Source organism: Streptomyces sp. AF1A, from assembly GCF_047340315.1.
Taxonomy (GTDB): Bacteria; Actinomycetota; Actinomycetes; order Streptomycetales; family Streptomycetaceae; genus Streptomyces.
In genome coordinates, this window is sequence record NZ_JBLEBI010000022.1 from 1 (window position 1) to 55,829 (window position 55,829).

General features: G+C 72.1%; 50 protein-coding genes and 2 pseudogenes (1 of these 52 running past the window's edge). 30 read left to right on the forward strand and 22 right to left on the reverse strand.

The window, feature by feature from the left end:
* Positions 1-21: 21 nt before the first annotated feature.
* Positions 22-1,035, reverse strand: coding sequence for a Gfo/Idh/MocA family protein (locus tag ACLU3S_RS10115; protein ID WP_413951413.1), 1,014 nt, complete (start codon positions 1,033-1,035; stop codon positions 22-24).
* Positions 1,036-1,119: 84 nt separating this feature from the next.
* Between ACLU3S_RS10115 and ACLU3S_RS10120 the strand changes: the two genes are divergently transcribed.
* The 4 genes from ACLU3S_RS10120 (at position 1,120) to ACLU3S_RS10135 (ending at position 5,475) form a co-directional block, all read left to right on the forward strand.
* Positions 1,120-2,463 (forward strand): multidrug effflux MFS transporter, encoded by a 1,344-nt coding sequence (locus tag ACLU3S_RS10120; RefSeq protein ID WP_413951414.1) that lies wholly within the window; start codon positions 1,120-1,122, stop codon positions 2,461-2,463.
* Positions 2,403-3,584: a serine hydrolase domain-containing protein gene (locus ACLU3S_RS10125; RefSeq protein ID WP_413951415.1), complete on the forward strand. Its 1,182-nt coding sequence runs from the start codon at positions 2,403-2,405 to the stop codon at positions 3,582-3,584. Before ACLU3S_RS10120 ends, ACLU3S_RS10125 begins: the two co-directional genes overlap by 61 nt.
* 21 nt (positions 3,585-3,605) lie before the next feature.
* A complete protein-coding gene (locus ACLU3S_RS10130; protein ID WP_413951416.1) occupies positions 3,606-4,601 on the forward strand; it encodes a small ribosomal subunit Rsm22 family protein in 996 nt (331 codons plus the stop codon).
* A 139-nt stretch (positions 4,602-4,740) separates the two neighbouring features.
* The gene (locus ACLU3S_RS10135) at positions 4,741-5,475 is read left to right on the forward strand and encodes a bifunctional DNA primase/polymerase (RefSeq protein WP_413951417.1); all 735 of its coding nucleotides are present in this window, start codon (positions 4,741-4,743) and stop codon (positions 5,473-5,475) included.
* Positions 5,476-5,502: 27 nt separating this feature from the next.
* Here the strand turns inward: ACLU3S_RS10135 and ACLU3S_RS10140 are convergent, their stop codons facing one another.
* Both ACLU3S_RS10140 and ACLU3S_RS10145 read right to left on the reverse strand, forming a co-directional pair.
* A complete protein-coding gene (locus ACLU3S_RS10140) occupies positions 5,503-6,495 on the reverse strand; it encodes a hypothetical protein (RefSeq protein WP_413951418.1) in 993 nt (330 codons plus the stop codon).
* Positions 6,455-6,592 (reverse strand): annotated as a pseudogene (locus ACLU3S_RS10145) (iron transporter); the annotation flags it as partial. The gene ACLU3S_RS10140 and the pseudogene ACLU3S_RS10145, both read right to left, overlap by 41 nt.
* 46 nt (positions 6,593-6,638) lie before the next feature.
* On the opposite strand from ACLU3S_RS10145, the gene ACLU3S_RS10150 reads away from it, so the two are divergent.
* From ACLU3S_RS10150 to ACLU3S_RS10170, 5 genes are all read left to right on the forward strand, one after another.
* Positions 6,639-7,439, forward strand: a complete 801-nt coding sequence (locus ACLU3S_RS10150) for a hypothetical protein (RefSeq protein ID WP_413951419.1) — start codon at positions 6,639-6,641, stop codon at positions 7,437-7,439.
* Positions 7,432-8,115 carry a PhzF family phenazine biosynthesis protein gene (locus tag ACLU3S_RS10155; protein ID WP_413951420.1) on the forward strand — a complete coding sequence of 228 codons (684 nt, stop codon included), beginning with the start codon at positions 7,432-7,434 and terminating at the stop codon, positions 8,113-8,115. Before ACLU3S_RS10150 ends, ACLU3S_RS10155 begins: the two co-directional genes overlap by 8 nt.
* A gap of 397 nt (positions 8,116-8,512) precedes the next feature.
* Complete coding sequence (locus ACLU3S_RS10160; RefSeq protein ID WP_413951421.1) at positions 8,513-9,037, forward strand: (2Fe-2S)-binding protein; 525 nt, start codon at positions 8,513-8,515, stop codon at positions 9,035-9,037.
* A 10-nt stretch (positions 9,038-9,047) separates the two neighbouring features.
* Positions 9,048-10,049, forward strand: coding sequence for an FAD binding domain-containing protein (locus tag ACLU3S_RS10165; protein ID WP_413951422.1), 1,002 nt, complete (start codon positions 9,048-9,050; stop codon positions 10,047-10,049).
* Complete coding sequence (locus tag ACLU3S_RS10170; protein ID WP_413951423.1) at positions 10,046-12,277, forward strand: xanthine dehydrogenase family protein molybdopterin-binding subunit; 2,232 nt, start codon at positions 10,046-10,048, stop codon at positions 12,275-12,277. The genes ACLU3S_RS10165 and ACLU3S_RS10170 overlap by 4 nt, the downstream gene beginning before the upstream one ends.
* A 31-nt stretch (positions 12,278-12,308) precedes the next feature.
* On the opposite strand, the gene ACLU3S_RS10175 is transcribed toward ACLU3S_RS10170, so the two are convergent.
* The 3 genes from ACLU3S_RS10175 to map all read right to left on the reverse strand — a co-directional run bounded on the left by ACLU3S_RS10175 (position 12,309) and on the right by map (position 15,218).
* Positions 12,309-13,412, reverse strand: coding sequence for a PP2C family protein-serine/threonine phosphatase (locus tag ACLU3S_RS10175; protein ID WP_413951424.1), 1,104 nt, complete (start codon positions 13,410-13,412; stop codon positions 12,309-12,311).
* A gap of 125 nt (positions 13,413-13,537) precedes the next feature.
* Positions 13,538-14,185, reverse strand: a complete 648-nt coding sequence (locus ACLU3S_RS10180; RefSeq protein ID WP_413951425.1) for a heme oxygenase (biliverdin-producing) — start codon at positions 14,183-14,185, stop codon at positions 13,538-13,540.
* 175 nt (positions 14,186-14,360) lie between these two features.
* Positions 14,361-15,218 (reverse strand): type I methionyl aminopeptidase, encoded by an 858-nt coding sequence (gene map / locus ACLU3S_RS10185; protein ID WP_413951426.1) that lies wholly within the window; start codon positions 15,216-15,218, stop codon positions 14,361-14,363.
* A 58-nt stretch (positions 15,219-15,276) separates the two neighbouring features.
* Between map and ACLU3S_RS10190 the strand changes: the two genes are divergently transcribed.
* Positions 15,277-15,510: a hypothetical protein gene (locus ACLU3S_RS10190; protein ID WP_413951427.1), complete on the forward strand. Its 234-nt coding sequence runs from the start codon at positions 15,277-15,279 to the stop codon at positions 15,508-15,510.
* Here ACLU3S_RS10190 and ACLU3S_RS10195 read toward each other — a convergent pair whose 3' ends face one another.
* Together ACLU3S_RS10195 and ACLU3S_RS10200 are read right to left on the reverse strand one after the other, a co-directional pair.
* Positions 15,511-16,788, reverse strand: coding sequence for an MFS transporter (locus tag ACLU3S_RS10195; RefSeq protein ID WP_413951428.1), 1,278 nt, complete (start codon positions 16,786-16,788; stop codon positions 15,511-15,513). It abuts the gene before it with no gap.
* Positions 16,789-16,852: 64 nt separating this feature from the next.
* On the reverse strand, positions 16,853-17,449 hold the full coding sequence (locus tag ACLU3S_RS10200; protein ID WP_413951429.1) for a hypothetical protein: 597 nt from the start codon (positions 17,447-17,449) through the stop codon (positions 16,853-16,855).
* 324 nt (positions 17,450-17,773) lie between these two features.
* Here ACLU3S_RS10200 and npdG point away from each other — a divergent pair, with 324 nt between their 5' ends.
* On the forward strand, positions 17,774-18,478 hold the full coding sequence (gene npdG, locus ACLU3S_RS10205; RefSeq protein WP_413951430.1) for an NADPH-dependent F420 reductase: 705 nt from the start codon (positions 17,774-17,776) through the stop codon (positions 18,476-18,478).
* Positions 18,479-18,482: 4 nt separating this feature from the next.
* Positions 18,483-18,731: a hypothetical protein gene (locus tag ACLU3S_RS10210; protein ID WP_413951431.1), complete on the forward strand. Its 249-nt coding sequence runs from the start codon at positions 18,483-18,485 to the stop codon at positions 18,729-18,731.
* Here the strand turns inward: ACLU3S_RS10210 and ACLU3S_RS10215 are convergent.
* Entirely contained in the window at positions 18,721-19,521 is an 801-nt protein-coding gene (locus tag ACLU3S_RS10215; RefSeq protein WP_413951432.1) for a site-2 protease family protein, read from the reverse strand. The genes ACLU3S_RS10210 and ACLU3S_RS10215 overlap by 11 nt on opposite strands.
* Before the next feature lie 96 nt (positions 19,522-19,617).
* Here ACLU3S_RS10215 and ACLU3S_RS10220 point away from each other — a divergent pair, with 96 nt between their 5' ends.
* Together ACLU3S_RS10220 and ACLU3S_RS10225 are read left to right on the forward strand one after the other, a co-directional pair.
* Positions 19,618-20,124: a DUF6578 domain-containing protein gene (locus tag ACLU3S_RS10220; RefSeq protein WP_413951433.1), complete on the forward strand. Its 507-nt coding sequence runs from the start codon at positions 19,618-19,620 to the stop codon at positions 20,122-20,124.
* A gap of 14 nt (positions 20,125-20,138) precedes the next feature.
* A complete protein-coding gene (locus ACLU3S_RS10225) occupies positions 20,139-23,393 on the forward strand; it encodes a BTAD domain-containing putative transcriptional regulator (protein WP_413951434.1) in 3,255 nt (1,084 codons plus the stop codon).
* A gap of 10 nt (positions 23,394-23,403) precedes the next feature.
* Here the strand turns inward: ACLU3S_RS10225 and ACLU3S_RS10230 are convergent, their stop codons facing one another.
* From ACLU3S_RS10230 to panB, 3 genes are all read right to left on the reverse strand, one after another.
* Positions 23,404-24,213, reverse strand: coding sequence for an ABC transporter permease (locus ACLU3S_RS10230; RefSeq protein WP_413951435.1), 810 nt, complete (start codon positions 24,211-24,213; stop codon positions 23,404-23,406).
* A complete protein-coding gene (locus ACLU3S_RS10235) occupies positions 24,210-25,235 on the reverse strand; it encodes an ATP-binding cassette domain-containing protein (protein WP_413951436.1) in 1,026 nt (341 codons plus the stop codon). The genes ACLU3S_RS10230 and ACLU3S_RS10235 overlap by 4 nt, the downstream gene beginning before the upstream one ends.
* Before the next feature lie 185 nt (positions 25,236-25,420).
* Entirely contained in the window at positions 25,421-26,287 is an 867-nt protein-coding gene (gene panB, locus ACLU3S_RS10240) for a 3-methyl-2-oxobutanoate hydroxymethyltransferase (protein WP_413951437.1), read from the reverse strand.
* A gap of 200 nt (positions 26,288-26,487) precedes the next feature.
* Here panB and ACLU3S_RS10245 point away from each other — a divergent pair, with 200 nt between their 5' ends.
* From ACLU3S_RS10245 to ACLU3S_RS10260, 4 genes are all read left to right on the forward strand, one after another.
* Positions 26,488-28,074, forward strand: a complete 1,587-nt coding sequence (locus ACLU3S_RS10245; RefSeq protein WP_413951438.1) for an MFS transporter — start codon at positions 26,488-26,490, stop codon at positions 28,072-28,074.
* A 94-nt stretch (positions 28,075-28,168) separates the two neighbouring features.
* A complete protein-coding gene (locus ACLU3S_RS10250) occupies positions 28,169-28,804 on the forward strand; it encodes a TetR/AcrR family transcriptional regulator (RefSeq protein ID WP_413951439.1) in 636 nt (211 codons plus the stop codon).
* Between the two features lie 183 nt (positions 28,805-28,987).
* Positions 28,988-30,037 carry an endonuclease/exonuclease/phosphatase family protein gene (locus ACLU3S_RS10255; RefSeq protein WP_413951440.1) on the forward strand — a complete coding sequence of 350 codons (1,050 nt, stop codon included), beginning with the start codon at positions 28,988-28,990 and terminating at the stop codon, positions 30,035-30,037.
* Positions 30,038-30,130: 93 nt separating this feature from the next.
* A complete protein-coding gene (locus ACLU3S_RS10260) occupies positions 30,131-31,348 on the forward strand; it encodes an MFS transporter (RefSeq protein ID WP_413951441.1) in 1,218 nt (405 codons plus the stop codon).
* Positions 31,349-31,412: 64 nt separating this feature from the next.
* Here ACLU3S_RS10260 and ACLU3S_RS10265 read toward each other — a convergent pair whose 3' ends face one another.
* Complete coding sequence (locus ACLU3S_RS10265; RefSeq protein ID WP_413951442.1) at positions 31,413-31,760, reverse strand: ATP-binding protein; 348 nt, start codon at positions 31,758-31,760, stop codon at positions 31,413-31,415.
* 5 nt (positions 31,761-31,765) lie between these two features.
* On the reverse strand, positions 31,766-31,990 hold the full coding sequence (locus tag ACLU3S_RS10270; protein WP_413951443.1) for a hypothetical protein: 225 nt from the start codon (positions 31,988-31,990) through the stop codon (positions 31,766-31,768).
* 130 nt (positions 31,991-32,120) lie between these two features.
* Between ACLU3S_RS10270 and ACLU3S_RS10275 the strand changes: the two genes are divergently transcribed.
* Positions 32,121-32,984, forward strand: coding sequence for a helix-turn-helix domain-containing protein (locus tag ACLU3S_RS10275; RefSeq protein ID WP_413951444.1), 864 nt, complete (start codon positions 32,121-32,123; stop codon positions 32,982-32,984).
* Positions 32,956-33,237, forward strand: a complete 282-nt coding sequence (locus ACLU3S_RS10280; protein ID WP_413951445.1) for a DUF397 domain-containing protein — start codon at positions 32,956-32,958, stop codon at positions 33,235-33,237. Before ACLU3S_RS10275 ends, ACLU3S_RS10280 begins: the two co-directional genes overlap by 29 nt.
* A gap of 55 nt (positions 33,238-33,292) precedes the next feature.
* On the opposite strand, the gene ACLU3S_RS10285 is transcribed toward ACLU3S_RS10280, so the two are convergent.
* Positions 33,293-33,796, reverse strand: a complete 504-nt coding sequence (locus ACLU3S_RS10285) for a class I SAM-dependent methyltransferase (RefSeq protein WP_413951446.1) — start codon at positions 33,794-33,796, stop codon at positions 33,293-33,295.
* Between ACLU3S_RS10285 and ACLU3S_RS10290 the strand changes: the two genes are divergently transcribed.
* Entirely contained in the window at positions 33,767-34,612 is an 846-nt protein-coding gene (locus ACLU3S_RS10290) for a JmjC domain-containing protein (RefSeq protein WP_413951447.1), read from the forward strand. The genes ACLU3S_RS10285 and ACLU3S_RS10290 overlap by 30 nt on opposite strands.
* Before the next feature lie 373 nt (positions 34,613-34,985).
* Here ACLU3S_RS10290 and ACLU3S_RS10295 read toward each other — a convergent pair whose 3' ends face one another.
* The 3 genes from ACLU3S_RS10295 to ACLU3S_RS10305 form a co-directional block, all read right to left on the reverse strand.
* Positions 34,986-36,890, reverse strand: a complete 1,905-nt coding sequence (locus tag ACLU3S_RS10295; protein ID WP_413951468.1) for a protease pro-enzyme activation domain-containing protein — start codon at positions 36,888-36,890, stop codon at positions 34,986-34,988.
* A gap of 272 nt (positions 36,891-37,162) precedes the next feature.
* Positions 37,163-37,795, reverse strand: a complete 633-nt coding sequence (locus ACLU3S_RS10300) for a DUF305 domain-containing protein (protein WP_413951448.1) — start codon at positions 37,793-37,795, stop codon at positions 37,163-37,165.
* Complete coding sequence (locus ACLU3S_RS10305; RefSeq protein WP_413951449.1) at positions 37,792-38,469, reverse strand: DUF3105 domain-containing protein; 678 nt, start codon at positions 38,467-38,469, stop codon at positions 37,792-37,794. Before ACLU3S_RS10305 ends, ACLU3S_RS10300 begins: the two co-directional genes overlap by 4 nt.
* 146 nt (positions 38,470-38,615) lie before the next feature.
* Here ACLU3S_RS10305 and ACLU3S_RS10310 point away from each other — a divergent pair, with 146 nt between their 5' ends.
* Together ACLU3S_RS10310 and ACLU3S_RS10315 are read left to right on the forward strand one after the other, a co-directional pair.
* Positions 38,616-39,059, forward strand: a complete 444-nt coding sequence (locus tag ACLU3S_RS10310; protein WP_413951450.1) for an RrF2 family transcriptional regulator — start codon at positions 38,616-38,618, stop codon at positions 39,057-39,059.
* Between the two features lie 48 nt (positions 39,060-39,107).
* The gene (locus ACLU3S_RS10315) at positions 39,108-39,905 is read left to right on the forward strand and encodes a hypothetical protein (RefSeq protein WP_413951451.1); all 798 of its coding nucleotides are present in this window, start codon (positions 39,108-39,110) and stop codon (positions 39,903-39,905) included.
* Between the two features lie 85 nt (positions 39,906-39,990).
* Here ACLU3S_RS10315 and ACLU3S_RS10320 read toward each other — a convergent pair whose 3' ends face one another.
* Positions 39,991-41,184, reverse strand: coding sequence for a globin domain-containing protein (locus ACLU3S_RS10320; protein WP_413951452.1), 1,194 nt, complete (start codon positions 41,182-41,184; stop codon positions 39,991-39,993).
* A 178-nt stretch (positions 41,185-41,362) separates the two neighbouring features.
* Between ACLU3S_RS10320 and ACLU3S_RS10325 the strand changes: the two genes are divergently transcribed.
* A complete protein-coding gene (locus tag ACLU3S_RS10325) occupies positions 41,363-41,485 on the forward strand; it encodes a hypothetical protein (protein ID WP_413951453.1) in 123 nt (40 codons plus the stop codon).
* 24 nt (positions 41,486-41,509) lie between these two features.
* Complete coding sequence (locus tag ACLU3S_RS10330) at positions 41,510-42,871, forward strand: glutamine synthetase family protein (RefSeq protein ID WP_413951454.1); 1,362 nt, start codon at positions 41,510-41,512, stop codon at positions 42,869-42,871.
* A 108-nt stretch (positions 42,872-42,979) separates the two neighbouring features.
* On the opposite strand, the pseudogene ACLU3S_RS10335 reads toward ACLU3S_RS10330, so the two are convergent.
* A pseudogene (locus ACLU3S_RS10335) lies at positions 42,980-43,129 on the reverse strand (DNA-binding protein); the annotation flags it as partial.
* 652 nt (positions 43,130-43,781) lie between these two features.
* On the opposite strand from ACLU3S_RS10335, the gene ACLU3S_RS10340 reads away from it, so the two are divergent.
* The 3 genes from ACLU3S_RS10340 (at position 43,782) to ACLU3S_RS10350 (ending at position 51,221) form a co-directional block, all read left to right on the forward strand.
* Positions 43,782-45,860, forward strand: coding sequence for a SpoIIE family protein phosphatase (locus ACLU3S_RS10340; RefSeq protein ID WP_413951455.1), 2,079 nt, complete (start codon positions 43,782-43,784; stop codon positions 45,858-45,860).
* Between the two features lie 340 nt (positions 45,861-46,200).
* On the forward strand, positions 46,201-47,559 hold the full coding sequence (locus ACLU3S_RS10345; RefSeq protein WP_413951456.1) for an MFS transporter: 1,359 nt from the start codon (positions 46,201-46,203) through the stop codon (positions 47,557-47,559).
* A gap of 662 nt (positions 47,560-48,221) precedes the next feature.
* Entirely contained in the window at positions 48,222-51,221 is a 3,000-nt protein-coding gene (locus ACLU3S_RS10350; protein WP_413951457.1) for a bifunctional [glutamine synthetase] adenylyltransferase/[glutamine synthetase]-adenylyl-L-tyrosine phosphorylase, read from the forward strand.
* Between the two features lie 143 nt (positions 51,222-51,364).
* Here ACLU3S_RS10350 and ACLU3S_RS10355 read toward each other — a convergent pair whose 3' ends face one another.
* A complete protein-coding gene (locus tag ACLU3S_RS10355; protein WP_413951458.1) occupies positions 51,365-52,231 on the reverse strand; it encodes a phosphatase PAP2 family protein in 867 nt (288 codons plus the stop codon).
* 106 nt (positions 52,232-52,337) lie between these two features.
* Positions 52,338-53,393 (reverse strand): LacI family DNA-binding transcriptional regulator, encoded by a 1,056-nt coding sequence (locus ACLU3S_RS10360; protein WP_413951459.1) that lies wholly within the window; start codon positions 53,391-53,393, stop codon positions 52,338-52,340.
* A gap of 379 nt (positions 53,394-53,772) precedes the next feature.
* Here ACLU3S_RS10360 and ACLU3S_RS10365 point away from each other — a divergent pair, with 379 nt between their 5' ends.
* On the forward strand, positions 53,773-55,047 hold the full coding sequence (locus tag ACLU3S_RS10365) for an extracellular solute-binding protein (protein ID WP_413951460.1): 1,275 nt from the start codon (positions 53,773-53,775) through the stop codon (positions 55,045-55,047).
* Between the two features lie 101 nt (positions 55,048-55,148).
* Positions 55,149-55,829 carry the 5' portion of a carbohydrate ABC transporter permease gene (locus ACLU3S_RS10370; RefSeq protein ID WP_413951461.1) on the forward strand. 324 nt of this gene lie beyond the right edge of the window, so 681 of the gene's 1,005 nt are visible here — the first part of the coding sequence; it begins with the start codon at positions 55,149-55,151; the stop codon falls past the right edge of the window.

Here is a 55,829-nt window from a genome sequence, read left to right on the forward strand (position 1 = left end):
GCCGGGACGCGCAGGCGGGCGTCAGGCTGTCGCCGGGGCCGGCTCTCCGGGGTAGCGCACGCCGATGCGGTCGCGCACCGAGTCCAGGGTGCGCAGCACGGCCAGCGTGCCCTCCAGGGGTACCAGCGGGGACTCCTTCTCGCCCGCGCGCAGCGCCCGCATGACCTCCTTCGCCTCGTGCCGCAGGCTGGTGCGCGGCCCGTCGGCCGGGTCGGCGGTGAACTCCTCGGCGTCACGGCCCTCCCGGTGCAGCACGAACCGGTCGGGCTGGAAGAAGCCCGACGGCAGGTCGATCCGGCCTCGGGAGCCGGTCACCGACGCGGTGACCCCCGTACCGCCCACGATCGAGCAGTGCAGCGCGGCGAGCGCGCCGTTGTCCCAGGTCAGCAGCGCACCGGTCTGCAGGTCGACACCCTCCTGCGAGAGCACCGCGCTCGCCGTCACCCCGTCCGGCTCGCCCAGCAGCAGCTGCGCGAACGACACCGGGTACACCCCGAGGTCCAGCAGCGCCCCGCCGCCCAGCGCCGGGTCGCGCAGCCGGTGCGCCGGCGGGAAGGGGCCCGCCAGCCCGAAGTCGGCCTGCACGGTGCGCACGTCGCCGATCGCGCCGTCGTCCACGAGCGCCTTCAGCCGGCGCATCAGCGGACTGCAGTACATCCACATCGCCTCCATCAGGAAGCGGTCGTGCTCCCGCGCCAGCGTGACGAGCTCCTCCGCCTCCCGCAGGTTCAGCGTGAACGGCTTCTCGCACAGCACGTTGCGCCCGGACTCCAGGCAGAGCCCGGCCGCCGACCGGTGCGCCACGTGCGGCGTGGCGACGTACACGACATCGATGTCCTCGTCCGCCGCGAGGGACGCCCAGTCGCCGTAGGCCCGCGCGACCCCGAAGCGCTCGGCGAACGCCTCCGCCGACTCCCGGCTGCGTGACGCCACCGCCACGATCTCCGCGTCCGGCAGATCCACCAGATCCGCCGCGAACGCCGCCGCGATCCCGCCCGTCGCCAGGATTCCCCACCGCACGGTCTGCTGCGCCATCGACCCGCCCTCGTTCATGTGTGCCTCGGCAGTGTGTACGAACTGAGAGCATAAGGTCCGGTTGGTTCACAGAGGGAGGGACACATGCCCGAGCATGCGGCGACACCGGCACCGGAAGCGGAGAGCGCCTCCACCGCCGCACCTCCCTCGACCGCCGCCGGCCGCCGCACCGGTCCGCTCGTCACCCTCGTCCTCGGCGGCCTCACCGCGACACCCCCGCTCGCCATGGACATGTACCTCCCGTCCCTGCCGGAGGTCACCCGGTCCCTGCACGCGCCCGCCGCGACCGTCCAGCTCACCCTCACCGCCTGCCTGGCCGGCATGGCGCTCGGGCAGCTGGTCGTGGGCCCGATGAGCGACCGCTGGGGCCGCCGCCGCCCGCTGCTCACCGGCCTCGCCGTGTACCTCGTCGCCACCGCCCTGTGCGCCCTCGCCCCGGACGTCGAGACCCTGGTCGCGTTCCGGCTGGCGCAGGGCCTCGCCGGTGCGGCGGGCATCGTCATCGCGCGGGCCGTCGTACGCGACCTCTACGACGGCGTGGCCATGGCCCGCTTCTTCTCCACCCTGATGCTGATCTCCGGGGTCGCGCCGGTCGTCGCCCCGCTGATCGGCGGGCAGATCCTGCGGGTGACGGACTGGCGGGGCGTGTTCGTGGTGTGCACCGCGGTCGGCGCGCTGCTCGGCGCGCTGGTCTGGCTGCGGCTGCCCGAGACACTGCCGCCCGCCAGGAGGGTCCCCCCGCCCGAGCGAGGCCGAGAGGGCGTCAGGCACGCCGGGGGAGTGGGGCAGGCCCTGCGCTCGATGCGCGTCCTGCTCGCCGACCTGCCGTTCACCGGCTACATGCTCGCCGGCGGCTTCGCCTTCGCCGCGCTGTTCGCCTACATCAGCGCCTCCCCGTTCGTGATCCAGGAGATCTACGGCGCCTCCCCGCAGACCTTCAGCCTGCTGTTCGGCCTCAACTCCGTCGGCCTGGTCGTCGCCGGGCAGGTCAACGGCAAGGTGCTGGTCGGCCGGGTCGGCCTGGACCACGTGCTCGCCACCGGCCTCGCGGTGATCGTGCTCGCAGCGACCGCCCTGCTGCTCATGTCCACCGGCGCCTTCGGCACGGTCGGGCTCGCGCCCGTCGCCGCCGCGCTCTTCGTCCTCATGTCCGCCATGGGCATCACCCTGCCCAACGCCCAGTCCCTCGCCCTGCTGCGCACCCGCCACGCCGCCGGCTCCGCGTCCGCGCTGCTCGGCACCGCCTCCTTCCTCATCGGCGCGGTCGCCTCCCCCCTCGTCGGCGTCGCCGGTGAGCACACCGCCGTACCCATGGCGGTGGTCCAGCTGTCGGGAGCACTGGTCGCCGCGGCCTGCTTCGTGGGAATGTGCCGTCCCTGGAACGCGCGGGGGTACGCCCGCACTGGGTCGGAGGGAGACGACAACTGAGCGCACCGAGGCTGCGCGCCGACACACCGGAACGGGCCGGGCTCGACCCCGCCGCACTCGCGCACCTGGTCGGCGAGGTGCACGCCCTCACCGCCGGAGACCGCCCCTGGGCGGCCGGCGCCGTCGTGCTGGCCGGCCGCGGCCCCGTGATCGCCGTGGCCGAGGCCGCGGGCTGGGCCGTGCGCTACTCCCGCTACGACCCCCAGACCGACGCCGGCGTCGAGCTGCCGCCCGCCGCCCAGGTCCCGGCCGCCCTCACCACCCCCTTCGACCTGGCGTCCCTCACCAAGCTGTTCACCGCCGTCGCCGCCGTGCAGCAGATCGAGCGCCGCACCCTCGGCATGGACGCCCGGGTCGGCGACTACCTGCCCGAGTTCCGCGGCGCCGCCCGGCACGGCATCACGGTGCGGCAGCTGCTCACCCACACCTCGGGCCTGCGCCCGGAACTCCCGCTGTACGACTGCCCGGACGACACCGCCCGGATGGCGATGCTGCGCGCGGAGGCGCCCTCGAGCGCGCCGGGCGAGTACCGGTACTCGGACCTGAACATGATCCTGTTGCAGCTCGTGCTGGAGCGCGTCACCGGCCGCACCCTCGACGTGCTCGTGCGGGACGGCATCACCCGGCCGCTCGGCATGACCACCACCGCCTTCGGGCCCTGCCCGGGCGCGGCGGCCACCGAGGACCAGCGGCGGCCGTGGGCCAAGGCGGACCGGGGGATGCTGCGGGGCGTCGTCCACGACGAGAACGCCTGGGCGCTCGGCGGGGTGGCCGGGCACGCGGGCCTGTTCTCCACCGCGCACGACCTCGCGGTCTTCTGCCGGACCCTGCTCGCGGGCGGCTCCTACGGCCCCGCGCGCATCCTCGGCCCCGACTTCGTGGAGCTGCTGCTCACCCCGCCGGGGTTGGGCTTCGCCGTGGACCAGCCGTGGTTCATGGGCGCGCTGGCGGGCCGGGGCGCGGCCGGCCACACCGGCTTCACCGGAACGTCCCTGGTCCTGGACCCGGCGACGGACACCTTCCTGGTGCTGCTGGCCAACACCGTGCACCCACGGCGCCGGCCGCCCGACAGCGGGCCCCGGGCGGCGCTGGCCACGCATCTGGCGAGGGCCGTGGTCTGAGCAGCACCGTAGAATCACCGGGTGAACGACCCCGCACGCCCCGCGGAGCAGCTGCGCGCCGCCCTCGACGACGTCCTCGCCGGACTTCCGCCGACCCAGGCCGCCGGCGCCGTCGAACGGCTGATCGCCACCTACCGCGGCGAGACGCCCACGCACGCGCCGATCCTGCGCGACCGCGCCGACGTGGCCGCCTACGCCGCCTACCGGATGCCGGCCACCTTCGAGGCGGTGCGCGCGGCGCTGGCGGCGTTCGCGGAGACCGTGCCCGACTGGACGCCGGGCACCCATGTCGACGTCGGCGGCGGCACCGGCGCCGCGGCCTGGGCCGTCACCGCGACCTGGCCCGGCGAGCGCGGCGTCACCGTGCTGGACTGGGCCGAGCCGGCGCTCGCCCTCGGCCGGGAGATGGCGGCGGCCAACCCGGCCCTCGCCGGCGCCCGCTGGCAGCGCGCCCGGATCGGCTCGGCGCTCACCCTGGACCCCGCCGACCTGGTCACGGTGTCGTACGTGCTGAACGAGCTCACCGAGGCCGACCGCGCCGGGCTGGTCGACGCCGCCGCCGACGCCGCGCGGGCCGTCGTCATCGTGGAGGCGGGCACCCCCGCCGGGTACGCCCGCGTCATCGAGGCCCGCGACCGGCTGATCCGCGCCGGGTTCCGGATCGCCGCGCCCTGCCCGCACAGCGCCGCCTGCCCGATCGTGCCCGGCACGGACTGGTGCCACTTCTCCGCGCGGGTCGGCCGCTCGTCCCTGCACCGCCAGGTCAAGGGCGGCTCGCTGGCCTACGAGGACGAGAAGTTCTCGTACGTCGCCGCCACCCGGCTGCCCGCCGAGCCGGCCCCCGCCCGCATCGTCCGGCGCCCCCAGATCCGCAAGGGCCAGGTCCTGCTCGACCTGTGCGAGCCCGACGAGCAGCTGAGCCGCACCACGGTCACCAAACGCCACGGCCCGCTCTACAAGGCCGCCCGCGACGCCACCTGGGGCGACCCGTGGCCACCGGCGGAGCCGCCTGCCTGACGGGGGAGGGAGCCGCAGCGCTGTCCGTCCGCCGCGCGGACGCCGCCCCGGCAGCCCGTGCGCCCCCCAGACCCCCCGAAGCGCAGGAAGATGGGACGATAAGGCATGCTGTCCGCACACCAGCGAGGCGAGGCGATAGATGAGCGCGACGTTCGGCGGCCGGAGCGGCCGGCAGGGCAGACTCTCCCAGTGGCTGCGTGGACGCCGCCCGAAGGAGGCCGCCGGCACCGGCGGCCGTGAGGCCCTGCTGCTCGCCGCCGCCGAGGCGGGCCTGCCGCTCGCCCCCGCCGCGCACCCCGCGCCCGACTACCGCTGCTCCTGCGACCGCGTCGGCTGTCCCACCCCGGCCCGGCACCCGGTGTCGTTCGCCTGGCAGACCCAGTCCACCACCGACCGCGCCCAGATCGAGCGGTGGGCCCGGCACCAGCCGCAGGCCAACTTCATCACCGCGACCGGCATGGTCCACGACGTCCTGGACGTGCCCCTGGAGGCCGGGCGGGAGGCGCTGGACCGGCTGCTCGGCGCCGGCGTCGACGTCGGCCCGGTCGCGGAGAGCGACGACGGCCGCATGCTGTTCTTCACCCTCACCCGCGGCCACCCCGAGGACGAGGACGAGTGGTGGCCGTGCGAGCTGGACTGCCACCCCGAGACCATGGACGAGCACCCCGGGCTGCGCTGGCACTGCCGCGGGTCGTACGTCCTCGTGCCGCCGGCCCGGCTGCCGGGCGACGACCAGCAGGTGCGGTGGGTGCGTGGCCCGGAGCACGCCCTGCCCGACCCGCTGAGCCTGCTGGAGGCGCTCACCGACGCCTGTGCCCGGTACGCGGGCGAGGAGGCCGGACACCCGGGCGCCGCCTGGCCCCTGCACAACTGAGCCGCCACAACTGAGCCGCCCGGCGCCCTACTCGCCCTTCGCCGCCGTCAGCCCCTGGACGCGGCCCAGGACCGACACCGTCCCGCTCGCCGTCGGGTCCAGCGCGACCTCGTCGGCCACCGACTCCAGGGTCAGCGACTGCTTGATCTCGCCCGTGGTCAGGGCCCGTACGTCCTTGTTCGGGACCGGCACGGAGGTGCCCGCGGCGGCGGTCTGCTTCTCGTAGTGGTGCGTGGTGAAGAACACCAGCGCGCCGCCGTCCGCCGTGCGCAGCGCGAGCGGCGCGTAGTCGCCGCGGGTCAGCGGCTCGTCGATGTACTGCCGGACCAGGCCCGGCTGCTTCACCCGCCCCTTGCGGTAGGCGCGCAGACCGCTGGTGTTCGGGCCGTCGGCGAACGTCTTCCCGCCGCTGTTCAGGTAAGCCGTGTACGTGTGGCTCAACTCACGGGGCGCGACGGCGAGTTGCGCGGAGTCGGCCGGCACCGCCTCGGCCCAGCCGTCCTTGTCCGTCTTGAACTGCGGTACGGCGCCGGGTGCGACCAGCGTCAGATACGCCACCCGCCAGCGCTGGTCGAGGTCGTTGCGGGTGAACACCAGCAGCCAGCGGAAGTTGCCGCCCTTGTTGCCCCGGGCGTCGGCGAGGAACCAGCGCGGCCAGCCGGCCTTCTCGGGAATCGTGAACTTCGCGTCCGTCAGCTTCAGCGGGGTGTGGTTCGCGTTGCCCGAGGGGCTGTTGGCGTGACCCGCCTTCAGTCGGGCGGAGTCGATGTCGGCGAGGGCGCCGGTGACGTAGGGCGCGTCCAGGGAACGGTCGTAGGCCTTGTCGGCCTTGTTGTACGCGTCGGTGAACGCGGCCAGGGCCTTGGCGGCCTCGGCCCGCGTGGCGGAGGGGAGCACCTCGCGCTCGCCGTGCACCACCACGCATCCGCTCGCCGTCATCGACAAAACGGTCAGAGTGGCTGCTATCAGAGCGTTCCGGTCACGTCGGCGAAGCCGTCGAGGGCTGCGTTCCCTGGTCATCGGGCTCCTTCACCTTCCCCTTTCCGGAGGCGAACCCTACCGGGGCGGGGCACGGCGCGAGTACCGGGACCGGCGACAGCGCCCACACCGTGACCTCGTGCGCCCTCCCGTGTCCCACGACGGCCCCTGAGAGGATGACCGGCATGGGGGACGCGCGCAGGGAGTCGCTGGGGCCGAATCGGCTGGTGCTGGACGTGGTGGGCCGCCCCGGCCCGCCGGGCCTGCGCTTCGAGGCCACCGACGGGCGGCGGCGCCTGGTCCGGCAGGACGGGCGCCCCCTCCTGCTCGGCGCGCTCTCCGGCGACGGCTGCTGCCACGATCTGCACCTGCACCGCCTCGACGGCTACCGCTCGCCGCTGCCGCCCATCGAGTCGGCACGCATGCGGTCCGCGGTCAACTGGGTCCACCAGTACGCCCGTTGGCTGGAGCGGGCGGACGGGTCGCCGCTGTACGACGGCCGCTGGGAGCTGTCGGTGCGCACCGCCTTCGCCCTGCCCGTCTGGACCTGCGACCTCGTGCGCGACTGGCCCGGCGGACTGCTGGAGCTGTACTGCGGCGGCGGCTGGCACGGCGTCCTGCCCCTGCGGCGGCTCTCCGCGCCCGACGCCGCCCGGGTGAAGGCCTACCGCAAGCACGCCCGCGAGGGCGCGCTCGCGCCCGTCCTGCTGTGGTGGGTGCCCTCCCTCGACGGCTGGCTGATCCTCGACGGCCACGACCGCGCGGTGGCCGCCCTGGCCGAGGGCGGCACCCCGCGGTGCGTGGTGCTCACCCGGCTGCGGGAGGAGGAGCTGTGGCGCCGGGAGGCAGAGACCGTCGGCGACGGCGACATCCTCGCCGAGCTGCCGTACGAACCGTCGGGCGTGCGCACCTGGCCCCTGACCGGCGGCGCCCCCGCCTGGGACGCGCTCGCCGCGGCCGCGGTGTTTCAATTCCCCCGTGACTGACTACGACGTACTCCGCGTCTTCTGCGGACCGGACGGCGGCTACGGCAACGAACTCGGGGTGGTCCGCGACGGCTCGGTGCTGCCCGAGCAGGGCGACCGGCAGGCGCTGGCCGCGAAACTCGGTTTCAGCGAGACCGTGTTCGTGGACGACCCCGAGCGCGGCGTGATCGACCTCTACACGCCCACCCGGCGTCTGCCCTTCGCCGCCCGCCCCTGCGTCGGCACGGCCTGGCTGCTCGACGTGCCCGAACTGGTCACGCCCGCCGGGGTCGTCGGGGCCCGGCTGGACGGCGAGTTCAGCTGGATCGAGGCCCGTGCGGAGTGGGCCCCGCCGTGCACCCCGCGCCAGTACGCCGCCGCCGCCGAGGTCGACGCGCTCGACGTGCCGGCGCCGGGCGAGCGAAGCGGGACGGGGGTCCCCCCGGGCGAAGCCCGGGAGAGGATCTACGCCTGGGCCTGGGAGGACGAGGCCGCGGGCCGGATCCGCGCCCGCGCCTTCGCCGACGGAGACGACGGCACCGAGGAGGACGAGGCCACGGGCGCGGCGGCGCTGCTGCTGACCGACCGGCTGGGCCGCGCCCTCAACATCACCCAGGGCCGGGGCTCGCAGATCCTCACCGCGCCGCAGCCGCACGGCTGGGTGGAGGTCGGCGGCCGCGTGTTCCTGGAGCGCTGACCGGCCGTCCCGGGCATGCCGAAGGGCCCGGCCCGGCGACCGGCCCCTGCCGACGGAACCACCGGCCGTGACCTCCCCCACCGTCGCCGCCGCCCCCATGACCTCCGCCGCCGTGACCGCCGTGGCCGTAGCCGCCATGGCCCGCCGTATCCGCCGTAGCCGCGATGACCGCCGTGGCCGTAGTCGGCGTACCGGGCGTGGCCGTGATCGCCGTGCCCTCCGTAATCGGCGTTCCGGCCACCGTGGCGGCCCCATCCGCCGTGCTCACCGCCGTACTGGTCGGTGTGGTGGTGGGCGTAGTGGGCCGCCGTCGCCGGGGAGGCGGGGCCGTCAGCGTATGGTTGCGCCGCATATGGGCCGGTATGAGGATGAAAGAGTCCTTCTGTGGAGGTGACTCATGTCCGTACGCGGTCCCGCCCTGACCGAACGTGGGCGAACCCTCGAGGAACGAGGCCCGGGCCCGGTCAGGGTCACCCTGTCGGTCAACGGCGTCGAGCACTCCGTGGAGATCGAACCGCGCGTCAGCCTGCTCGACGCCCTGCGCGAGCACCTCTCCCTGACCGGCGCCAAGAAGGGCTGCGACCAGGGAACCTGCGGCGCCTGCACCGTCTGGGTGGACGGCACCCGCGTGCTGTCCTGCCTGACGCTCGCCGTGAGCTGCGAGGGGCGCGAGGTGACCACGATCGAGGGGCTCGCGGAGGGCGGCGAACTGCACCCCATGCAGCGGGCGTTCATCGCCGAGGACGCCTTCCAGTGCGGCTACTGCACCCCCGGCCAGATCATGTCGGCCGTGGCGCTGCTCGCGGAGGGCCACGCCGGCGACGACGCGGAGATCAAGGAGTGGATGAGCGGCAACATCTGCCGCTGCGCCGCCTACCCCCACATACGGGCCGCGATCCGCGCCGTCCGCGACGCACCCTAGGAGTCCCGCCGTGCAGCCGATCAGCTACTCCCGGGCCGCCGACACCGCGACCGCCGTCGCCGCCGTCAGCGCCGATCCCACCAGCGACTTCCTCGCCGGCGGCACCACCGAGATCGATCTGCTCCGCCAGAACGTCCTGCATCCGCGACGGCTCGTGGACATCAACCACCTCCCGCTGGCGGGCGTCGAGCCGACCCCGGAGGGAGGCCTGCGCATCGGGGCTCTCGCCCGGATGAGCGAGGTCGCCGCATCGCCCCTGGTGCGCGAGCGCTTCCCGCTGATCTGCCAGGCCCTGGAACTGGGCGCCTCGGCGCAGTTGCGTCACATGGCGTCGATGGGCGGCAACCTGCTGCAACGGGTGCGGTGTTCGTACTACCGGGACGCGCGCTCGCCGTGCAACAAGCGCGATCCGGGCACCGGCTGCTCGGCCCGCGAGGGGTTCAGCCGCGGCCACGCCGTCCTCGGCGCCAGCGAGCACTGCATCGCCGCGCACCCCTCGGACGTCGCCGTGGCGCTGATGGCCGTGGACGCGCGGGTGCACACCCTGGGCCCCCAGGGCGAGCGGGCCTACGCGTTCGACGACTTCTTCCTGCTCCCCGGCGACTCCCCGCACCGCGAGCACCCGATGGAGCACGGGGAGCTGATCACCGCCATCGAGGTGCCGGCGATGCCCCTGGCGCGCCACTCGCTGTATCTGAAGGTGCGCGACCGCGAGAGCTACGAGTTCGCGCTCACCTCGGTGGCCGCCGCGCTCTCCCTGGTGGACGGCACGATCGCGGACGTCCGCGTGGCGCTCGGCGGAGTCGCCACCAAGCCCTGGCGGGCCCGGCGTGCCGAGGACTTCCTGATCGGGGCCCGGGCGATCCCGGAGAACTTCGACCAGGCGGCCCGGGCGGAACTGGCCGCGGCCCGGCCGACCCCCATGAACGCCTTCAAGGTGGAACTCACCCGGCGCGCCGTCGTGCGCGCCCTGCAGACCCTCACCGGCGACGGCACCGGGAGCCCGGCATGACGACCGCTACGGCCATCGGACAGCCACTCGACCGTGTCGACGGACGCTCCAAGGTCACCGGCTGCGCCCGCTACTGCGCGGAGACACCCGTGCCCGGCACGGCCTACGCCTGCCTGGTCGGGTCCCGCATCGCGAGCGGCCGTATCACCGGGATCGACACGAGCACCGCCGAGGCGGAGGACGGCGTGCTCGCCGTGCTCACCCACCAGAACCTGCCGGGGATCGCGGAGCAGCCGCCGCTGATCCCCTCGCTGGCCGGTACCGCGGCGCCCGGGCAGACGTTCTTCCCCCTGCAGGACGACGTGATCCACTACGCGGGCCAGCACATCGCGGTCGTCGTCGCCGACACCTGGGAGCGGGCGCAGCACGCGGCGAGCGTCCTGCGCGTCCACTACGCGGAGACACCCCCGCTCACCTCCCTCGAAGAGGGCCGGGACCGGGCGTACGTGCCCGATCGCATCTTCGGCGGGTGGCTGCCCGGCCGGATCGAACGCGGGGACGTGGAAGCGGGCCTCGCCGAGGCGGATGTACGGGTGGAGGCCACCTTCACGTACGCCGCGAACCACCACAACCCGCTGGAGCCGTCCGGCACCGTCGCCGCGTGGGACGGCGACGAACTGGTGCTGTACGACTCCACGCAGGGGGTCGACGCCACCCAGATCACCGTCGCCCGGCTGCTCGCAATCCCCCTGTCGAGGATCCGTGTCGTCAGTCACTACGTGGGCGGCAGCTTCGGGTCCAAGGCCATGGTCCACGACCATGCCGCGCTGGCCGCGCTGGCCGCCCGCGAGGTCGGCAGGCCGGTGAAGCTGGTGCTGACCCGGGAGCAGATGTTCACGTCGGTCGGGCACCGCGAGGAGCAGGAGCAGACCATCGCCGTCGGCGCGCGCCGGGACGGCCGGCTCACCGCGATCAGGCACCACAAGCTGTCGCCGACCTCGCACTTCGACGACTGGGCCGAACCTTCGATCGGTGTCTCGTCGGCGATCTACGCCTGCCCGAACTTCGAGGGGGTCTACCGGATCTTCCGGGCCGACATGATGACCCCCACGTTCATGCGGGCGCCCGGCGAGGCGACCGGCATGCTCGCGATCGAGTGCGCCATGGACGAACTGGCCGGCGAACTCGGCATGGACCCGATCGAGTTGCGCCTGCGCAACCACGCGGACGTGAGCGCCGCGTCCGGCCTGCCCTGGTCCAGCAGCGGCCTCAGGGAGTGCTACGAGCGGGGTGCCGCGCGCTTCGGCTGGGCGGGCCGCGATCCCCGGCCGGGCCTGCGCCGCGAGGGCGACTGGCTGATCGGGACGGGCGTGGCCGGCGCCGGCTATCCGGTCGCCGCGCCCGCCGGCCCGCAGCGCGCGCGGGCCCGCGTGTACGCCGACGGCACGGCTGTCGTGCAGGCCGCCACCCCCGACTTCGGCACGGGCGTCGCCACGGTCATGGCCCAGGTCGCCGCCGACGCCCTCGGCCTGCCGGTGCATCGCTGCCGGTTCGAGGACGGCGACACGGACCTGCCCAGCATCGCGGCCGCGGTGGGCTCCGCGGGGGCGGGCATGATCAGCGCCGCCGTGCACAGCGCGGCGACCGCCCTGCGCAACCAGCTGGTCCGCCGCGCCGTCGCCGACGCGAACTCGCCGCTGCACGGCGCCGACCCGATGGACGTGGCCGTGCGGGACGGGCTGATGAGCGCCGGGACCGCCGTCGACTCCTACGCCGATCTGCTGCGGCGCCACGTCGAGTCCGATGCCGAGGCGTCCGGCGCGTGGACCCCGCCGGGCGCGGGCGCGGAGTACGCGATGATGACCTTCGGGGCGCAGTTCGCCGAGGTCGCCGTGGACCGCGAGCTCGGGCTGGTCCGGGTCCGCCGCATGACCGGTGCCTTCGCTCCCGGGCGGGTGCTCAATCCGAAGACGGCGCGCAGTCAGCTGATGGGCGGCATGCTCTGGGGCCTCGGCCAGGCGCTGCTGGAGGCCAACCACATGGATCCGCGCACCGGGCGCTGGGCGAGTGCGAGCCTGGGCGAGTATCTGGTCCCCGCCAACGCGGATGCCCCGGACGTCGACGTCGAACTGGTCGAGGTCGAGGACGACGTGGTCAATCCGCTGGGCGTGAAGGGCGTCGGAGAGATCGGTCAGGTCGGCGCCGCGGCCGCGATCGCGAACGCCGTGCACCACGCGACCGGCCGCCGGGTCAGGCGGATACCGATCACGATCGAGGATCTGCTGTGACCCGCGGCGGGGCCGGGCCGCCCGGCACCGCTCAGTCGGGGACGAGCACCTGGTCGCGCTGTACGACCAACATGGCCACGTCGTCGTGGAGCAGCCCGCCGGCGTAGGCGCGCAGATCGGCGACGACCTTCTGCAGGAGGCAGCGGGGTGCCTGGTCGGACCACTTCGTCACCCGCTCGGCGAGCGGGTAGAAGGTGCCGTCGGCGTCGCGGGTCTCGGTGACGCCGTCGGTGTAGAGCAGAATCCTGTCCCCCTCCTCGAAGGGGAAGGTCGTCACGGTGTACGGGGTGTCCGACATGGCGCCCAGGCCCAGCGGCGGGGCGGGTTCGGCGACGTGCAGCGGGGTGACGGCGCCGGTCGTGCGGGACAGCAGCAGGGGGGGCGGGTGGCCGCAGCTGATCACGTGCGCCACCGCCTGGTCGTCCGGGATGTCGAGCAGCACGGCGGTCACGAAGCGCTCCCCGGCGTCCGGATCGGCGGCCTCCGAGAACTCGGCCAGGCCCCAGCCGACGGTGTCCTCGACGTAGGCCACCAGCTCCGGCAGCGGGATGCAGCGGTGCACGGCGGCGCGGAAGGCGCCCAGCGCGATGGCCGTGTCGCTGATCGAGGCCAGACCCTTGCCGCGGACGTCCCCGATGACCAGCCGGGTGGAGCCGCAGGTGCGGGCTGCGGCGTAGAGGTCGCCGCCGATGTAGGCGTCGGCCTCGGCGCTGTGGTACTCGCCGGCCAGGGTCAGCGGCCCGGTGCGCGTCGGGAGCGGACGCATGACGACGCGCTGCGCGGTGTCGGAGACGGTGCGCGCCCTGAGCAGTTCCCGCCCGTGCCGGTCCCGCAGGTGGGTGAAGACGACGAGCAGGGCGCAGAGCACCGTGAGCGAGACGAGTTCGACCAGCACGCTCTCGGTGGTCAGGGTGTTCCGCTCCGCCCCGGCGGCGATCAGCGCGAGGACCGAGAGCGCACCGATCAGCGCCGTGGGTCTGGGGCCGTAGCCCATGGCGGTCAGCGCGGTCGCCACGACCAGGATGTGGGCGAGGTGGATGTCCGGCGGCAGGAACACGTCGCCGGCCGGGATGGCGATGACCATCAGCAACGGGATCGCCAGCCAGCCCGGCCGGTGTGATACCGGAGCCCACACGCGCGTCACCTCGGTGGTGGACGGCTTTGTCCTCATAATGCTCATTCAGTCTCGAACATTGATGATACGCAATCGTATTTCCGCAATGTTCGGCTGTGGGCCGGCATGCCCGGGCCGCGCATCCCTCAGGCGGTCAGTGGGAACTCCTCGCCCAGAGCCCGGAAGACCGCCGTGTTCAGGGCGAAGGCGCGCTTGCACTCGGCCACGACCCGCTGCCGCTCCAGGTCGTCCGCCCGCAGGCCGTCCAGCAGCTCGCGGTAGGTCCGCTTGAACGCGGACGGGCTGGAGATCTCCTCGAAGACGTAGAACCGCACCCCGTCGCCCTTCCTCGCGAAGCCCCACGTCCGCTCCGCCCGGTCGCGGATGACCTGGCCGCCGGAGAGATCACCGAGGTAGCGGGTGTAGTGATGGGCGACATAGCCGCCCGGCCAGTGCGCGGCGCACGCGCGCACCCGGTCCGCGTACGCCCGGGTCGCGGGCAGGGCGCTCAGGCCCGCCCGCCAGTCCGGCCCGCGCAGGTGTGCCAGGTCCCGCTCCAGCGCGGGCAGCCGCAGCAGCTCCGGCCGGATGAACGGGCCGGCCACCGGATCCGCGGCCAGCCGGCCGGCCGCGCTCTCCAGCGCCTCGTAGACGAACCAGAGCTGCTCGGTGTAGCGGGCGTACGCGGCCACGCCCAGCCGGCCGCCGAGCAGGTCGCTCAGGAACGTCGAGGTCCCGGCCGCCGTGTGCTGGTGGCGGGACGCGCCGCGGATGAGGGCGGAGAAGGACTCCATGGGCACTCCCCAGTTTGCCGACAGGCTGTCGGCAAGTTTACCGACATGCTGTCGGTAACGCACCCGGGGCAACGCGGGCGGGCTCGGGTCGTGAGGCGGGCCCGCTCCTCCGGGCGGGCTCGGGCATGAGAAAGGCCCGCTCTCACAGGGGAGCGGGCCGAGGCCGGGCACGGCGTCAGGGCAGGGTCAGGATCTCCGCGCCGCTGTCCGTGACCACCAGTGTGTGCTCGAACTGCGCGGTCCGCTTGCGGTCCTTGGTCACGACCGTCCAGCCGTCGTCCCACATGTCGTACTCGTGGGTGCCGAGCGTCAGCATCGGCTCGATGGTGAAGGTCATGCCCGGCTGCATGACCGTCGTCGCGTGCGGGCTGTCGTAGTGCGGGATGATCAGCCCCGAGTGGAACGACGTGCTGATGCCGTGCCCGGTGAAGTCCCGCACGACGCCGTAGCCGAAGCGTTTGGCGTACGACTCGATGACCCGCCCGATGACGTTGATCTGCCGGCCGGGCCTGACGGCCTTGATCGCCCGGTCGAGGGCCTCCCGGGTCCGCTCCACCAGCAGCCGCGACTCCTCGTCCACGTCCCCGACCAGGTAGGTGGCGTTGTTGTCGCCGTGCACCCCGCCGATGTAGGCCGTCACGTCCAGGTTGACGATGTCGCCGTCCCTGAGGACCGTCGAGTCCGGGATGCCGTGGCAGATGACCTCGTTGACCGAGGTGCACAGCGACTTCGGGAAGCCGCGGTAGCCGAGCGTGGAGGGGTAGGCGCCGTGGTCGCACATGTACTCGTGGGCGACCTTGTCCAGCTGGTCCGTGGTGACGCCGGGCGCGATGATCTTCGCGGCCTCCTCCATCGCCCGCGCCGCGATGCGGCCGGCGATCCGCATCGCCTCGATGGTCTCCGGGGTCTGCACCTCCGGCCCGGTGTACGGCGTCGGCGCGGGCTTGCCGACGTACTCGGGGCGGCGGATGTTTCCGGGGACCGAACGGGTGGGGGACAGCTCCCCTGGTACGAGCAGCGACTGGCCAGACATGAAAGCGAGTCTATCCAGCGGTCATGGGGGAACATGTCGGTGGCGAGAGGAGCTGGTCATGCCCCTGTTCAAGAAGCGCACCGCCGGCAAGCCGGGCGAGTGGTACTACTGCCTGGAGCACAAGAAGGTCGAGGAGGGCCCGGACTGCCCGGGCAAGGACCGCTTCGGGCCGTACGCCTCCCCGCAGGAGGCCCAGCGGGCGATGGAGACCGCCGCCGAGCGCAACCTCCAGTGGGAGAACGACCCGCGCTGGCACGACGCGCCGGCGGGCGAGCGCGCCGACGAGGAGTGATCACACCTTTGTGGGCACGGCGGCCGCGCGCCGCTCGCGCATCCGCACCGCGTGCTCGTTGGTCCGGGCGTCGTACGTCATGAGCCCCGGCAGGCACAGGGCGAGCAGGGCCATCGCGCCCGCGCAGCCCAGCCCGCCGGACCAGACCGAGGCCCGGACCCCGGCCCACGCGGCGAAACCGCCCGCCCGGACCTGGCCCAGCTGCGGCCCCACCGAGTAGGAGAGCAGTTCGATCCCGGCGAGCCGGCCGCGCAGCTCGTCGGGGATCGTCTGATTCCACATGGCGGCCCGGAAGACGCCGCTGACCATGTCGAAGCCGCCGCCGACGGTGAGGAACAGCAGCACCAGCCACACGTTCGGGCAGACCCCGGCCGCCGCGACGGCCAGGCCCCACCCGGCCGCCGAGAGCACCACCATCAGTCCGTGCCGGTGCACGCGCGAAGCCCAGCCGCTGGTCAGGCTCACCAGCAGGGCCCCGGCCGGAAAGGCGGCGTACATCAGGCCCAGCGACCAGTCGGCGTGCAGCGCGTCGGCGAGGAACGGCAGCACGGCGAGCGGCATGGCCAGGGTCATCGCCGCGAGGTCCACCGCGTAGGTGCCGAGCAACTCCTTGCGGCTCCAGGCGTACCGGGCGCCTTCCAGGACGGCGCCCAGGGAGGGCTTCGACGCCTCGTGCGAGGCCGGGGAGGGGGCGATCCGCACCATGTACGCCACCGAGACGGCGAACGTCAGCAGATCGGCGCCGTACGCCCAGCCGAGTCCGGCGTAGGCCACCACCACGCCCGCCACCGCCGGGCCGGCGACGCCGCCGACGGTCCAGCGCAGCGAGTTCAGCGAGGCCGCGGCCGGCATGTCGTCGTGGGCGACGATCCGGGGCCACAGGGAGTCCAGGGCCGGGCGCTGCACCGAGCCCAGCGCGGAGGACAGGGCGGCAACCGCGTACAGCGGCCACACCGCGGGGCGCGGGAGCAGGGCGTTGAGCAGCAGGGCGGCGCTGAGCAGGCCCTGGCCGGCCTCCGTCCACACGATCAGCTTCCGCTTGTCGAGCGCGTCGGCGAGGGCGCCGCCGTAGAGGCCGCACACGATCAGCGGCAGCAGTTCCACGGCGCCGATCGCGCCCACGGCCGCCGCCGAGCCGGTGAGGTCCTTCAGCTGGACCGGGAGCGCGACCAGGGTCAGGAAGCTGCCGAAGTTGCTGATCAGCCCGGATTTCCAGAGCCGGCGGAAGTCCGCGGAGGCCTTCCAGGGGGAGAGGTCGGGCAGGAGGGCGCGGGTCACCTCAGGGATGGTCGGCCGACCGGGATCACCGGGCAACTGGTTTTCCGCCCGCCCGGCGGCGGCGTCACCAGGCGGGCGGCGGCGGTGCCGTCAGGGTCTCCACCAGCCGGGCCAGCCGGTCGCGGAAGCCGCGCCGGACCCTCGTGGCGCCCGCATTCTCCCCGGCCGCCGCGCTGACCAGGTGCTGCACCGTGTCCAGGTCCAGCTCCGCCTCGTCCGGCACGGCCAGCACGTCGTGCGCCATGGCTGCCAGCTCGCCCCCGCCCTGCCCCATGGCCAGCACCGTGACCCCGCTGCGCCGGGCCCAGTGCACGCGCTCCAGCAGCGGCGCGGGCTCCTCGGGCGCCACGACCAGCAGGGTCTCCCCGCGCCGCGCCGCCGTGATCCGTCCGGGACCGACGGCCAGGTGCGCGGGGTCGGAGGGCCGCGCGTGGTGCCGCACCAGCGTCGGCGCCAGCTCGGGCGTCCCCGACCACGCGGCCTCGTCCACCAGGTGCGCGGCCAGGTGCCACGGCTCGTACTCGGGCGTGCCCACCAGCAGCAACCCGCCCCCGTGCGCGACCACCGAGGAGCGCAGCGCCCCCGCGAATCTCCGGGTGGCCCCCAGCCACTCCGTCCCGGCGAGCACTTCCCGCAGCAACGCGACCCGTACGGCGTCCATGCGCCCGCATCCTGCCGCAACCGCCGCGGCGCGACGCGGAGTTCACCGCGGATTCGCCCGACTTGGGGACGGTGGCGGCCGGCCCCCGGTACGGGCGCGCGCTTCGCGCGGCAACGCGCCCCGTGCGGCGTCGACGCGCCCGTATTCCGCCGCAACCGCACCCGCGTGGCGCGGAGTTCACCGCGGATTCGCCCGACCTGGGGACGGCCGCGGCCCGCCCCCGGGGACCGGCGGGCGCCCACGAGGCGATCACGTCCCGCCGGGGGCCCGTGCAGCGGCCGATCCGAGCCGGTGCCGTCCGCCACACGGACGTAGAGTCGCACCATGACCTCTACCGACAGCGCACAGAAGGCCCCCGCCAAGGACCCCTGGGACCTGCCCGACGTCTCCGGGTACGTCGTCGGCGTGCTCGGCGGCACCGGGCCGCAGGGCAAGGGCCTCGCCTACCGGCTCGCCAGGGCCGGCCAGAAGGTGATCATCGGTTCCCGGTCCACCGAGCGCGCACAGGCCGCCGCCGGGGAACTCGGCCACGGCGTCGAGGGCGCCGACAACGCCGAGACCGCCCGCCGCAGCGACATCGTGATCGTCGCCGTACCGTGGGAGGGCCACGGCGACACGCTGAAGTCCCTGCGCGACGAACTGGCCGGCAAGCTCGTCGTGGACTGCGTCAACCCGCTCGGCTTCGACAAGAAGGGCGCCTACGCGCTCAGGCCCGAGGAGGGCAGCGCCGCCGAGCAGGCCGCCGCGCTGCTGCCGGACTCCCGGGTCACCGCCGCCTTCCATCACCTGTCGGCCGTGCTGCTCCAGGACCCGCAGGTCGAGCAGATCGACACCGATGTGATGGTGCTGGGCGAGGAGCGGGCCGACGTGGAGATCGTGCAGGCGCTGGCCGCGCGCATCCCCGGGATGCGCGGGATCTTCGCCGGGCGGCTGCGCAACGCGCACCAGGTCGAGTCGCTGGTCGCGAACCTGATCTCCGTCAACCGCCGCTACAAGGCACACGCCGGGCTCCGCGTCACGGACGTATGACCCCATGGGGGACACTGGTCGGCGAAGCAGTTCCGAGCAGTGTCCCCGACAGGAGCCGTCCGTCATGCCCCGCATCGCCCTCTACCCGCTCGTCGTCTGCGTGCTCGCCGTCGCCGCGGCCGTGGTCTCCTTCGCCCGGGGCAGCTGGCTGGGGATCGTCTGGGTGCTGCTCGCGGGCCTGTCGTCCAACATGACCTGGTTCTACGTCAGGCGCGCCCGCGCCGCCGGGCAGGGCAGGTCCGTCACGGGCTGACCCGGCAGCCCAGCGGGGTGCCCTGCCAGAACCGGTACAGCGCCGCACCGCACGCCTGCTCGTCGTAGCCGATGCCCAGGCCGTCCAGGATGTCGTGGACCAACTGGAAGAACCACTGGTTGACGGACGGCTGCCACAGCAGCGCGAACACCAGCAGCAGGCCGAACGGCGCGAACGGCGCCACCTGGCGCTTCACCCGGTGCGACAGCCACGGCTCGATGACGCCGTAGCCGTCCAGGCCCGGCACCGGCAGCAGGTTCAGGATCGCCGCCGTCACCTGGAGCAGCGCGAGGAACGCCAGCGCGTACTGGAACGAGGCCGGCACGCCGTCCAGCGCGTGCAGCCAGAACGGCGCGGTGCACACCGCGGCGAACAGTGCGTTCGTCAGCGGGCCCGCCGCCGAGATCACGCTGTGCCGCCAGCGGCCCCGGATCCGGCCCCGCTCGATGAACACCGCGCCGCCCGGCAGCCCGATCCCGCCCATGATCAGGAACACCACCGGGAGCACGATGCTGAGCAGCGCGTGCGTGTACTTCAGCGGGTTCAGCGTGAGGTAGCCCTTCGCGCCGACCGTGATGTCGCCGCTGTGCAGGGCCGTGCGCGCGTGCGCGTACTCGTGCAGGCACAGGGAGACGATCCAGGCCGCCGTCACGAACAGGAACACCGCGATCCCCGGCCGCGCGGCAGACCCGGACCAGACGGCCCAGCCCGCCACCGCCGTCACGGCCGCGATCCCGAGGAACACGGGGCTGACCCGCCGGTCGCCGTGGCGGGTGGTGGCAGTGGTCATGAGCGGGCTCCTGGGCGGCGAGGTACTCCGGGAAGATCCGAGAGGATACGGGGAAAACGTCTCGCGGTCGCCGTCCGGTTCCTGGAAGGTAGGGGAATGCCACGGATGAGGGTGTTCTACGAGGACTGGCAGATGGAGTGCTGCGGCAGGCGGTTCGCGGTGGGCGACGCGGTGTCCTGGCGGCTGGTGGCCTACGGCGGCGAGGGCATCCGGGAGGAATCGGCCTACGGCGCCGAGGCCTGGGTGGAGAACCACGGCGGTCCGGACGAGGAGACCGCGGGCCGGGTCGGCGCCATCGACCTGGTGCGGCAGGAGTACCTGGTCCGCACCGACCCGCACCTGCGCGAGCGGCACGAGCGCGCCAGGGAACCGGACCGGGGGTCACCCGGCCTGGTCGTCCTGCCCTCCCCGTACCGGATGGAAGCGGTGCCGGGGGCGTACACCCTGGAGCCGGTCGACGCCTGCCCGAAGTGGTTCGGCGGGGAGGAACCCGGCCGGGGCCACGGCCCGCAGCGCGTCCGGCGTGCCGTCGGCGTCCTCGTCACCCTCGAGGTCCCCGACGTCCCCGACGCCACGCCGCCGCAACCCGGTGACCGCCGCTGACCGCTCCGGAGACAATGGACCCCGTGCGCTATCGCCTCCTCGGTCCCACTCAGGCACTCCGCCCCGACGGCACCCCCGTCCCGGTCGGCGGGGCGCGGCTGCGCGCCCTGCTCGGCGTGCTCGCGCTGCGGGCCGGGCGGACCGTGCCCGTCGGCGTGCTCGTGGACGAGGTCTGGGGCGCCGACCCGCCCGCCGACGCCGGCGGGGCGCTCCAGGCGCTCGTCGGACGGCTGCGGCGGGCCCTCGGCGCGGACGCCGTCGCCTCCGCCGACGGCGGGTACCGGCTCACGGCCGCACCCGACGACGTCGACCTCACCCGGTTCGAGAGGCTGACGGCCGACGGCCTGCGCGCGCTCGCCGACGGCGACCCGGCCAAGGCCGCCGGCGTCCTCGACGACGCCCTCGCGCTGTGGCACGGCCCCGCCCTCGCCGACCTGCCCGACCACACCGCCGAGGCCGCCCGCTGGGAGACCCGCCGGCTGGACGCCCTGCGCGCCCGGCACACCGCCGCCCTCGCCCTCGGCCACGCCGAGCAGTCCCTGCCCGAGCTGACCGCCCTGTGCGACGCCCACCCGCTGGACGAGCCGATGCAGGCGCTGCGGCTGCGCGCCCTGCGCGACGCCGGCCGCCCGGCCCAGGCCCTCGCCGCCTACGAGGAGGTACGACGGCTGCTCGCGGACCGGCTCGGCTCCGACCCCGGCGCCGAACTGCGCTCCGTGCACGCCGAGTTGCTGGCCGCCGAGGCCCCGGAGCCGCCGTCCGGGCCGGCCCTGGGCAACCTGCCGGCCCGGCTCACCTCCTTCGTCGGCCGGGAGGCCGACATCGCGGCGATCGGCGCGGACCTCGCCACCGCCCGCCTCGTCACCCTGCTCGGGCCCGGCGGCGCCGGGAAGACCCGGCTGTCCCAGGAGGCCGCCGAGGCGGTACGGCACACCGCCTCCGACGGCGTGTGGCTGGCCGAGCTGGCACCGGTGGACGACCCGGCCGCCGTGCCGCAGGCCGTGCTCACCGCGATCGGCGCCCGCGAGACCGTGCTGCACGGCGCCGGCGCCGAGAGCATCCGCGCGGTCGTCGACGGGCACGACCCCACGGGCCGGCTGGTGGAGCACTGCGCCCGGCGCCGGATGCTGATCGTGCTCGACAACTGCGAGCACGTCGTGGAGGCCGCCGCCCGGCTGGCCGAGCGGCTGCTGGCCCGCTGCCCCGGCGTGACCGTCCTCGCCACCAGCCGCGAGCCGCTCGGCGTGCCGGGGGAGCTGGTGCGCCCGGTGGAGCCGCTGCCGCAGCCCGTCGCGCTCCGGCTGCTCGCCGACCGGGGCGCGGCCGCCCGGCCCGGATTCCGGCTGGACGACGACCCCGAGGCCTGCGCCGAGATCTGCCGGCGGCTCGACGGCCTGCCCCTCGCGATCGAGCTGGCGGCGGCCCGGCTGCGGATGCTGACCCCACGTCAGATAGCCGACCGGCTCGACGACCGGTTCCGGCTGCTGACCTCAGGGAGCCGTACCGTGCTGCCCCGCCAGCAGACCCTGCGGGCCGTCGTGGACTGGTCCTGGGACCTGCTGGACGCGCCCGAACGGGACGTCCTCGCACGGCTGTCGGTCTTCGCGGGCGGCTGCGACCTCGCCGCCGCCGAGGCCGTGTGCGGACCCGTCGCCCTGGACGTCCTCGGCTCCCTGGTCGACAAGTCCCTGGTGGTGGCCGCGCCCTCGGCCGAGGGCGGCATGCGCTACCGGCTCCTGGAGACCGTCGCCGAGTACGCCGCCGAACGGCTCGACGAGACCGGCCGCCGCGCCGACGCCGAGCGCGCCCACCTCACCTACTACCGCGAACTCGCCCGCACCACCGACGCGTTGCTGCGCGGCCCCGAGCAGCGCACCGCCATCGACCGGCTCCAGCTGGAGTACGAGAACCTGCGCACCGCCCTGCGGCACGCCGTCGCCGCCCGCGACGAGCAGGAGGCGCTGTGCCTGGTGCTGTCCCTGGCCTGGTTCTGGCAGATGCGCGACCAGCGCATCGAGGCCCGCACCTGGTGCCGGGAGGTCATGGCCCTGGGCCCCGACCCGTTCGGCGAGCCGCTGCGCCGCGCCGCCCCGGTGTGGCAGCGCTGCACCGACGCCCCGCCCCCGTACTCCGGGGAGCTGCTCGTCGAGGCCCGGCGCGGCGTCCACCTGGCCCATCTCGCCTGCATGGACACCGAGCTGGACGCCTGGCAGACGCCCGCGGCGCAGGCCAAGCTGCACGCCATCGCCCGGGTCTACGAGCCCGGGCTGCCGCAGACCTGCCGTGCGCCCGGCATGGTGTGGTTCTTCGCCGTGATGATGACCGGTGGGGCGGAGCGCCTGCGCACGATCATCGACGCCGCCGTGCGGACCTGCCGCGACACCCCGGGCTTCGAGTGGGAGCTGGCCGGCGCCCTGCAGATGCGCGCCAACCTCCTCGCCAACCGCACCGCCTGGGCCGGCGACGCCGGCCGCGACGCCGACGAGTCGCTGGAGATATACCGGCGCCTGGGCGACGCGTGGGGCATCGCCGAGGCCCTGTCCGCGCGCGGCGAGGCCCGCGAACGCACCGGCGACTACACCGCGGCCGCAGCGGACTACCGCGCGGCCATCGACCACGCCGAACGCCTCGGCGCCCGCGCCCAGAGAGCCGTCCTGCGCGCCCGCCTCGGCAGTGTGCTCATGGAGGCCGGCGACCTGGAGCGCGGCGAGCAGATGCTCCGGGACGTCATCGAGAGCCAGGACGCCTCCCCCCACGACGGGACGCCGGCCGCCCGGCTGTTCCTCGCCGGCTGGCTCGGCCTGACCGACCGCACCGCCGAGGCCCGCGAGCAACTGCGGATCCTGCGCGAAGAGTTCAAGATCGCGCACTTCGCCGTGTTCGACGCCCTGATCCTCTGCCAGGAGGCCCTGCTGGACGCGCTGGACGACCGCCACGAGGAGTCCCTCAGCCGCGTCCGCACGGCGCTTCGGCACGCGGCCGACCCCCTCGCCGAGGCCGTCACCCCGCATCTGAACTCCATCTGCCTCACCGTCGCCGCCATGGCCCTCGCCCGCCTCGGCTCCGGTGCGCGCGCCGCCGACGCCGCCCGCTGTCTCGGCGCCGCCGATGCCCTGCTGCCGCCCGGGCATGTCGCCTCCGGCCTGGAGCGCCGGTGCCACGACATGACCGAGACCCGGATCCGCGAGACGCTCGCCGGGCAGGCGTACGAGGCGGCGTACGCCGAGGGCGGTGGCCTCTCCCTCGCGGAGGCCACCGCCCTGGTCTGACACCTGAACGTCAGCTCTTGGTGCGGAACTTGTGGATCGCGACCGGTGCCATGACCACCGTGATCGCCACCGACCAGCCGACCGTCACCCACAGGTCGTGGGCGACCGGGCCGCCCACCATCAGGCCCCGGGCCGCGTCCGCGAGCGTGGACAGCGGGTTGTAGTCGGTGAAGTGCCGCAGCCAGCCCGGCATCGACTTGGTCGGCGCGAAGATCGAGGAGCCGAACTGCAGCGGGAACAGCACCAGGAAGCCCATGGCCTGCACGGACTGCGCGTTCTTCAGCATGACGCCGAGGGTGAGGAACACCCACATGATCGAGGAGGCGAACAGCGCGGACAGCCCCACGGCCGCGAACAGACCGGCCCAGTGGTGGATGTGGAACCCGACCAGTACGGCGACGACCATCAGCACGGTCGTGGCGAACAGCATCCGGCACAGCTCGACGGCGATCTTCGCGAAGAGCACGGACCCGCGCCCGATCGGCAGCGACCGGAACCGGTCCATGACACCGCTGTTGAAGTCCTGGCTGAAACCCGTGCCGACGCCCTGGGACAGCGTCATGCTCATCATCGCGATCATGCCGGGGATCACGTACTGCACGTACCGGCTCTGGCCGCCGCCCAGCGCCAACCCGATCGAGCCGCCGAAGACGTACACGAACAGCAGCGTGAAGACGACCGGCATCAGCAGCGCGTCGAACATCGACTCCGGGTCCTGGCGGATCCACAGCAGGTTGCGCCGGATGAGCGCGCCGGTGTGGCGCAGATGCCCGCGCAGCGGGATGCGGACGTCGGACGAAGGGGCGGTGATCGCACTCATGCGGCGACCTCCTCGCGGGAGTCGGTGGGCGCGGGGTCCTGGGGAGCACTGGCACGGTGGCCGGTGAGGGACAGGAACACCTCGTCAAGGCTGGGCAGTTCGGTGGAGATGGAGGAGAGAGTGATGCCGCGCGCGGTGACCGCGCCGACCACGGCCGTCAGCTGCTCGTCGCTGAGGACCGGCACCAGCAGGGTCCCGGACGCGGCGTCCACGGTGGTGGTCGCGAGCCCGGTGATGCCCAGTTCGTCCAGCATCGCGGCGAGCGGGCGCAGCTCCAGCGGGTCGACCGGCCGCACGCGCAGGGTCCGGCCGCCGACGCGGGCCTTCAGCTCCTCGATCCCGCCGGTGGCGATCACCTTGCCCCGGTCCACGACGGTCAGCTCCGAGGCGAGCTGCTCGGCCTCCTCCATGTACTGGGTGGTGAGCAGCACGGTGACGCCGTCGCCGACCATCGCCTTGACCTCGTCCCACACCTCGTTGCGGGTACGGGGGTCGAGTCCGGTCGTCGGCTCGTCCAGGTACAGCACGGCGGGCCGTCCGATCATGGAGGCGGCGAGGTCGAGCCGCCGCCGCATGCCGCCGGAGTACGTGCCGGCCGGCCGCCTGGCCGCCTCCGTCAGGGAGAACCGCTCGAGCAACTCGTCGGCGCGGGCGCGGGCGTCCTTGCGGGAGAGGTCCAGCAGCCGCCCGATCATGTACAGGTTCTCCCAGCCCGGCAGCTTCTCGTCCACCGAGGCGTACTGACCGGTCAGGCCTATCACCCGGCGCAGCTGCCGGGGCTGCCGTACGACGTCGTAGCCGGCCACGGTGGCCCGGCCGGCGTCCGGCGTGATCAGGGTGGACAGGATGCGCACGAGGGTGGTCTTGCCGGCGCCGTTCGGCCCGAGCACACCCATCACGGTGCCCTCGCGCACGTCCAGGTCGACGCCGTCCAGCGCCTTGGTCTCGCCGTAGTGCTTGACCAGCCCCCGCACGTGCACGGCGTGGCTCTCGCCGGCGGGGTTGTCATCGATTCGCGTCATGGCGAAGACGGTGCCAGGGCCCGCCGACAAATGACCGACAAGCGACCGACAGCCACCGACAGCCCTCCGACAGCCACCGACGGCTCCCAGCAGGCGGGCCGCCGCAAAGCGGCAGCCCGCCGACGGGGGAAGATCGGCGGGCTGCCCGGTGTTGCCGCAGTGGCTCGGTGGCGACGTCTGGACGTCTAGTGGACGGAGTGCTCCTCCTGCGGGAACGTCCCGCCGACGACGTCCTCGGCGAACTCCCTCACCGCGTTGCCCATGACCTCACGCAGGCCGGCGTACTTCTTGACGAACTTCGGCACCCGCCCGGAGGTCAGGCCCATCATGTCCGTCCACACCAGCACCTGCGCGTCCGTCTCCGGCCCGGCGCCGATCCCGACGGTCGGGATGTGCAGCACCCGCGTCACCTCGGCCGCCAGCTCCGCGGGGACCAGCTCCAGCACGACCGCGAACGCCCCCGCGTCCTGCACGGCCTTGGCGTCCCGCAGCAACTGCGCCGCCGCCTCCTCGCCGCGGCCCTGCACGCGGTAGCCCATCGCGTTGACGGACTGGGGGGTGAGCCCGATGTGGGCCATGACCGGGATGCCGGACTCCACCAGCAGCCGGATCTGCTCGTGCGAGCGCTCGCCGCCCTCCAGCTTGACCGCGCCGACCCCGGCCTCCTTCACCAGCCGGGTCGCCGAGCGCAGCGCCTGCACCGGACCCTCCTGGTAGGAGCCGAACGGGAGGTCGCCGACGATGAGGGCGCGCTGGGTGCCGCGGACGACGGCCGCGGAGAGCATGGTCATCTCGTCGAGGGTGACGGGCACGGTCGTCTCGTACCCCAGGTGGCAGTTGCCCGCGGAGTCGCCGACGAGGAGCACCGGGATCCCGGCCTCGTCGAAGACGGACGCGGTCATCGCGTCGTACGCGGTGAGCATGGGCCACTTCTCGCCCCGCTCCTTGGCGAGGGCGATGTCGCGGACGGTGATGCGGCGAGTGCCCTTCCCTCCGTACAGCGCCTTGCTGCCGTCGGAAGGCTTGTTCTGGGCAGCCGAAAGCTGCGTCATGGCAACAGCTCCTTCAGTCATCTCGAGGCGCCCTGACGGCGTCCCCGGATCGCCTCCATGGTGGCACCTCGTGCCAGTCAGGGCCAGGGGGGACGCCTGTGATCCCTTCCGCGCCCGCTCATGCGCGGGGGAGGCAATGCCTTGGCAAAGAAATAAGATACGAGACCGTTCCGTATCGGAATGGTCCTAGGCTCGAACACATGACAACTTCCGTCCCTGCCTCCCGGATACCGGAAGCGGTGCACCGGCGCCGCTGGGCGATTCTGGGCGTGTTGATGCTGAGCCTGCTGATCGTGGTGCTCGACAACTCGATCCTGAACGTCGCCATCAAGACGATCTCCACCCCGGCTCCGACCGGCCTCGGGGCCACGCAGAGTCAGATCGAGTGGGCCATCAACGCCTACACGCTCGTCTTCGCCGGCCTGCTGTTCACCGCCGGCCTCATCGGCGACCGCCTCGGCCGCAAGAAGGTGCTGCTCGCCGGCATCGCCGTGTTCGGCATCGGCTCGGCGCTCGCCGCCGAGTCCGGGTCCCCGGGCCAGCTGATCGCCTACCGCGCCCTGATGGCCCTCGGTGCCGCCTTCGTCATGCCCGCCACGCTCGCCGTGCTGATGAACGTCTTCGAGCGCGAGGAGCAGCCGAAGGCCATCGGCATCTGGGCCGGCGGCGTCGGCCTCGCCATCGCCATCGGCCCGATCACCGGCGGCGCGCTCCTCGACCACTTCTGGTGGGGCTCGGTCTTCCTCATCAACGTGCCGATCGTGATCCTCGCGCTCGTGCTGATGGTGTGGCTGGTGCCCGACTCCCGCGACCCGAACCCGGGCCGCGTGGACCCCATCGGCGTGGTCCTGTCCGTCGTCGGCCTGGTGCTGCTGGTCTACGGCATCATCAAGGGCGGCCAGCTGGCCGACTTCACCGACGCCACCGTGCTCGCGACCATCGTCGCCGGCCTGGTCGTCCTCGCCCTCTTCGTCCTCTTCGAACGGCGCAGCGACCACCCGTCGCTGGACGTCACCTACTTCAAGAACAAGATCTTCTCGGCCGCCATGGCCGCCATCGCGCTGGTGTTCTTCGCGCTGATGGGCGTCACCTTCTTCTCGGTCTTCTACACCCAGAGCGTGCGCGGGTACTCGCCGCTGCAGTCCGGCCTGCTGATGCTGCCGCTGGCCGCCGCGCAGATGATCTTCGCGCCGCGCGCCCGGCTGGTGGTCGAGCGGTTCGGCAACAAGGCCACCACCACCGCCGGTCTGGTGGTGATCGCCGGAACCCTCGCCACCTTCGCCACCTTCGAGGCCGACACGCCGATCTGGCTGCTGGAGGTCATCTTCTTCCTGATGGGCACCGGCATGGCGCACATCATGACGCCGACCTCCGTCGTCATCATGCAGGCCCTGCCGCGCGAGAAGGCCGGCTCCGCCTCCGCGCTCAGCAACACCTTCCGCCAGGTCGGCGGCGCGCTCGGCATCGCCGTCCTCGGCTCGGTGCTCGCCACCGCGTACCGCAACGGCATCGAGGGCAGGCTCGGAGTGCTGCCGCCGGCCCTGCGCGACAAGGCCGGCGAGTCCATCGAGGCCACCCTGGGCATCGCCCAGAAGCTCGGCCCGCAGGGCAGGGTCCTGGTCGACCCGGCCAACGACGCCTTCCTGCACGCCATGCACGTCACCGCGCTGTGCGGCACGGGAGTCGCGCTGATCGGCGCCGTGGTCACCGCCCTGTTCCTGCCGGGCAGGCCGCCGGCCGGTCAGGAGGGCAAGAAGGAACCGGAGTTGGTCGCCGCCACGGACTGACGTCCGAAAACGAGTCCATGCGGTCCACGGGGGCCACGGGGGAAGGAGGCGGCTGCGGAACAATACCCGCAGCGCAGTGAGAGGACGGAGTGACGTGAGCCTTGCCGACAACCGGTCGTGCCCGGGCGGTCCCGTACGGGGCCGGCCCCGCAGCGAGGCCGTGGAACAGGCCATCCTGGAAGGCGTGATGCAGCTCCTGGAGGAGGGCGTGCCCCTCGCCGAGCTCTCCATCGAGCGCATCGCCCGCACCGCCGGGGTCGGCAAGGCCACCATCTACCGCCGCTGGAGCGGCAAGGAGGAGCTGTTCGTCGACGCCATGCGCGCCGCCGAACCCGCCGACCTCGAACTCCCCGGCACCTCCATGCGCGACGACCTCGTCGCCCTGCTGGAGTCCCTGCGCATCCGCGGCCTCGCCAGCCGCACCTCGGCGATCCTGCACAACGTGTACGCCCAGATGAAGAGCAGCCCGAAAATCTGGGCCGCCTACCACGAGGCGGTGGTCACGCCCCGGCGCAGGCTCGGCCTGCAAGTGCTGCGCCGCGGGCAGCGCAACGGCGAACTGCGCGCGGACGTCGACCTGGAACTGGCCAACGACATGTTCGTCGGCGCCATGCTCGTACGCAGCGTGCTGCGCCCGGACGCCGATCTGCACGAGGGCCTGTCCGAGGAGATCGTCGACATCGCGCTGGCCGGCCTACGGCCCGTCAGCTCGACGGTCCCGTCGCGCTGATGTGCACGTTTCGTCACAGACACCCCCCGCCGCCGGGGCAACCGGAACCCCCGGCGCCGCCTTGTTCGTCCTCGTCTTCCGTACGGCCGTCATGGGACGGCGGGAACGGGCCGATCATCCCCTAGGGTCGGAAGAACACAGGGGAAACGAACGGTGTGCACGGCAGGCAGTGAGGCAGACGGTATGGCGCAGCAGGCGTACATGACGGAGACGGACCACGGCGGCTCGGGGCCCGAGCGACGCGAATCCCGGCTTCGGCGCCTGGTGCACCGCATCGTCGACCCCTGGCGCGGCGACCCGCGCATCTGGCGCCGCGGCGCCGTCCTCGCCGCATTGGCCCTGCTGCTCGCCCTGGTGATGGCGCTGCACGCGCACGTGCCCAACCGGATCGGCAACCTGGGCAGTCTCACCGAGACGTTCCTGCCCTGGCTGGGCCTGGCCGTGCCCGTGCTGCTGGCGCTCGCCCTGCTCCGCAGGTCGGCGACCGCGCTCCTCGCGGTGGCCCTCCCGGTGATCGTGTGGCTGAACCTGTTCGGCGGGCTGCTCACCGACAAGTCGGGGGCCGGCGGCGACCTGATGGTCGCCACGCACAACGTCAACGCGGAGAACCCGGACCCGTCCGCGACCGCCCGCGACGTGGCCGCCTCCGGCGCCGACGTGCTGGCCCTGGAGGAGGTCCCGGGCTCCGCCGTGCCCGTCTACGAGAAGGCGCTGGCCTCGACGTACCGGTACCACGCGGTCGTCGGCACGGTCGGCCTGTGGAGCAAGTACCCGATGAGCGACGTCCGGGCCGTCGACATCAAGCTGGGCTGGAAGCGGGCGATGCGGGCCACCGTCGCCACCCCCAAGGGCCCGATCGCGGTGTACGTCGCCCACATGCCCTCGGTGCGGGTGAAGCTGAAGGCCGGGTTCACCGCCCGGCAGCGCGACACGAGCGCCGACGCGCTCGGCGAGGCCATCGCCGACGAGCCGCTGAGGCGGGTCGTCCTGCTCGGTGACCTCAACGGCACCATGAACGACCGCTCCCTCAACGCCGTCAGCTCCCAGCTGCGTTCCACGCAGGGCGCGGCGGGCAGCGGCTTCGGGTTCAGCTGGCCGGCGTCGTTCCCGATGGCGCGGATCGACCAGATCCTGGTCCGGGGCGTCGAGCCGGTGAGCAGCTGGACCCTGCCCCGCACGGGCAGCGACCATCTGCCGGTGGCGGCCCGTGTGAAGCTGGACACGCCCTCGTAACCCACCGGAATAGCGGGCCTGAGAGACTTTGTTCCGTCACTGAACATTGACGCGTACGGAACTCCGCTCTCCTTCGAAAGGCACAGGCCCTTCATGCCCCTGGCCCTGCTCGCACTGGCCGTCGGCGCTTTCGGCATTGGTACGACCGAGTTCGCGATGATGGGGCTGCTCCCCGACGTCGCGGACGACCTGCACATCTCGATCCCCGCCGCGGGCCACCTGGTGTCCGCGTACGCACTGGGCGTCGTCATCGGCGCCCCGCTGCTCGCCGCCGTCACCGCGCGGATGTCCCGCCGCACGGTCCTGATCGCCCTCATGGCCCTGTTCGTCGCGGGCAACGCGCTCTCCGCGTTCGCGCCCGGCGGCGACGCGCTGCTCGCGGCCCGCTTCCTCAGCGGCCTGCCGCACGGTGCGTTCTTCGGCGTGGGCGCGGTCGTCGCGACGACCATGGTCCCGCCGGAGCGCAAGGCGCGCTCGGTGTCCCTGATGTTCCTCGGCCTGACGGTCGCCAACATCGCGGGCGTGCCGGTGGCCACGCTGGTCGGCCAGCACCTGGGCTGGCGGGCCACCTTCCTCGGCGTGAGCGTGATCGGCCTGGCGGCGATCACGTCGCTGGCGCTGCTCGTGCCGCGGCACGGCGGCCGTACGGAGACCCCGAAGGGCCTGCGCCACGAACTGGCGGCCCTGCGGTCCCTGCCGGTCTGGCTGGCCCTCGGCACGACGGTCGCCGGCTTCGGCGCGCTCTTCGCGGCCTACAGCTACGTCACCCCGATGCTGACGCGCTCCGCCGGTTTCGCAGAGACCGACGTCACGCTGCTGCTCGCGCTCTTCGGCGTCGGCGCGACGGCCGGCAACCTGCTGGGCGGCCGTCTGGCGGACCACTCGATGCGCGGCACGCTGTTCGGCGGGCTGACCTCGCTGGGCCTGGTCCTCGGGCTGTTCCCCCTCCTCATGCGGGCCGAGTGGAGCGCGGCGCTTGCGGTCGCCCTGCTCGGCATGGCGGCGTTCGTCACCGGCTCCCCGCTGCAAATGATGGTCATGGAGAAGGCCGCCGCGGGCCCCTCCCTCGCGTCCTCCGCCAACCAGGCGGCCTTCAACCTGGCCAACGCCGGTGGCGCCTGGATCGGCGGCCTGGCCCTCGCCGCGGGCTTCGGCGCCACGTCCCCCGCCCTGGCCGGCGCGGCGCTGGCGGTCCTCGGACTGGGTGTGGCGAGCGTGGCGTGGGCGGTCGACCGGCGCCGGGTGACTCCGTCGGCCGGACGCGTCGTCACGGCCCACGTACCGGAGGGGGCGGGGGCGCTGCACCACTGAGCGCCGGCGTGCCTCGGCCCCGGCGCCGGTGACGCGACCGCCTACCCGGCGGTCGGCCGTGCCCTCACACCTCGCACCAGACCGTCTTCCCGTCTGCCCCCTGCACCACGCCCCACCGCTCGGCCAGGGCGTCGAGCAGCGCCAGCCCCCGCCCGGACTCTGCCGATTCCGCCGCCCGCAGCAGGACGGGCAGGGCGCGCGGGTCGGGGTCGCTCACCTCGATGCGGGTACGGCCGTCAGCCGCGGCCGTACCCGCGACGCGCACGGTCACCGGCGTGCCCTCGCCCACGTGGTCGATGATGTTCGTCAGCAACTCCGTCGCGCAGAGCCGGACGTCGTCACTGTGCTCGCGGAGCATGCGACGCAGCTCAGGCGCCGCCTTCGGCGTGGCGAGCAGGCGGAGTTCGAGCATTGTCGTCACCGTTCCGCCGCCTTCCGCAGCATGGCGGCCAGCGCCCGCGCCGTGGCCGTGTTGCAGCTGCCGAGCGTGACGAGTCCGGCGGGCCGGGCGTACCTACCCGCGAAACTCGGCAGGTCCACCCGGAGCGACGGGAGCGTGATGCCGTGCAGGGCGAGGGCCGAACGGAGTTCCTCCACGCAGAGCGTGACGTCGTAGGGGGTGGGGGAGGGGAGGTCGGGCATGGGGGGCAGCCTTCTGTGCGGCGTGTGACGAACACCTCACAGAGTGTCGCCAGGGTCGCTACCGTGAAAGGGGATTCGCGTCCACGACGCGAACAGCGGAAAAGGCACGGTGCGTTACGGCGGTGAGCGGGTGGCACGGCGCAAGGACATCGACGGCTCGATGAGCGTCCCGACCTTCTACGGCAAGGAGTTGCGCTGGAAGCGGGAGGCGGCGGGCCTGTCCCTGGAAGCGTTCCTGGAGGGCAGCTTCTACGGCAAGACCTACCTCAGCGACATCGAACGCGGCGAGCGGAGGATGCCGCTCGATCTGGCCCGGCATGCGGATCGGGTCCTGGGGACGGACGGTTTCTTCGAGCGGCATTGCGAGGATGTGCGGAGGGCGCGGCGGGGGCCGCATGCCGCCTACTTCGAGAAGGTCCTGGAGGCCGAGAAGTACGCGGAGTCCATCGAGGAGTGGTGCCCCATCACCTTTCCCGGGCTGCTCCAGACGGCGCCGTACGCACGAACGCTGGTTCGCTCGGCCCACCCGGCGGCCTCCGACGAGTGGGTCGAGGAAAAGGTGACCGCCCGACTCGCCCGCGCCCGCCTCTTCGAGAAGGATCACTCCACCCCGGAGTACTGGGCGATCCTGCACGAGTCGCTGATCGCGGACCCGATCCTCCCGCCGCCGGATGCGGCCGAACAACTCGACCGGATCGTGGAGTTGGCCGAGCGGCACCGGATCACTCCGCAGATCGTTCCGCGGACGTGTGGGCCGTATCCTCTGATGGCCGCGTCCATCAAGGTCATGACGTTCCCGGACGCGCCGCCGCTGCTCTACATCGAAGCGTCCTACAGCGGGGACACCATCGACGATCCGGCCCTCGTGAAGCAGTACCGCAAGGCATACGATCGGCTCAGGGCTGTCGCGCTGTCACCGGACACGTCCCTCGCCATGATCAAGGCCGCGGCAGAGGATTATCGAGATGTCAAGCAACCGGATCGACTTGAGTGACGCTCTCTGGTTCAAGAGCAGCTACAGCAACGGTGACGGCGGGGATTGCGTGGAAGTGGCCGGCGACTTCCCCGGCGCCGCCCTCTGGCGAAAGTCGAGCTACAGCAACGGCGACGGAGGCAACTGCGTGGAAGTCGCCGACAACATCCCGGGCCTCATCCCCGTCCGCGACTCCAAGGTCCCCGGTGGCCCCGTGCTCTTCCTGACCCCCACCGCCTGGACCCCCTTCATCACCGCCCTCAAGTCCCGATAGACCGGCAACGCAAAGGGGGCCCGGGGTCATCGACCCCGGGCCCCCTTTGTTCAACTCAGCGAAGCGTCCCGCAGCCTGGTCGGTGCCCGATGCTCAGCAGGTGCGAGCTAGCGGCCAGAAGCTCGGGATACGGCTCGGCCATACGTGCTGCCGTCAGTGCCGACTCAAAGAGCGGGCTGTCGCGGAAGTCGCCGCCGGTGTTTCGTTCGGCCGCCGCGAGCATGGACCAGGCCGGCCCCTCGACACCGAAGACCTCGGCGTCAGCGAAGCCGGCGGTGGCCACCTCGTTGCGCAGCTGCTCCCCGCTGTGGAAGTAGGCCGCGGTGAACGCCTTCTTCCCGTCGTGGATCTGCGAGGCCAGGATCTGGCCGATGCTCTTCTGCATCGGGTCCTTGTAGAGGTGTCCGAACGCAGTGTGCTCCAAGAGGCTGGCGTACCGGTTGATACCTGCCGCCGCCAGCAGGCCGCCCGGCTTGAGCACACGGTAGGCCTCGGTGAGCGCCTGGTCGCGATCGGCGCGAGCGACCAGGTGGTAGAGCGGTCCGAGCAGCAGGACCACGTCGAACGAGGCGTCGGCGGCCGTGAGGCTGCGGGGCTCCACGACTACGTCGACACCGGCTGCGTACCGGCGAGCGAGATCGCCGTCGTCAAGGCCCCCGGGCCGTCCCTCAGCCAGAATGCCTACATCACCAACGGCCGCACCGACGCGGCCAAGCTCCGCAAGCTGTACGAGAAGGGGTTCACGCTCCGCCTGGGCAACCTTCAGCGGGTCATCCCGTTCATGGCCCGCGTGTCCCGCAACATCCAGGCGGAGACCGGCTACAGCATCTACATCCATGCCTTCCTGACGCCTCCCGGGAACCAGGGTCTGCGGCACCACTGGGACCAGCAGATGGCCGTCATCGTGCAGACGGCGGGCGTCAAGCGCCGGCAGCTGTGGCGGCCGCCGGTGGAGGCCCCTATGCGCGAGTACAACGAGTCATGGCGGGTCTGGCGGGACCACTACATCCCCGACTGGGAAGCCGCCGGCCCCGACATGGAGGTCGATCTTCGCGCGGGGCAGTCGCTTCTGCTGCCTCGGGGCTGGGTCCTCAACCCGCACGTGGCCGACGCCGACGAGCACAGCGTCCACCTGACATTCGCCATCCGCGAGCGCACGCCCGTGTGGCTCGCCGAGAAGCTCGTCGAGGGCGTCATCGCCAACCCCGGCTTCCGCCGCATCATCCTCCCGGGCGACATCCACGGGCCCGCCCTCACCGAACGGGTGCGACAAGCCCGCCAGGAGCTGGTGACGTACCTGGAAGGTCTCGCCCCCGACGACCTCACGCCGACTCTGCGACAAGCCGCCCTGAAAGAGCTGGAGTACACCACCTGACCGCCCAAACCGGCCCCGTCGGTCCGCCATCCGAGGCGGATGGGCGGGACCTCGCATCCGTCAGTTCGTGAGGTTCCCTGGGCTGCTCCAAGCGCCCGCCCGCCGGTGACCCGCAAGACGCCGCCGGGGGGCGGAGTCACGTCCTCCGCCCTCCGCGGCGCAGCGCTCGCGGTTTCTCGGACTGGGCGTGGCGAGCGTGGCGTGGGTGGTGGAGCGGCGCCGGGAGGCGGCGCACGCCGGCCGGGTGGTGGCCGCCCATGTCCCCGCTCCCGCACGGACGTTCACCCGCTGACGCCCCACACGGCGAAGGGGCACCCGGTGACCGGGTGCCCCTTCTGTGTGCACGGATCAGCGGGTCTGCCGACCCCCTGGGTCAGTGCTTGCGGTACGAGTTGACGTAGCCCGCCGCCGGCGAACCGACGCCCGTCACGTCGTCGTAGCCCTTGACCGCGGTCAGGGAGCTGTCCTTGCCGAGGCTGCGGACCGAGTAGAGCAGGCCGTCCGCGGCGCTGTAGCCGTTGGCGAAGTCCACACGGGCGACCGCGAGACCGGAACCGGTCGGGTTGTCCGTGACGTCGTGGAAGACGCCCTTCTTGCCGTACTTGGCGTAGATCGTCGGGTTGGCGAAGCCGATCGCCTTGCCGCCGCGCGCCTCCTGGGCCAGGGCCTGGACCGCCGCGATCACCGGAGCGGCGAGCGAGGTGCCGCCGATGCGGTACTCGCTGTACTGCTGCGAGCCGTTCGGGAAGGTCTGGGTCTGGCCGACCAGGAAGCCGGTGTTCGGGTCGGCGATGGCCGAGACGTCCGGGACGACGCGGTTGCCGGAGGCGTTGTTGGCCTTGGCGAGCGCGTCCGGGACGACACCCTTCTGGTAGTACGGCTCGGCGACCGTCTTGCTGGTGCCGCCGCCCGCGCCCGAGGTGAAGGCGCCGGGGAAGCCGGTCCAGCTCTTGCCGTCGGTCGCCAGCGAGGCCTTCTCGGTGCCCCAGCCGGTCTCCCACAGGTACTTGTCGCCCTTGCCGACGGCCAGGGACGTGCCGCCGACCGCGGTCACCCACGCCGAGTTGGCCGGGGTGTCGACCTGCTTCGTACCGGTGTTGGCGACCTCGTCGCCGTTGTCGCCGGAGGAGAAGTAGAAGCCGATGCCCTGCACCGCGCCCAGCTGGAAGACCTGGTCGTAGGCGGCCGCGAGGTCCGGCGTCTGGTTGGCCTCGATGTCGCCCCAGGAGTTGGAGACGATGTCGGCCAGGTGGTTGTCGACGATCTTGCTCAGCGAGTCGAGCAGGTCGTCGTCATAGCAGGACGCGGCGCCCACGTAGGTGACGTCGGCCTTCGGCGCGACGGCGTGCACGGCCTCGACGTCGAGGGTCTCCTCGCCGTACCAGCCGGCCGCGCCGCACTCGTCGGTCTTGGTGTAGTTCTTCGGCAGCACCTGGTGCAGCTGGCTGGTCTTCCAGGCGGCGTCCCCGTGCTTGACCGCGTACTTGCCGGCGTCGTAGGCGATGGTCGGCGAGGCGTAGGCGTCGGTGATGGCGATCCGGACGCCCTTGCCGGTGTAGGAGCCGGCGCCGTAGGCGGCGCGCAGCTGCTTGCCGGTGTAGCCCTTGACCGCGTACGGGATCTTGTGGCCGTACGCGCTCGGCAGCGTGCTCGCGACGTTCGAGCCGTAGTACGAGGAGAACGGCCCGGCGTTCTTGAACACGGCGTCCGGCGGCGGGAGCTGGTCGTCGTGGTTGGCCTTGTGCGGGGCGTTATCCAGGCCGGTGACGGTCAGGATCGCGCCCTTCAGGCCCTGAGGCACGGAGGCCGACTGGGCCGGGGCCCGGTAGGTCTTCGAGCCCTTGGCGAAGTTGTGCAGCTGGGTGCCGAACGCCTTCTCGGCGGCGGCCACGTCACCGGAGACGGCGACGTAGTGCGAGGTGACCTCGGTGACCTTCAGACCGGCCGAGGTGAGCCAGGACTTGACGGCCGTCACCTGGGCCTTGGTGGCCCCGAAGCGGGCCTGCGCCTTCTTGGCGCTCAGGTACTTGCCGTACAGCGGCGAGCTGGGGTCCGACACGGCCTTGGCGTAGGCGGCGAGCCCCGCCGCGTCCTTGCCGGCCAGGTAGACCCGGGCCTTGACCTGGGCGCTGTTCGAGGCCGCGCCCTTGTCCGCCTTGGCCGTGGCCCAGAGCGGCTTGGTGCCCTTGAGTACGTTACGAGCGGGGCTGTCCGCAGCGTGTGCCGCGGGTATGCCCAGCGCCAGCGCGCCGGCGATCATGGGCAGCGTCGCTGCCATGCTCACACCGGCACGCACCTTGGCGCGGTTGGATCTCATAGAACCCCCTGCGATGCGATGCGCATGCACGTAGTGGTAGGTGCCTCGCGCCTCCGCACGCCGGCCCGCGGCGGTATCGGCCGGCGAATGGATCACACGATGGGGGCCACTCTTGCGATGAACCGTTCATGCCAGGGGAACGTAATGGTCAAGAGAAGCTCAAGTAACCGTCAGCTGGGGCGAATTGCGCCTTTGGTCCTCACGGGCGGATAACGAAACGGCATCCGCTCTGTTCAGGAACGCGGTTTCGCTCCGCGCTCCCTCAGCATCCCGTCCATCACCCGCAACTCCGACTGCTGGGCGTCCACCATGCCCTGCGCCAGCCGCTTCTCCACCCCGACGGTGCACTTGGCGACACAGCCCTCGGCCATGTGGATGCCGCCCTTGTGATGGTCCGTCATCAGCTGGAGGTAGAAGATCTCCGCCTGCTTGCCGCTCAGCGACTGGAGCTTCCTCAGCTCCGTGTTCGTCGCCATGCCCGGCATCAGCGAGCCGTCCCCGCGCTCGGGCATGTCGCCCATGCCCATCCAGGCCATGGGCGGCTTCGCCGACACCTTCGGCAGGCCCCACAGATCCAGCCAACCCAGCAGCATGCCGCGCTGGTTGGACTGCGTCTGCGCGATGTCGTAGGCGAGCCGCCGCACGTCCTCGTTCCCGGTCCGATCCCGGATGATGTACGACATCTCGACGGCCTGCTGGTGATGCACGGCCATGTCCCGCGCGAACCCGGCGTCCGCCGACTCCGCGCCCGGCGTCGCCGTGTGCGAGCCGCCGGTGTCCTCGGCGACCGCGTAGGTGATGCCCCCGGCCGCGACGAGGACCGCCGCCGCGGCGCCCGCGACCCACCCGACGTGCCGCCGCCTCACTTCATGACTCCGCCGGTGCACGAGGCGCCCGGCTCGGGCGTCTGCTGCCCCTGCACATACGTGGCGAAGAACTTGTTCACTTCCGGGTCCTTCGCGCTCTTCACGGCCACCTGGTGCCCCCACGCCGACAGCATCAGCGGCGCGGCCTGGTTCTCGTACGGGCTCATCAGCGAGTACGGCGTCTGCTTCACCTTGGCCGCGAGCGCGGCCACGTCGGCCTTGCTCGCCTTGCCGGTGTACGTCACCCAGACCGCGCCGTGCTCCAGCGCGTGCACGGCGTTCTCGTCCTGCACCGGCTTGGTGTAGACGTCGCCGTTGCAGTCCAGCCAGACCGGGTTGTGGTTGCCGCCGACCGGCGGGTGCATCGGGTACGACACCTTCGTCGTCACGTGCGTCCGGGACAGCTTGCCGCTCCACGTGCGCACGCCGTCCTTGCCGGTGACCCAGTGCCCGGAGTCGCCGGAGCCCTTGCCGTCACTGCTCGCCGCGGAGTCCTTCTTGTCCGACTGCGCGTTCACGAGGACCACGCCGCCGACGGCGAGACCGGCGACGACCACCACCGACGCGGCGACGACGAGCACCCGGGTGCGGCGCTCGCGGGCCCTCTCGGCGCGGCGCATCTCCTCGATGCGCGCCTTGCGCGCCGCGGTGCTGCTGTTCTTGGCGGAACCCATGAGGCGTTGTCCTTCTGGGGGGGGGAGGGGCGGGCAGAAGCAGTGGGGCTCGCTGATCGTAGTGCGGGAGTGGGGGCCGTCCGCAGTGAGGGCACGGGGAAGGGGCTAAATTTGAATGCTGGATTCTTATTACCTACGCTCGTGGTATGCGGCTGCTGCGCTCCACCGACCTGGCACTGCGCGTCCTGATGCGACTCGCGGTCGCCGGCGACACCACGCCCACGACCCGGCAGGTCGCGGCGGACATGGACGTGCCCTACACGCATGCCGCGAAGGTCGTCGCCGAACTCCAGCATCTGGGTCTGGTCGACGCCCGCCGCGGCCGGGGCGGCGGCCTCGCCCTGACCGAGAAGGGCCGTACGGCGTCGGTCGGCGCGGTCGTCCGCGTCTTCGAGGGGGAGGACGACGTCGTCGACTGCGACGGTCCGACGCCCTGCCCCCTGAGGTCCGGCTGCCGGCTGCGCGGCGCCCTTCGCCAGGCGCAGGAGGCGTTCTACGCGGCCCTGGACCCGGTCACCGTCGCCGACATCGTCACCGGGCCCACGGGCCCGCTCCTGCTGGACATCTCCCGGGGGCCGCAGGGCTGGTGACGCGCATGCGCCGTCCGGCCGTCCACAGGCGGGCGTTAGGGTGCGCGCGTGACTGACGCGAACCAGGGGACGGGTGACGAACTGTGGGACGAGTTCGTCAGAGAGTTCGAGAAGAGCGGGGGGATGCACGAGCCGAGCGCGGCTGAGCGCATGGCCGTCGCGCAGCGCCGGCGGCGCCGCGGGATCGTGGCGGCGTCGGCGGTCGCCGCCGCCGTGGCCGCCGTGGCCGGCATCGCGCTATGGCTGACCGCGGGCCACGGCGCCCGGCACGAGACGGCGGCCGGGACGGCGGGGCACGCGTCGGCCGCCCCCTCGCCGCGGCCGGCGAAGCCGTCGGCGCCGTCCACGGGGCCGGCCGCGATGGTCGCCGCCGACCAGGCGTTCCCGGCACACGTCGACGGTTTCACCAAGGTCAAGCAGTCGGGCGGTCCCAACTGCACGGGCTCGGGCATGGTCGGTCCCGAGCTGACCGCGCTGATCGACCGGAGCAAGGGCTGCCGGGGCGTCGTGGGCGCCCTCTACCGGGACGCCTCGCACAATGAGTACACGATCGTCGTGTTCGGCATGAAGGACCCGGCCGACGCCGTCCACCTGGTCACCACCCTGGGCGCGCATCCCACCGACTACGAGGTGGGCGTGCTGCTGCCGCCCGCCGGATCCGGCCTGAAGTCGCTCCCGGCGGACAGCGGACTGGTGCAGTCCTTCGCCGGGACCGGCAGGCTCGCGGTGGTCGGCCTGGCCCAGTGGTCGGACGGCCGCAGCGCCGACTACCAGGCCCTGGTCGACCGACTCCAGCCGCTGATCGGCGCGGTGACCAGGACGGCGGGGGCGCACGATCGGGGGTGACCGGGGGCGAAGACGGCCGGCGCGCACGACCAGGGCTGACCGGGGTGGTCAGGTTGGCCGGCGCGCACGACCAGGGAGGAGCGGGTCAGGCGGCCTGCTGCGCCAGCCACAGGTCCGGGCCGAACACCTCGTAGTGGATGTCGGCCGGGGCCACGCCCTTGTCGATCAGCTGGGCGCGCACCGCGCGCATGAAGGGCAGCGGACCGCACAGGTAGGCGCGGGTGCCGGCCGGCACGGCGACGTCGGCCAGGTCCACCAGGCCGGTGCGGGTGCCGGGCTCGGCGTCGCGCTCGTAGAAGAAGTGCACGGCCGCCTCGGGCAGCTTGCCCGCGTACAACTCGTGGTCGGCGCGCAGGGCGTGCTCCGCGGGGGAGCGGTCGCCGTGCACGACGGCGACCGGGGCGCCGTGGCCGCGGGCCGCGAGGTCGGCCAGCATCGCGACCATGGGGGTCACGCCGATGCCCGCGGACGCGAGCAGCAGGGGCGTCTCGGCCCCGGCGTCCAGGACGAGGTCGCCGTACGGCTCGGACAGGTCCAGGACGTCGCCGACGCGCACGCGCGCGTGGAGGTGGTTCGAGACCTCGCCGTCGGGCGCGGAGTCCGCGCCCTGCACGCGCTTGACGGTGAACTGGCGCACGCCGTCGCCCGGGGCGCCGGACAGGCTGTACTGCCGTATCTGCCGGGCGCCGTCGGGCAGCTCGACCTGGACGGAGACGTACTGCCCGGCGCGGAAGTCGCGCACCGGGCCGCCGTCGGCGGGCCGCAGCCGGAAGGTGACGACGTCGGCCGTCTCCTCCACGCGCTCCACGACCTCCCACGGCCGCCGGGCCGTCGTCCCGCTCTCCTCGTACAGCCGCTTCTCGATGGCCATCAGCGCGTTGGCCATCAGCCAGTAGACCTCGTCCCAGGCGGCGGCGACCTCGGGCGTGACGGCCTCGCCGAGCACTTCGGCGATGGCGGCGAAGAGGTGCTCGTGCACCACCGGGTAGTGCTCGGGGGCCACGCCCAGGGAGGCGTGCTTGTGCGCGATCCGGCTCAGCATGACGTCGGGGCGCTCGTCCGGGTGCTTCACCAGGTGCCCGGCGAAGGCGGCGATGGAGCCCGCGAGGGCCTGCTTCTGGGCGCCGGAGGCCTGGTTACCGCGGTTGAACAGGTTCCGCAGCAGTTCGGGGTGGGCGGCGAAGAGACGCGCGTAGAAGCGGTCGGTGATCTCGCCGATCGCCGCGCCCACGGCGGGAAGGGTGGCACGGACGGTGGCTGCGGACTGCTCGGACAGCATCGGATCTCCTCGGTTCTCGTCGGATCTCTTCACATCTCGACTGATCAGAACGCTATGAAAACTTGCATCTGAGATGCAAATTAAACGGGCGTGGCATCCCTCACGTCGGGAGGCGCCCGGCCGTTACGGATGTCGGTCCGAGCAGGCAAGATGGGCAACAGAGCAGTACAGCTGCCGTATGAGAGGCGTTCAGGCCGTGGACGCTGGGGCGATCAAGGTCCGCAACGCGCACGAAATGGTGCTGTGGTGGGATGCTCAGATGCCCGACCGCCTTCTGCGGGACCGGGGACAGGCGGCCTGACCAGCAAGGATGGGGAAGCGGAAGATGGACAAGCAGCAGGAGTTCGTGCTCCGGACCTTGGAGGAGCGCGACATCCGGTTCGTACGCCTGTGGTTCACGGACGTGCTGGGCTTCCTGAAGTCCGTGGCCGTGGCCCCCGCCGAGTTGGAGCAGGCCTTCGACGAGGGCATCGGCTTCGACGGATCCGCCATCGAGGGCTTCGCCCGCGTCTACGAGTCCGACATGATCGCCAAGCCGGACCCCTCCACCTTCCAGGTCCTCCCGTGGCGCGCCGAGGCCCCCGGCACCGCCCGCATGTTCTGCGACATCCTCATGCCGGACGGGTCCCCCTCCTTCGCCGACCCGCGCTACGTCCTCAAGCGCGCCCTCGCCCGCACCTCCGACCTGGGGTTCACCTTCTACACCCACCCGGAGATCGAGTTCTTCCTGCTGAAGGACCGCCCCCTCGACGGCTCGCGCCCGACCCCCGCCGACAACTCCGGCTACTTCGACCACACCCCGCAGGCCATCGGCATGGACTTCCGCCGCCAGGCGATCACCATGCTGGAGTCGATGGGCATCTCGGTGGAGTTCTCCCACCACGAGGGCGCGCCGGGCCAGCAGGAGATCGACCTGCGGTACGCCGACGCGCTCTCCACGGCGGACAACATCATGACGTTCCGCCTGGTCATGAAGCAGGTCGCGCTGGAGCAGGGCGTCCAGGCCACCTTCATGCCGAAGCCGTTCTCGGAGCACCCCGGCTCGGGCATGCACACGCACCTGTCTCTGTTCGAGGGCGACCGCAACGCGTTCTACGAGTCCGGCGCGGAGTACCAGCTCTCCAAGGTCGGCCGCTCCTTCATCGCGGGCCTGCTGAAGCACGCGGCGGAGATCTCCGCGGTCACCAACCAGTGGGTCAACTCCTACAAGCGCATCTGGGGCGGATCCGAGCGCACGGCCGGCGCCGGCGGCGAGGCCCCCTCGTACATCTGCTGGGGCCACAACAACCGCTCGGCCCTGGTGCGCGTGCCCATGTACAAGCCCGGCAAGACGGGCTCCGCCCGCGTGGAGGTCCGCTCCATCGACTCCGGCGCCAACCCCTACCTGGCCTACGCCGTCCTGCTCGCCGCCGGCCTGAAGGGCATCGAGGAGGGCTACGAGCTCCCGCCGGGCGCCGAGGACGACGTCTGGGCCCTGTCCAACGCCGAACGCCGCGCGATGGGCATCGAGCCCCTCCCGCAGAACCTCGGCGAGGCCCTGACCCTCATGGAGAGCAGCGACCTCGTCGCCGAGACCCTCGGCGAACACGTCTTCGACTTCTTCCTGCGCAACAAGCGGCAGGAGTGGGAGGAGTACCGCTCCGAGGTGACGGCGTTCGAGCTGAAGAAGAACCTGCCGGTGCTGTAGGCGCGGGGCCGTTGGTATCGGTTTCGGTCTTGTACCAGCGGTCTTGGATGTGCCCGGCCACGCGGTGGACTTCCCTTCTCGTCATGCCGTCTGCCGGGGTTGTTGTTGTCAGGCGGCGTCGCGATCGGAGTCCTTGCAACCGCTGACGTATGCCTTCACGTCAGCGGGGTCGTGGCGAAGGTGCCTGCCGATACGGAAGCCGGGCGGGCCGATGCGCTTCTTGCGCCACTGGTAGACGGTCTCTTTCGGTACCTCGAATGGCGGTCATGTCGCGGATAGGTGCCGCTGCGCGGTCGCGCAGCGGCACCGTGCGTGATGGCTGGTCAGCCGACGATGCGCAGCGGGCGGGTGTCGGCTTCCGCGGACACGTGGCGGCTTTCGCCGGGGTCTTCCGCCACGGATTCACCCTCGCTGACCTGTGGTGTTGCGGATGTTGCGCACTTCTCGGGGGAGGGGGGCCGCGGCGGGCCCGGGCATCGGCCAGGTAAACCCCTCACCGCACGGGGCCTGTCAAGGCTGCCGAGCCAGTACGTCTACCCGACAACACCCCGATACGGCCCCGAGGCATCCGGGTCGGCGCCGGCACCCCGAAGGGCTACTACGCCGACGGCCGTCGTCGTGCAGGTCGACCCAGGCCGCGTCATCCAGTCCGAGCAGGATCTCGAGGATGGCGGCGGTCGACATGCGGTCGGCGCCGCGGAACACGCGGTCGCGCAGGTCGGTCGGCAGGCGGCCCCCGAGAGTCTCGTCTCCTTCCCGGGCAGCTTGGTGAGTTCGACGCGGGCGACCCGGGCGCGCTCGGGCCGCCGGCCGCGTCGGCGACCGCGAGGAGGCGCCGCTCTCCTCCTATCGCTGGAGAAGTACCGGGGCGTGCAGCAAGCTGAAACGAGAGAAGCAGGGAGCGATGGCTATGGGCACGGAACCAACCTCTGATCCCCGTCACTTCACCCGGCGGCCTCGTACCGCCACCATCGCACTGGACGCCGACGGTACCGTGCTCGCGTGGAGTCCCGAGGCACAAGAGTGGCTCGGCTACTGCGCGGGGGAGGTTCTCGGAAGTCCGGTCACTTCCCTGCTCGCCGAGGAACCGGATCATGCCCGATTTGCGGCCCGATTGCAGGGGCAGGGCGGTTCGGTAGGCAGGATCAGCCTGCGTCAGCAGGATGGCTCGCACGTGCAAACATGGCTTCGACTGGATCCGATGCCGGGTCCCACTCATTCCGCACGCCTGTGGCTGGCTTTCGTCGCCGATATGGAAGGAGCGCGGCACGCCGACGAAGGCGCGGCGCTCCTGGAATCGATCTCCGAGAGTTCGAAGATAGGTATTTTCGTCTATGGGCCAGATTTGCGGATATCTTTCGTGAATTCAGCGGCGCAGCAATGGGCGCACCTCCCCGACAGTCAACTAGTCGGGCGCACTCTCGGCGAGGTTATGCCCAGTGAGCGAATCGCCGAGTACGAGAACGGACTGCGATACGTGTTGCGGACCGGCAGACCCATTGTTGGTGCCCGGTTTCGAAGTTTCGAAACCACGGGAATAATTTATGACGATTGGTGGACCTGTTCTATTTTTCGACTGGAAGGCAGGGCGGGCGAAATACTCGGAATTGCGAACGTCATGTTCGACATCTCCGAGTCCATGCGATCCCGCGGTCGCATCTCCCTGCTGAGTCGCTCTATCAAGCGCATAGGGACAAGTTTGGACGCGACACAAACGGCATCAGAATTCTGCGGCATGCTCACCCCGCAAGTTGCCGACTTCGTTGCGGTCGACATGCTTGAGCCAACAGGTGAAGCTCATCAGCTGAACACGTATGCGAGCCTGCCCAATGTCCCAATGCGGAGAATTGTAACCCGATCAGTTCAGGATCTGATCACGGCGGACCTGTCCGAGGAAGGGGCCGTAACGTGGTCTCCTGGATCTCCGCAGCTCGAAGCAATGCACACAGAGAGCCCCATCGTCCTCCGGCAACTCAACGAGAACACCACGTGGTATTCCATCGATCCGGTATCCGTTTCCGAACTCCTCGACCTGGGCGTCCACAGCGCGATGATGATTCCCCTCAGAACTTGTGACCTCACCATAGGAGTGGCAACCCTCCTCCGCTGGCGGAAACCCATTCCCTTCGAGACGGAAGACGCAATCCTGGTGGAGGAGCTGGCATGTCGCGCCGCCACGAGCATCGAAAATGCGCGACGCTACGCCAGAAAGCACGAGATCGCCTTCACTTTGCAGCGGCGACTTCTTCCCCAGTGTATTGAGCCGCATTCCGCACTGGAAGTGGCGTATCGCTATCTACCGGCGGACGCCAGTGTGGGAGTCGGCGGGGACTGGTTCGATGTCATTTCACTCGTGGACAACCGAGTCGCGCTGGTGGTCGGTGATGTCACCGGGCACGGCATCCAGGCCGCCGCGGCCATGGGGAGACTACGCGCGACAATATGCACCCTCGCAGCCCTCAACATGGAGCCCGGCCAGTTGCTCTTCCAGGCCGACAAGGTCACTCGCATGCTCGGCGAGGGTGCCGACGACCAGGACGTTTCGGCTGACGCCGAGGAAACGTGCAGTTGGGGTACCATCGGCGCCACATGCCTTTATGCCATTTACGACCCCGCCTCGCGGCACTGCACCATCGCGTGCGCCGGCCACCCGGCACCGATGTTCGTCACCGCGTCCGGCCATGTCGAACTTCCCGAAGTGGCCACAGCGCCACCTCTCGGTATGAACCTACTGGGGCACCCTTATCCCAGCACCGACCTCGAACTACCACTGGGGAGCATGATTGTCCTCTACTCAGACGGGTTGATTGAAAGTCGTGACCGGGACATCGACGCTGGAGTCGATATCCTCAAAAGAGGCTTGCAAAACATTGGAGCGGATCCGCAACGCGTCTGCGACATGGCACTTCGCACAATGATGACCGACGCAGGACCCCTGACCGACGACGTGACCGTACTCATCGCCCGTACCAAAGCGACGCCGGCTTGACTGGTTCCTTCTCAGCTGCGGCCTCGCCAGTCATTCGTCCCATCCGAACCCGGCCGAACGACGCCGTAGCTGCCCTCCGGAACCTCGTTCCAGACGCCGGCGAGGACACGGTCAGGCGAGCCGCCTCCGACAGCCCGCGCAGGGACTCGTTGTCCCAGTTCAGCGCCCGCAGGGCATCGGTGCTCCCAGCGTGCGTCGGACCGCCGGGCCCGCCGCATGGCGAAGGGGGGGCCGCACTCGGGACGGCCCCAGACTGCCCCAGACACAGCCGGCGGTGTCTCACCGCCCGACCGGGCCGGGGTGGTGCGCCGGCAGCCCCCGGCTCCCAGGCGCGCCTAGCATGCCCTGCGTGGCACCCCTGCTTGCCGTGTGCGCCGGGTACTTCATGGTCATTCTGGACGTCACGATCATCAACGTCGCCGTGCCCGTGGTGGGGCGGGAGCTGGCGGCCTCGCTCACCGGCGTCCAGTGGATCACGGACGGCTACACCATGGTCTTCGCCGGGTTCCTGATGACCGGTGGCGCGCTGGGCGACCGGCTCGGGAACCGGCGGGTGTTCTGCACCGGGGTCGCGGTGTTCACCATCGCCTCCGCCGCATGCGCCCTCGCGCCGAGCGCCGGCTTCCTCGTGGCGGCCAGGCTGGTGGAGGGGCTCGGTGCGGCGCTGATCGTGCCGGGGTCCCTCGCCCTGCTGCAGGAGGCCTATCCACTGCCGGCGGCCCGCTCGCGTGCCTTCGGGCTCTGGGGGTCGATGGCGGGCATCGCGGCCTCGGCCGGGCCGCTGCTGGGCGGGCTGCTGGTCTCCACGGTGGGCTGGCGGTGGGTGTTCCTCATCAACCTGCCGGTCGGGGCGGCATGCCTGGCGCTGACAGCACGGTACGTCGCGCGCTCGCCGCTCCGCGCCGACCGGGCCCTGGACTGGCCTGCGCAGTGCGCGGTGGTGGCCGCCGTGGCCCTGCTGACCGCCGCGCTGAACGAGGCCGGACGGCGCGGCTGGTCCGACCCCGCCGTGCTCGCCGGGCTGGGGCTGGCCCTCCTGGCAGGTGCGGCGTTCGTGCTCCGTGAGCGCCTCGCCCGTATCCCCGCCCTGCCGCTGCGGCTGCTGCGCTCCCGCACGATGAGCGGCGCCGCCGCCATCGGCCTGCTGTTCAACTTCGCCTTCTACGGCATGGTGTTCACCGCCAGCCTGTACTTCCAGCACCAGCGCGGCTTCAGCGCCCTGCGCACCGGGCTGGCGCTGTTCCCGGCGGTGGCGATGACCATGTTCGCCTCCGTCCTGTCCGGGCGGCTCGCCCGCCGCACCGGCGACCGCCCCCTGGTGATCTCCGGGATGCTCCTGGGCGCCCTCGGGCTGGGCGGCTGGGCGGCGGCGGGAGCCGATCCGGCCTACCTGCTCCTGGTGGCCCCGATGATGGCCACCGGTTTCGGCACGTCCTTCGCGCTCACCGGCTCGACCGCCACCGTGATGGGCGCGGCACCCCCGGCGTACGCGGGCGCCGCCTCCGCCCTGTTCAACACCACCCGGCAGATCGGCAGCGCCACCGGCGTCGCCCTCGGCGGCAGCCTCCTCGCCACCAGCGCCGACTACGGCACCGGCCTGCGCACCGGCATGCTCGCCGGAACCCTGGCCTACCTGACCGCAGCGGCCCTGGCATGGCGATGCGTGCCGGCCAAGTCCGGTGACAGGGGCGACCGATGACGCGCGGGCCCCTGCGGGGCGTTCTGACCGCAGGAGGTGGGGCCCGCGGCCGCGTACGGCGGGAAGGGGACGTGTCGGGTGGTGTCCGCCCGCAGCGGCCGGCGCCGACACCCCCACCCTTCAGCCGACAGCCCGCCGGACCGAGGACGGACACCACGCGGCGCGGCCCCGACCCACGACGAACCCCAGGCGCGCGCCCAGCCACGACGCTTCCGCACATGCGCCGCAGGCATGACCCCAAGCCACGACGCTCCCGCACCCGCGGCACTCCCGCTGCACCACGACGCTCCCGCACCCGTGCCGCGGGCACGGCACCCCAGCCGCACCAAAACGCCCCGCACCCGCGGCACTCCTGCTGCACCACAACGCTCCCGCACCCGTGCCGCAGGCGCGGCACTCCCGCCGCACCACGACGCTCCCGCACCCGTGCCGCGGGCACGGCACCCCAGCCGCACCAAAACGCCCCGCACCCGCGGCACCCCCGCTGCACCACGACGCTCCCGCACCCGCGCTGCGGGCACGGCACCCCAGCCACCCCAGAACGCCCCGCACCCACACCGCACGAGCGGCACGGACGAGGTTCCGGACGGTGGTCGCCCCGCACACCCCGCCGGAGGCGGCTACGCTCTGGCCAGGAAGTTTGATCCGAGGGGAGGCCGCGGATGACGCCGGGGCGCAGAAGCAGTACGTTCACTCGACTGCTCCGACACGGCTTCACGGACGCCGCATCGGCCGAGCGCCTACTGGACGGCCCCGAACTCGCGCCCGTACGCGACGACCCGGTGCTGCTGGAGGCCCTCGGAGCCACCGCCGACCCCGACCTCGCGCTGCGCGGCCTGGTCCGCCTGCTGGAGGCGCAACCCGACACCACCGCCCGCCGCGAACTGCTGGACACCCTCATCGCGGCCAAGCCCCTGCGCGACCGCCTGCTCGGCGTCCTTGGCGCCTCCGCGGCCCTGGCCGACCACCTGGCCCGCCACCCGAGCGACTGGCAGGTCCTGGTCACCTACGAGCCGCAGGACCTGCACCCGGGCCTCGCGGAGTTCGAGCGCGGCCTCGCCGAGGCCACCGACCCCGTCTCCCTGCGGGTCGCCTACCGCCGCTGCCTGCTGTCCATCGCCGCCCGCGACGTCTGCGGCACCACGGGCGTCGCCGAGACCGCCGCGGAACTCGCCGACCTCGCCACCGCCACCCTCCGCGCGGCCCTGGCCATAGCGAAGGCCGACGCCCCCGAGGACGCCGCGGCCTGCCGGCTGGCGGTGATCGGGATGGGCAAGTGCGGCGGCCACGAGCTGAACTACGTCTCCGACGTCGATGTGATCTTCGTGGCCGAGGCGGCCGACGGCGCCGACGAGGCCAAGGCCCTCAGGTCCGCGACCGGGCTCGCCTCCCACCTCATGCGGATCTGCTCCGAGACCACTGTCGAGGGCTCCATCTGGCCGGTGGACGCCAATCTGCGCCCCGAGGGCCGCAACGGCCCCCTCGTGCGCACCCTCAGCAGCCACCTCGCCTACTACCAACGCTGGGCCAAGACCTGGGAGTTCCAGGCCCTGCTCAAAGCCCGCCCGGTGGCCGGCGACGCTGACCTCGGCCAGGCCTACCTCGACGCCCTCGAACCCCTCGTCTGGAAGGCGGCCGAACGCGAGAACTTCGTGGCGGACGTGCAGAAGATGCGCCGCCGCGTCGTCGAGAACATCCCGGCCGCCGAGATCGAGCGGGAACTCAAGCTCGGCCCCGGCGGACTGCGCGACGTCGAATTCGCCGTGCAGCTCCTGCAGTTGGTGCACGGCCGCGCCGACGCCTCCCTGCGCAGCGGCACCACCCTCGACGCCCTCCAGGCCCTGGCCGCCGGCGGCTACGTCGGCCGCGAGGACGCCGCCCGCCTCGACGAGGCCTACCGCTTCCTGCGCTCGATGGAGCACCGCATCCAGCTCTACCGACTGCGCCGCACCCACCTCGTCCCCCAGGCCGAGGACGACCTGCGCCGCCTCGGCCGCTCGCTCGGCCTGCGCACCGACCCGGTCGCCGAGCTGACCCGCGAGTGGAAGCGGAACGCCACGGTCGTACGACGGCTGCACGAGAAGCTCTTCTACCGCCCGCTGCTCGACGCGGTGGCGCAACTCGCCCCCGGGGAGGCCCGCCTCAGTCCCGAGGCGGCCCGCGAACGCCTGGTCGCCCTCGGCTACGCCGACCCGGCCGCGGCCCTGCGCCACCTGGAGGCACTCGCCTCCGGCGTGAGCCGCAAGGCGGCCATCCAGCGCACGCTGCTGCCGGTCCTCCTCGGCTGGTTCGCGGACTCCGCCGACCCGGACGCGGGGCTGCTGAACTTCCGCAAGGTCTCCGACGCGCTCGGCAAGACCCCCTGGTACCTGCGGCTGCTGCGGGACGAGGGCGCGGCGGCCGAGAACCTGGCCCGCGTGCTGTCGGCCGGCCGGCTCGCGCCGGACCTGCTGATGCGCGCCCCGGAGGCGGTGGCGCTGCTGGGCGACGGCGACGGTGGCGGCCTCGCGCCCCGCGGGCGGCTCGCCCTGGAGCAGGAGATCCTGGCCGCGGTGGGCCGCGCGGAGAACGCCGAGCAGGGCGTCACCGCGGCCCGCGGGGTCCGCCGCCGCGAGCTGTTCCGGATCGCCGCCGCCGACATCGTCGGCTCGTACGGCACCGAGACCAGCCCCGCCGAGGCCGACCAGGGCGCCCTGGTGGACCGGGTCGGGGCCGCCGTGTCCGACCTCACCGCGGCCACCGTCGCCGGCACCCTGCGCGCGGTCGTCCGGGACGGCTGGGGCGACACCCTGCCCACCAGGTTCGCGATCATAGGGATGGGCCGCTTCGGCGGCCACGAACTGGGCTACGGCTCCGACGCGGACGTGCTCTTCGTGCACGAGCCGTGCGACGGCGTCGACGAACAGGAGGCGGCCGCCGCGGCCAACCGGGTCGTTGCCGAGATGCGCCGCCTGCTGCAACTGCCGAGCGCCGACCCGCCGCTGCTGATCGATGCCGACCTGCGGCCGGAGGGCAAGTCCGGCCCGCTGGTGCGCACCCTGACGTCGTACGCGGCCTACTACCGCCGCTGGTCCCTGGCCTGGGAGTCGCACGCGCTGCTGCGGGCCGAGCCGGTCGCGGGGGACCAGGACCTGGGCCGCCGCTTCATCGAGCTGATCGACCCCCTGCGCTATCCGGCCCGCGGCCTGCACGAGGACGCCGTGCGCGAGATCCGTCGGCTGAAGGCCCGCATGGAGTCCGAGCGGCTGCCGCGCGGTGCCGATCCCAGGCTGCACGCCAAGCTGGGCCCCGGCGGCCTGTCCGACGTCGAGTGGACGGTCCAGCTGCTCCAGCTCCAGCACGGTCACGAGGTGCCCGGCCTGCGCACCACCCGCACCCGCGCGGCCCTGGCCGCCGCCCAGGAGGCCGGGCTGCTGGACGCGGAGAACGCGGCGATCCTGGACGAGGCGTGGGTGCTCGCCACCCGGGTGCGCAACGCGGTCATGCTGGTCCGCGGCCGGGCGGGGGACACCTTCCCCACCGAGCCCCGGGAGCTGGCCGCGGTCGGCCGCTACCTGGGCTACGGCGCCGGCCACGTCGGCGACATGCTCGACGCCTACCGCCGTACCACCCGCAGGGCGCGCACGGTCGTGGAGGACCTCTTCTACGGCGACGGCGGCTGACACACGCCACCGCACCCCGCCCCCGGTCTTTCACGATCCGGCACTGAGCCCGCCCCCGCACCCCGCCCTCGGCCTTTCAGGAACCCGCACCTGAGCCGCGCCCGAGCCCCCCACCCGAGCCCAACCACACCGTCCCCGGCGCCCTACCCCGCCGGTGCCTCGGCCGGTTCCGGGCCGCGGGACCGTGCCGGGGCGAATCTCGGCAGGGTGTACGGCAGTGAGCCGTACCAGAGCCGGGCCGTCGTGAAGCCGAAGGCGAGGCACAGCACCCCGCCCACCGCGTCCAGCCAGAAGTGGTTGGCCGTGGAGACGATCACCAGCAGTGTGGCCGCCGGATACAGCAGGCCCAGCACCCGCACCCACGGCACCGACGCCAGCGCGAAGACGGTCAGCCCGCACCACAGCGACCAGCCGATGTGCATGGACGGCATCGCCGCGTACTGGTTGGACATGTGCTTCAGGTCGCCGGAGGCCATCGAGCCCCACGTGTGGTGCACCATCACCGTGTCCACGAAGTGCCCGCCGCGCATCAGCCGGGGCGGGGCGAGCGGGAACACGTAGTAACCGAGCAGCGCCACACCCGTCGTCGCGAACAGCACCAGCCGGGCCGCCGCGTACCGGCCGGGGTGCCACCGGTACAGCCACACCAGGACGCTGATCGTGATGACGAAGTGCAGCGTGGCGTAGTAGTAGTTCATGCCGATGATCAGCCAAGTCACCGAGTTCACGGCATGGTTGACCGACCGTTCGACCGCGACGCCCAGATGGTCCTCGACGTTCCAGATCCAGGTCGCGTTGCGCAGCGCCTTGCCCCGCTGCTCCGGCACGGCGTTGCGGATGAGCGAGTACGTCCAGTAACTCAGCGCGATCAGAAGGATCTCGAACCACAGCCGGGGCCTGCGCGGGCGCCGCAGCCGGCCCGGCAAACCCCCGCTGTCCTCGCCCGTGACGGCCTGCGGAACGGCCACCCCCTCGCGACCTTCCGGCTCTGTCACGGTCGAGTCACTCATAGGCACAGAGTCTGCCAGAAAAGGCTTCCGCGCCCGATCATCCCAAGGTCGGGTCCGCGGCGCACGCCCCTACGACGTATGGAGGACCGTCACCCCCGGGCGCCGCCTACGCCTGGCGATCGACACGCGTGCGGTCGCCCCGCTCACCCGGTGCCGAAGCGGTCGAACCGCGCACCACCAGCTCCGGCATGAAAACGAACTCGCTGTGCGGCGCGGGCGTCCCGCCGATCTCCTCCAGCAGCGTGCGCACCGCCGCCTGCCCCATCGCCGGCACCGGCTTGCGGACGGTGGTCAGCGGCGGGTCGGTGAACGCGATCAGCGGGGAGTCGTCGAAGCCGACCACCGACACGTCGCGGGGCACCTCCAGGCCCCGCTGCCGGGCCGCCCGTATCGCCCCGAGCGCCATCATGTCGCTGGCGCAGACCACCGCCGTGCAGTCCCGTTCGATCAGCGCCGTCGCCGCGGCCTGGCCGCCCTCCAGCGTGTAGAGCGAGTGCTGGACCAGCTCCGACTCGATCGTCTCGGCGCTCAGCCCCAGCTGGTCCTGCATCGCGCGCAGGAAGCCCTCGATCTTGCGCTGCACCGGCACGAACCGCTTCGGACCGAGCGCCAGCCCGATCCGGGTGTGGCCCAGCGACGCCAGGTGCGTCACCGCCAGCGTCATCGCCGCCCGGTCGTCGGGGGAGATGAACGGCGCCTGCACCTTCGGCGAGAAGCCGTCCACCAGCACGAACGGCACGCCCTGGGCCCGCAGCCGCTCGTAGCGCTGCATGTCGGCGGTGGTGTCGGCGTGCAGTCCGGAGACGTAGATGATGCCCGCGACCCCGCGGTCCACCAGCATCTCGGTCAGCTCGTCCTCGGTGGACCCGCCCGGGGTCTGCGTGGCGAGCACCGGCGTGTAGCCCTGGCGGGTCAGCGCCTGGCCGATGACCTGGGCCAGGGCGGGGAATATCGGATTCTCCAGCTCCGGCGTGATCAGGCCCACCAGGCCCTCGCTGCGCTGCCGCAGCCGCACCGGGCGCTCGTAGCCCAGCACGTCGAGCGCGGCCAGCACGGACTGGCGGGTGGTGGCGGCGACGCCCGGCTTGCCGTTGAGGACCCGGCTGACGGTCGCCTCGCTCACCCCCGCCTGCGCGGCGATGTCGGCAAGCCGTGTGGTCACGGCACTGGACTGTACCGGTCGGGTCTCGCCTTGCACACCGGCCGGGCGCCGGGGGCGGGGAGCTGAACGGCCCGCCGCGGGTTGCTGCCTCATCGCGCTCCCTCAGGTTCGTGGTGGCAAGAGCTTGCAGAGTCTTGCACAAGTGTGCCGCTTACCGCTCCACCGGCTCCAATACTGGGTTGCGGCGGGGTCGAGGGCGGGTCACGGGCGGGTAACCTTCGACGCGTCTTGCATTTTTTTTCTGCAAGGTCTTTCGCGGCGCTTACATCGCTGTTACGTTCCCTGTCGCCCGGCCGCGGCAACGGCGCAGTCGGCAAGTCGCAGGGGCGGACGGGACCGCCCCCTGTACCACTCGGGCTCAAACCCTCAAGGAGAACTCATGCGGCGTGGCATAGCGGCCTCCGCGCTGGTGGCGTCCCTCGCCCTCACGGCGACGGCCTGCGACGGCGGGAGCAGCGACAGCGGCAAGGCGGACGGCCCGGTCACCATCACCTGGTGGGACACCTCCAACGCCACGAATGAGGCACCGACGTACAAGGCCTTGGTCCAGCAGTTCGAGGCCGCCAACAAGAACATCAAGGTCAAGTACGTCGACGTGCCCTTCGACCAGGCGCAGAACAAGTTCGACACCGCGGCGGGCGCCAGCGGCGCCCCGGACGTGCTGCGCTCCGAGGTCGGCTGGACCCCGGCCTTCGCCAAGAAGGGCTACTTCCTGCCCCTGGACGGCACCGAGGCCCTCGCCGACCAGGCCAAGTTCGAGCCGAACCTGATCAAGCAGGCCCAGTACCAGGGCAAGACCTACGGCGTGCCGCTGGTCACCGACACCCTCGCGCTGGTCTACAACAAGGCGCTGTTCCAGAAGGCCGGCATCACCGAGGCCCCCAAGACCTGGGACGAGCTCAGGGCCGACGCCGCCAAGATCGACGCCAAGGAGCACGTCTACGGCTACTGGGGCTCCACCCAGGCCTACTATGCCCAGAGCTTCCTCTACGGCGAGGGCACCGACACCGTCGACGCCACCGCCAAGAAGATCACCGTCGACTCGCCCGCCGCCAAGAAGGCCTACGGCACCTGGCTGAGCCTGTTCAAGGGGCAGGGCCTGCACAAGGCCGACACCACGGCCGACGCCTACGCCCACATCCAGGACGCGTTCGTCAACGGCAAGGTCGCCGCGATCATCCAGGGCCCCTGGGAGATCACGAACTTCTACAAGGGCTCGGCCTTCAAGGACAAGTCCAACCTCGGCATCGCCACCGTCCCCGCCGGCTCCAGCGGCAAGGCGGGCGCCCCGACCGGCGGCCACAACCTCGCGGTCTACGCCGGCTCCGACAAGGCCCACCAGGCCGCGGCGCTGAAGTTCGTGAAGTTCATGACCTCGGCGAAGTCCCAGGAGACCATCGCGCTGAAGAACTCCACGCTGCCCACCCGCTCCGACGCCTACACCGACCAGGTCAAGGCCGACCCGGGCATCGCCGGCTACCAGGGCGTCCTGTCCGCCGCCCAGCCCCGCCCGGCCCTGCCCGAGTACAGCTCCCTGTGGGGTCCGCTGGACACCGAGCTGCCGAAGATCGCCGGCGGCAAGGAGTCCCTGGACCAGGGTCTGAGCAACGCCGAGGCGGCCATCGTCAAGCTGGTGCCCGACTTCAGCAAGTGAGCCCTCGTGGCCGTCGGATCCTCCCGGTACAAGAAGGGGGAAGGATCCGGCGGCCACGGCCTGTGCCCAGCCCAACCCTTTGATCGTGAAGGTGTCGAACCATGACAGTCGCCATCGACCGCGCGACCGGCAAGCGCCGCGGTGACCGCGCGCCTCGGCCCGGGCTGGGGCAGCGCATCAAAAACGGTTACCAGAGATACTGGTACGCCTACGCGATGATCGCGCCCGTGGTCGTCGTGCTCGCCGTGATCGTGGCGTATCCGCTGATCCGCGGCTTCTATCTGACCCTCACCGACGCCAACAGCCTCAACTCGGCCCGCACCATCGGCGTCAACCACATCCCGGCCACGTACAAGTTCATCGGCCTCGACAACTACAAGGACATCCTGTTCGGGCCGCTGTCGTACGACCGGTTCTGGTCGCACTTCCTGTGGACCGTCGTCTGGACGGTCGCCTGTGTGGCCCTGCACTACACCATCGGCCTGGGCCTGGCGCTCATGCTCAACGAGAAGCTGCGCGGCCGTACCCTCTACCGGGTGCTGCTGGTCCTGCCCTGGGCCGTGCCGACCTTCGTCACCGTCTTCTCCTGGCGGATCATGCTGGCCGACAGCGGCGTGCTCAACCAGGTCCTGCACGGGCTGCACCTGCCCCAGCCGCAGTGGCTGGAGGACACCTTCTGGCAGCGGTTCGCCGCGATCATGGTCAACACCTGGTGCGGTGTGCCGTTCATGATGCTCTCGCTGCTCGGCGGCCTGCAGTCCATCGACTCCAGCCTCTACGAG

What these genes read in the sequence shown, in the direction of transcription:
- ACLU3S_RS10210 (WP_413951431.1), top strand. Translation starts at nt 18,483, where the DNA reads ATGGGGGACACTGGTCGGCGAAGCAGTTCCGAGCAGTGTCCCCGACAG.
- ACLU3S_RS10160 (WP_413951421.1), top strand. Translation starts at nt 8,513, where the DNA reads ATGTCCGTACGCGGTCCCGCCCTGACCGAACGTGGGCGAACCCTCGAG.
- ACLU3S_RS10215 (WP_413951432.1), bottom strand. Translation starts at nt 19,521, where the DNA reads ATGACCACTGCCACCACCCGCCACGGCGACCGGCGGGTCAGCCCCGTG.
- ACLU3S_RS10320 (WP_413951452.1), bottom strand. Translation starts at nt 41,184, where the DNA reads ATGCTGTCCGAGCAGTCCGCAGCCACCGTCCGTGCCACCCTTCCCGCC.
- ACLU3S_RS10225 (WP_413951434.1), top strand. Translation starts at nt 20,139, where the DNA reads ATGGACCCCGTGCGCTATCGCCTCCTCGGTCCCACTCAGGCACTCCGC.
- ACLU3S_RS10180 (WP_413951425.1), bottom strand. Translation starts at nt 14,185, where the DNA reads ATGGAGTCCTTCTCCGCCCTCATCCGCGGCGCGTCCCGCCACCAGCAC.
- ACLU3S_RS10220 (WP_413951433.1), top strand. Translation starts at nt 19,618, where the DNA reads ATGCCACGGATGAGGGTGTTCTACGAGGACTGGCAGATGGAGTGCTGC.
- panB (WP_413951437.1), bottom strand. Translation starts at nt 26,287, where the DNA reads ATGACGCAGCTTTCGGCTGCCCAGAACAAGCCTTCCGACGGCAGCAAG.
- ACLU3S_RS10120 (WP_413951414.1), top strand. Translation starts at nt 1,120, where the DNA reads ATGCCCGAGCATGCGGCGACACCGGCACCGGAAGCGGAGAGCGCCTCC.
- ACLU3S_RS10140 (WP_413951418.1), bottom strand. Translation starts at nt 6,495, where the DNA reads ATGACCAGGGAACGCAGCCCTCGACGGCTTCGCCGACGTGACCGGAAC.
- ACLU3S_RS10350 (WP_413951457.1), top strand. Translation starts at nt 48,222, where the DNA reads ATGACGCCGGGGCGCAGAAGCAGTACGTTCACTCGACTGCTCCGACAC.
- ACLU3S_RS10345 (WP_413951456.1), top strand. Translation starts at nt 46,201, where the DNA reads ATGCCCTGCGTGGCACCCCTGCTTGCCGTGTGCGCCGGGTACTTCATG.
- ACLU3S_RS10310 (WP_413951450.1), top strand. Translation starts at nt 38,616, where the DNA reads ATGCGGCTGCTGCGCTCCACCGACCTGGCACTGCGCGTCCTGATGCGA.
- ACLU3S_RS10330 (WP_413951454.1), top strand. Translation starts at nt 41,510, where the DNA reads ATGGACAAGCAGCAGGAGTTCGTGCTCCGGACCTTGGAGGAGCGCGAC.
- ACLU3S_RS10355 (WP_413951458.1), bottom strand. Translation starts at nt 52,231, where the DNA reads ATGAGTGACTCGACCGTGACAGAGCCGGAAGGTCGCGAGGGGGTGGCC.
- ACLU3S_RS10245 (WP_413951438.1), top strand. Translation starts at nt 26,488, where the DNA reads ATGACAACTTCCGTCCCTGCCTCCCGGATACCGGAAGCGGTGCACCGG.
- ACLU3S_RS10260 (WP_413951441.1), top strand. Translation starts at nt 30,131, where the DNA reads ATGCCCCTGGCCCTGCTCGCACTGGCCGTCGGCGCTTTCGGCATTGGT.
- ACLU3S_RS10280 (WP_413951445.1), top strand. Translation starts at nt 32,956, where the DNA reads ATGTCAAGCAACCGGATCGACTTGAGTGACGCTCTCTGGTTCAAGAGC.
- ACLU3S_RS10135 (WP_413951417.1), top strand. Translation starts at nt 4,741, where the DNA reads ATGAGCGCGACGTTCGGCGGCCGGAGCGGCCGGCAGGGCAGACTCTCC.
- ACLU3S_RS10365 (WP_413951460.1), top strand. Translation starts at nt 53,773, where the DNA reads ATGCGGCGTGGCATAGCGGCCTCCGCGCTGGTGGCGTCCCTCGCCCTC.
- ACLU3S_RS10305 (WP_413951449.1), bottom strand. Translation starts at nt 38,469, where the DNA reads ATGGGTTCCGCCAAGAACAGCAGCACCGCGGCGCGCAAGGCGCGCATC.
- map (WP_413951426.1), bottom strand. Translation starts at nt 15,218, where the DNA reads ATGTCTGGCCAGTCGCTGCTCGTACCAGGGGAGCTGTCCCCCACCCGT.
- ACLU3S_RS10150 (WP_413951419.1), top strand. Translation starts at nt 6,639, where the DNA reads ATGGGGGACGCGCGCAGGGAGTCGCTGGGGCCGAATCGGCTGGTGCTG.
- ACLU3S_RS10200 (WP_413951429.1), bottom strand. Translation starts at nt 17,449, where the DNA reads ATGGACGCCGTACGGGTCGCGTTGCTGCGGGAAGTGCTCGCCGGGACG.
- ACLU3S_RS10235 (WP_413951436.1), bottom strand. Translation starts at nt 25,235, where the DNA reads ATGACGCGAATCGATGACAACCCCGCCGGCGAGAGCCACGCCGTGCAC.
- npdG (WP_413951430.1), top strand. Translation starts at nt 17,774, where the DNA reads ATGACCTCTACCGACAGCGCACAGAAGGCCCCCGCCAAGGACCCCTGG.
- ACLU3S_RS10190 (WP_413951427.1), top strand. Translation starts at nt 15,277, where the DNA reads ATGCCCCTGTTCAAGAAGCGCACCGCCGGCAAGCCGGGCGAGTGGTAC.
- ACLU3S_RS10295 (WP_413951468.1), bottom strand. Translation starts at nt 36,890, where the DNA reads ATGGCAGCGACGCTGCCCATGATCGCCGGCGCGCTGGCGCTGGGCATA.
- ACLU3S_RS10340 (WP_413951455.1), top strand. Translation starts at nt 43,782, where the DNA reads ATGGGCACGGAACCAACCTCTGATCCCCGTCACTTCACCCGGCGGCCT.
- ACLU3S_RS10255 (WP_413951440.1), top strand. Translation starts at nt 28,988, where the DNA reads ATGGCGCAGCAGGCGTACATGACGGAGACGGACCACGGCGGCTCGGGG.
- ACLU3S_RS10325 (WP_413951453.1), top strand. Translation starts at nt 41,363, where the DNA reads ATGAGAGGCGTTCAGGCCGTGGACGCTGGGGCGATCAAGGTCCGCAAC.
- ACLU3S_RS10270 (WP_413951443.1), bottom strand. Translation starts at nt 31,990, where the DNA reads ATGCCCGACCTCCCCTCCCCCACCCCCTACGACGTCACGCTCTGCGTG.
- ACLU3S_RS10230 (WP_413951435.1), bottom strand. Translation starts at nt 24,213, where the DNA reads ATGAGTGCGATCACCGCCCCTTCGTCCGACGTCCGCATCCCGCTGCGC.
- ACLU3S_RS10115 (WP_413951413.1), bottom strand. Translation starts at nt 1,035, where the DNA reads ATGGCGCAGCAGACCGTGCGGTGGGGAATCCTGGCGACGGGCGGGATC.
- ACLU3S_RS10170 (WP_413951423.1), top strand. Translation starts at nt 10,046, where the DNA reads ATGACGACCGCTACGGCCATCGGACAGCCACTCGACCGTGTCGACGGA.
- ACLU3S_RS10265 (WP_413951442.1), bottom strand. Translation starts at nt 31,760, where the DNA reads ATGCTCGAACTCCGCCTGCTCGCCACGCCGAAGGCGGCGCCTGAGCTG.